Source organism: Vibrio chagasii (assembly GCA_041879415.1).
Classification (GTDB): domain Bacteria; phylum Pseudomonadota; class Gammaproteobacteria; order Enterobacterales; family Vibrionaceae; genus Vibrio.
Genome location: CP090851.1, coordinates 1211103 through 1268773, shown reverse-complemented (window position 1 = coordinate 1268773; position 57671 = coordinate 1211103). Strand labels below are relative to the sequence as shown.

Below are 57671 nucleotides of genomic sequence, written 5' to 3'. Positions count from 1 at the left end.
GCCATCGTAGCCCATTTCAGCATATGAGCCTTGACTTATATTATAGAACGCGCCGTCAATAGACTGGTTAACAGTCAAATACTTTTTAGTTGTAGCTTTTCCTTGATCAATCATAAAATCGCCAACATAAGCACTTGTGACAACGCTGATTTTTGGAGTACTAAAAGATTTAACTTCTGTTTTAGCATTCTGGGGGATTGATGCTGCGCAGCCAGACAGGGTTACTAATATTAGCGGGACAAGTACATGGTTTTTCATTTTTTATCTCTAAGTTAAATTTGGTACATCATACCATATAGTAAAAGGTAAGCTACAGTTATAGCTTCAATCGAAACTTATATTGATATCAATCAATTACTAAACATCTAGTATTACGAAAACTTCAACCTCAACCTCTACCGGTTTGACCTATACCTCTTTTTGGTTATGTAACACAGTGTATATTTGTCGATCTTGATGCATATCATCTGAACTGTACGAAATTTTGATAACTTGGTCCAAAATCCATAATCAAAACAAATATTAAAGTCAGCCAGCTATGAAATTAAGTAATCTATCTATCAAGTCAAAACTCGCCTCAATTGTCGTTCTATCGGTTGTATTACTGGTAATGGCATCAACATTTAATCTGATACAACAACGAGCCAGTTCCATGGAAGAGCGTCAAGATAAGCTCAGCGCTCAAGTTGAAACTGCCGTTAGCTTAGCCAGCTATTACTACAGCCAACGCAGTGTGCTCGGTGAAGAAGTCGCAAAGGAGCGAGCGCTGCAAGCGATTGAAACGCTTCGTTACGACAACACCAACTACTTCTGGATCCTCAACCAGCAACTCAACATTATCAGCCACCCATTAAAGCCAGAGCTAAATGGCACCAACGCGGGTAATTTGAAAGACGGCGCAGGAAAGCACCATTGGCGTGAAATGGTGACGATCTCGCGCGCTCCTGAAGAGAAAGGCTTTCTCGATTATCAGTGGATGAGCCCTCAAGGCGAACTTAAAGATAAAATCTCTTACGTACAGCTTTTCCCTGAATGGAATTGGATTATTGGCTCAGGAATACTGGTCGCCGATATTCAAGAGGCTTTTTACGCATTGGCATTGAAGGAAGGCATAGTCGCGGTAGTTCTATCAGGCTTACTGTTTGCGATGGGTTATGCGATTTCAAATAACATACTGGTCCCGCTTAACAAGCTTATCGAAAACACACATAAGATTGCCGATGGTGACCTTCGTGTTCGCATGAACATGACACGTAAAGATGAGTTGGGCGATATGAGCCACCAAATCGATACTATGCTCGACAAACTACAAACGACGCTTCGCACAGCAAACGAGTCTGCGGACCTGTCTAGTGATATGGCAAGTCATATTGCGCAGGCCAGTGAAGAAGCAGCTACCAGCGTGAATTCGCAACATGCACAACTTGAACTGTTATCGACGGCAATGACAGAGATGAGCGCGACGATTTCGGATGTCGCGATGAATGCAGAAAACACCGCTGCGAGTACCAACAAAGTGGTCGATCACGCGAACCAAAATGATGAAAACATGCAGGTAACCGCAACGACCATATCTCAAGTATCTGAGAACATTTCAACTGCAAACAACTTGGTCAGAGATCTTCAATCTGGAGTTACAGAGATAAGCCAAGTGGTTGGTGTGATTCGTGATGTATCAGAACAAACCAATTTACTGGCACTCAACGCTGCAATCGAAGCAGCACGAGCAGGGGAACAAGGGCGTGGCTTTGCTGTCGTTGCCGATGAAGTTCGTAATCTAGCGAGCCGCACACAGAACTCTACGAACGAAGTACAATCGACCATTGAGAAGCTAACACAGCAAGCCGAACGTACATTCAATGCGATGCAAAGCAGCAACGAGAAAGTGGACCACAGTGTGGTAGCGTCTAACGAGACACGTCAGCAACTCGATGTGATTGTGAATGAGCTACACAACGCCAATGATATGGTTTCGCAAATTGCGGCAGCGTCTGAGCAGCAGAGTACAGTAGCAACAGAGATGAGTGAGAGTGTCACTGGGATTCATTTGGCCGCTAACGAAGTGCTACAGGCTTCACAATCGTTGGCTGAAGACAGTCAGAAGATGGCAAACACCACTGAACATCTCACTGAACAGTTGAAGTACTTTAAGGTTTAGTTCAATTAACCAAGCCGGAAAGACAACAGCGTTAAATAGGCGGAAACCATAAAAAAACACCTCCGAATCTTATTCAAGTGCAGAGGTGTTTTTGTTTTTAGCAATCTAGCTATCAACCTAAAATTAAGAGTGGGCAGCCACTGAGATTTTAGGTGGGTTGATGTTGTGTTTCTTAAACTCTTTCATGACACGAAGTGTAATATCAGTCTCGAACAGCTTCTCATAGGCTGTATCCACCACATAAGCCTTACAGGTTAGCTGTATTGCTAGGTAGTTGTCAGTAATGGTTTGCTTTACTAATACCGTTACAGGCTTGGGTAGGTGGATGTAACGGCTTGATGAGGCCGCTTCCTGAATTAGATCACGGGCGAGGGTAATGTCCTCATCCATACCGACATAGAACGGGATCACCACCTGCATATCCAACGCGCCATAGTTACCACTGGTGGTCACTTCGTTTAGGAACTTGTTGTTTGGAATCGTAATGATGTCGTCGTTCAAAGTTCTCATGCGTACTGAGCGTAAACCAATAGTAATAATGTCTCCGTAGTTACCTTCGAACGTGACGCGGTCACCTACTTGGAATGGTCTATCAATCATTACGGTGATACCCGCGATGAAAGAGGCCGCCAAGTCTTTAAGTGCAAAACCAACCGACACCGCTAGGGTACCGCCAATCAGAGCCAAGATTTGGTCGTTAATGCGGAAACTCATCATGAACACGATGAGACCAGTGCTCACATAAATGAAGAATTGCATGAACGATTGAAGCTTTTGCAGCAGCATTCGATATTGCACGAACTGGCTACCGAAGCTGGTCACCATTGAGTTAATGAACTTCAATAACAGCCACATCGCTGCAATGACGATGATAGAGAAGAACACGCCACTCCAACGCACCAAACTCGCAATCTTAGAAATGTTTTCTACATTGGCTAACTCTTCTGTCGCGTAAGTCGGGAAACTTACCGCCGTCGCCAAGCCAACAAGTAATAGGACAAATAACTTCTTCATTTTACTTCACCAATAAATGTTGACGGTCGAGAACGTTAGTAATGTGACGGAACCAGTGATCAGAGATTCTTGCCTTATCTTCATTCCAGCCAATGTAACCACGGCTCTCAAAGTAACGAAGAATACCAGTGATTTCGGCAATACTTAGCTGAGTACATTCCGATAGCACCTCGGTAGACGCAATTTCTAACTGAACGATAGAGCGCAGTACCGCCAGCATAGGTTTTGGCATGTTCTCTAGTTCTTGCGCTTCAGGTACATGGAACAATCTAACTACCGCTTGGTCTGTCTCTTTGTTCCTGTTCAAAGAGAGACGGAAGAAACGCAGTGCAACGGTAGGGTTACCATCTGAATAGTGCCACAAGATACGATAGAAACCTTGGCGCGCACGTTCTTCTTCGCTCATGTCATCTTGGTCCCACTGCTTTGGTACCACTAAACCATCAAATGATAATGGCTTCTCAAGTTCAGTATTGATACGGCTGGTAAGCAACTCACCAACTTGTTTCTCTGTCCAACGCGGAAGGAAGCAAACCAAATCAAACAACAGGCGCTCGCCACGAGCTCGATCGACAAATCGCCAGCTAGACTTAGCAATCGACATCACGATTCTGTGGTTTTTCTTCGAACGACGCAGTAAGTTAGTCAATCGAATCAGATCTGAAAGACCACCAACCATTGGTTTAACTAGGCGCTGGGCATTATCAATTGCAATCAGATAAGTCGTGTCGCTCTTACGAAGATGCGCCAAGATTTGAATCTCAGTTGCGTCTTCTTCTAGGCCGATGCTTACCGCAAGGTGACACAGTAATTCTTGGTAACCCGCGTAAGGGCAGCTAACGTAAATTGGCTCTGCATTCGATACCTTGTGCAGCAGGGTATACAGAAGCGTTGTGGCACCTACGCCACGTTCACCAGAGACAATACAAATCGCCGGGCTATCAGACATTAAATAGCGCGACAGTTGTTTAACTTCGTCACCTGCATAGTCAATAAGCTCGCTGTCGATAGAGCCAGGCAGAATGTATTCGTATGTTTGATCACCCTTGATGCGCACTAGGTTTTTCTGGTTCTTATCGAGATCAGACTGCTTAGCCACTTCAATCCTAAACAGATAAGCCAGTGCTTGACTGAATACTGTGTAGTTAGAAAGCAGCGACATGATACGATGCTGGAAGTGATACACACTCAACCAAGCAATACCAAGCGCTGTCGCGAGGATGTTAAGTAAGAAGGTATCTTGGCGATTCACAGCCCAATTAACCCACACTGGACGGTCAGAGATATGCTCTAGGCTATTGAATACCTTAGCTCTCCATAAACGAAGGACCGAGATGGTCACCAACACAAACCAGAAGAATAGGACGCTATAAATCCAACTGTAAATGGTGCCTTTACCTAGCGTAATACTGGAAATCTGCAGAATCACACCAGCAACAATGAAGCTCCACACATAACGTCGAATCGTTGAGAGGCGCAGGGCAATCACTTCTTGGTTTGATGTGCGACCCATACGGTACGCAAACTCGAGAATGAAGCTGATTGCGATCGAGCCACCTAGAATCCACCATGTAAAGATCTCAAGGAATATCAGGTGTTGCAGGCTAGGGATACTTGAAAGTACACGCAGCGACAGCGTGATAGCAATTAACCAAGCAATGGCTCTATCCGCACGGCTCACATACCAAATTAAACGAATCAGGAATGGAGGGTTTGGTTTCGCCTCAAGCAGGTTAACGCGAAACAGTTCAATCAACCTTTTGCTGTTAGCTAACCACCACACTAGTGCAAAGTAGATGAAGAGTACTTTTAACGCCGCACCAATTACAGGCACCGGCGAAATGAAGATATCTTTAATAAGTGCTTTGAAGCTACGTATTTGGAAATACACCAAGTATTCAACGTTAAGCTTGGTTAACTCCCACTCTTGCTTGAACTGGGTAACACCGTAAGGGCCAAAACCGGTCAAGCGTTCTCTGTTACTCGCGGTGCTTTGCTCCAATAAGTGCTGCTTACTCACATTCAAACTATTCAACGTGACGTAGCTAGACTCCACATCGAACCACTGTTCTGGCTCGCTGTTTTCACGATAGGCTTTGAGTCGTTGGTCGAACTTAGCGATTTGCTGATTCTGGACACGAAGTACCTCTGCGAGCAGTCGGTTTACTTTGCGTTTATCTGACGCTTCCATAAACAGAGGGTCGGGCAGTTGATCGATCCGGTTATTCAGATCTTGGGCTATGTCAGAGACCTGAGGCTGTGATTGTAAGTCATATTCCAAGTTGGCATGACTCGGCCATGAGAGCATGGCTAATATGAAGAATAGGAAGCGCGGTAATGAACGCATAAAAGTCTCTTAGAATTATGAGGTTAGGATTACTATAGTTAGATAATCGAGCTTTGTGAAATCTCGTGCATTAATGAGGGCGAGTACTTTATCCCCGAATCTGGGCTCATTGTCATGAAACTGTCAGTCATTGAGCTACTATTTGTTCATTGAAGAGTGTTGTGAATAGCTTGATGCAAAGTAGGTTTGTTTGTAACAGATTACTATGCGATATATTAAATTATTAAGACGAGATATGTCTTTATATAAGACGGTTTTTACTCATTGGTTCAGTACTTTGTATGTTGCACGATTGGCTTATTTATCACTCCATAAATAGAAATCAAAAATGTGAGTTACCTCAAACTATGATTTAGCTAGGTTATCACTCACTTATTAGCGGGTAATTGCAATCAATACTTGCAGTTAAAGCCCTGAACAAGTAACGTTGCGGCGTTTTTCACATTAAAAAGGTAAAGGCATTGATCTCCACAGCAAATATCACCCAACAATTCGGCGCTAAGCCACTTTTCGAAAATATTTCAGTTAAGTTCGGCGAAGGTAACCGTTACGGTTTAATCGGCGCGAATGGCTGTGGTAAATCGACGTTCATGAAGATCCTATCTGGTGAACTAGAGCCGACTTCTGGCAACGTAAGCTACGATCCAAACGAGCGCGTAGCTAAGCTAAACCAAGACCAATTTGCTTACGAAGAATTCACGGTAATCGACACGGTTATCATGGGTCACAAAGAGCTATGGGCTATCAAACAAGAGCGTGACCGCATTTACTCTTTGCCAGAAATGAGCGAAGAAGACGGCATGAAAGTAGCTGACCTTGAAGTTCAGTTTGCTGAAATGGACGGTTACATGGCTGAAGCGAAAGCGGGTGAGCTTCTTCTTGCTGTTGGTATTGAAGAATCACAACACTTCGGTCTAATGAGCGAAGTAGCACCTGGTTGGAAACTTCGTGTGCTTCTAGCGCAAGTTCTGTTCGCAGACCCGCATATCATGCTTCTAGACGAACCAACGAACAACTTGGACATGGACACTATCCGCTGGTTGGAAGAGACACTAAACCAACGTAACTGCACAATGATCATCATTTCGCACGACCGTCACTTCCTAAACTCTGTATGTACACACATGGCTGACCTGGATTACGGTGAACTACGCCTGTTCCCAGGTAACTACGATGAGTACATGACGGCAGCAACTCAAGCGCGTGAACGTCTACTGTCTGACAACGCTAAGAAGAAAGCACAAATCGCTGAACTTCAAACGTTCGTTTCTCGTTTCTCTGCTAACGCATCTAAAGCGAAGCAAGCTACGTCTCGTGCTAAGCAAATCGATAAGATTCAGCTTGAAGAAGTGAAAGCTTCTAGCCGTCAAAACCCATTCATCCGTTTTGAACAGTCTAAAGAGCTATTCCGTAACGCACTTGTGGTTGAAAACCTATCTCAAGGTTTTGAAGAAGACCTATTCAACAAGTTCGATGCGATCTTCGAAGTAGGTGAGCGCGTAGCTATCATTGGTGAGAACGGTGTGGGTAAAACAACACTACTGAACACACTAGCTGGCGAACTTGAAGCTCGTACTGGTGAATACAAGTGGTCTGAAAACTCAAACATCGGTTACTACGCTCAAGACCATGCTCATGATTTCGAAGAAGACATGAACCTGTTCGATTGGATGAGCCAATGGCGTCAAGAAGGTGAAGACGAGCAGGTTGTTCGTGGCTTCCTAGGTCGTATGCTGTTTGGTCAAGACGACATCAAGAAATCAGTTAAGGTAATTTCTGGTGGTGAGCAAGGTCGTATGCTTCTTGGTAAGATCATGATGCACAAGCCAAACATCCTACTTATGGATGAACCGACTAACCACATGGATATGGAATCTATCGAAGCGCTTAACTTGGCTCTTGAGAACTACAAAGGCACATTGTTCTTCGTATCTCACGACCGCGTATTCGTAGACTCTCTAGCAACACGTATCCTTGAAATCAAAGATGGCAAGATCAATGATTTCCGTGGTACTTACGCTGAATTCCTAAAAGCACGTGGCTAATTAAGACTAGTGCTTCGGGCAACCGCCGTTTGTAGACATCGATAGTCTACAGGTAACGGAAAATGTCCTTATAGAATTAAAACGCCCTTATCAACATAAAGCGATAAGGGCGTTTTTTATTACCTGCAGTTTATTCAGAGGTGGTGATAGTCCACAACAAAGTAGAATACACATCAGTATTTAAACTGAGCCACAATCTTCTCTAATTTCACACTCACACTCGATACCTGTTCACTACAACGCACTGAACCTGACACGACGGTATGTGTATTACTTGCTAGATGAGCAATGTCGCTGATGTTTCGGTCGATCTCTGCAGATACCATGGATTGTTCTTCAGACGCAGTCGCTATCTGACTGTTAAGGTCAAACATCTCCCCAACTTGGAAGTGGATACCTTCAATCGCATTGACCACATCTTTAGTCTGGTGCTTAACTTGTTCGGTTTGTTCCAAGCTTGCCGACATCTTAGCGACTGTCTTCGCAATACCGGATGTCAAACCATGGATAGTCGATTCAATCTGATGAGTCGAATCGTTAGTCATCAAAGAAAGCTCTCTCACTTCAGAGGCGACCACCGCAAAGCCTCGTCCATGATCACCTGCACGTGCAGCCTCAATCGCCGCGTTAAGCGCGAGTAGGTTCGTTTGTTCGGCAATCCCTTGAATCGTCGTCACCACTTGATTGATTTCACGGCTCTGTTCTTCAAGTTGTACGATTAAGTCTTGCGACTCTGCAATGTTCTCAACCAACACATTGATACTCGCATCCGTTAAATGTGTTTCTTGTAGAGCTTGATGGGCGTTGTCTTTGATCTTCTCGGCATTAGTCGCGGCATTCTCTATATTGGCTGTGACCTCGTTACTGGTCATAACCAATTCGTTAACTGCCGTTGCGACAGACTCCGATTGTTGTTTCTGTTTCTCTGCATTGCTCATGCTTTTGATCGCGGCTTCTTCAGAGCTACACGAGCTGTCGGTCAGTACCTTCATCACACTAGACAGCTCTTTGATGTTTCCATGTAGTTTATTGATGAAGGTATCGAATGAGTGAGCGAGCTGGGCTAATTCATCGTTACCTTTGGCATTCATTCGCACCGTTAAATCACCATCGCCATTGGCAATCGACTCCATCATGACGTTAATCGCTTTAATACGCGCGAGTATGTTGCGACCAATGAACACCAACAACAAAGAAAGCAATGCGACGATAGCGGCACCAAACAGATGGAGTGTATTTTTAGTGTTAATGCTGGCCGCAGTAATGGCTTCGCTTATCTGAGTTTGCACTGCGTCAATCGCTTGTTCCGTTTGGTGAACATTGCTGCGGAGTGCACCTCTTAGACCAAGTTCAGCAGACAAACCAAGGTTACTATTAGCGAGTAATAGCGCTTTTACTGCACCTTCATACTCCGAGTAAGCTCGCTCAGTTGCGATGGAGGTTTGGGAGTAAGGTTTGAACTCTATGAGTGCTTGCTCTAACGCACGGTTCGTTTGATCATTCGTATGAGCAAGGTAATGGAAGTCTTTTTCGATTAGCTCCAACAGAGCAAGCTCAAGCGTTAAGTTAGACTCGTGCTCGATCGCGACTTTCAGGTCTTCTCTTCTTTCATTCAACGTCGCAACAAAACCCAATGGGGCGGTTGTTCGTTCTATATCGTTGACTTGGTCGACTATCTGATGAAATTGTTTTTGATATTGATGAAGGGTTTCTGAAATCCGAGTCATCTGATCAGATAGGTGAAGCTGGTGTGAGGTCAGGGTTTGGTTCAAAGTCACCAATCTTTCATTCAAGATGTTGGCGGTTTTATCGAAGCGTTCTGCGTACTTTTGATCATTACGGGCTAAGAAATCTTTCTCGTGACGCCTCAACATTAAGAGATCAACCGAGCTCCTGAGATTCTCATTCGCTGCTCTCTCTAATGACTCGAGTTTATCTAAACTCATTTGCTCGTAGATGGCGTATACAAAAACGGAAACAAATAGGGTGAGGTTGATTAGAATGAATTTACTACGAATTGAAAGAGACAGCGGTCTACGCTGAGGTTCCGATGGATTACTCATGGTTAATTCCCTTTAAGCCGGTGACGTTGATATTCATCTTTAATTTGTAATTAATAGATTCATTAAATTGATGAATATGTAACTAATAGCTTATTGGAGTGTTAAATCAAGATTCATTTAAGGAAAAGCTAATTCAAGACATAATACGTGCAGGTTTAGATGGTACGAGCGCCTCATGTTGGATCAAAAAAGCCTCCATTCCACAGGGGAACGAAGGCTTTCCAAAAACATCAGCGGGTCATTTTCAATATATAAAATAACAAACCCTATGCTCGTTTATATGAAACGGGCTATCAGTTAATCCGTCTTATCTAGAAGGTCTGTGTTTTCTAACCATAGCGCATTAATGATGCCAAATGCACAAGCGAGCAAGATTCCCAGAACCCAACATAAATACCACATAAGTTATCCTCTTGGTTCACCCAAATTAATACAGTGATGAACTGTTATCGTGAATGTATTTACCGTCTAATCGACCGAACATCTTGTAGTAACACCAAATTGTGTAGCCCAAGATAATAGGTACAACGATTACCGCGACAACAGAGATAATGCTTAGAGTCAGCTGACTAGAGGTTCCGTCCCATAGCGTCAAACTATGCGAAGGCACCAAGCTAGATGGCATGATCATTGGAAACAAAGCGACGCCTGCCGTTGTTATAATGCTTGCGATAGACAAGCTCGAAGACGCAAAAGCCAATCCCGCACGGTTCAGTCGAGTCATTAGTGCGCAGCTCAACATCCCGATGATGCCTAACGTTGGAATAATCCAAAGAACAGGGTAGGTTTCGTAGTTGTGTAGAAGTAAGTCATCAAACTTCACAACATGCTTCAGTAATGGATTTGAAACCGCATCTGTTACAACTGGGCTAGTGATGAGATAGCCTGGCAAGGTGTAGGCAAACAAACCACTCACAGCGAATAACCCAGCTGTAATGAGTGCCATGCATATAATGACTCTCTGTGCTCGCTGTTTTAAATCTCCCGTTGTTTTCATTTGTAAAAATGCCGCGCCTTGCGTCACAACCATGGCCAAGCTCACTAGGCCACACAATAACGGGAAGGGTGTAAGCAGATCCCAAAAGCCACCTTGATACGACATCATTAGCAACTCGTTAAATTCAAACGGGACACCAATTAATAGGTTGCCGAAACCAACACCGAAAATAACTGGAGGAATAAAGCCGCTGATGATCAGTGCAATATCACAAGCTTTTTTCCATTGCGGATTATCGATTTTTGCACGGTAATCCATACCTAGCGGTCTCAACCACAAGGTTGCGAGCACTAAGATCATTGCTAAATAGAACCCTGAAAACGCGGCGGCGTATATTGCTGGCCATATCGCGAATATTGCGCCACCTGCCGTTACTAACCACACTTGGTTACCGTCCCAGTGAGGTGCAATCGAGTTAATCATGATTCGACGGTCGACTTCCGATTTTCCAAGAACAGGAAGCAGAGTAGCGACTCCCATATCAAAACCGTCAGTAATGATAAAACCGATCAACAACACGCCAATAATTGCCCATGTAAACAGGCGGAGACTTTCGTAATCAAACATCTGAATTCCTTAATGAAGATCAATAGATTTATCTAACTGATTCGTAGTGTTGTATTCCAAAGATGATGTTGGCTCGGTATGCGTTCTCTCGTGGTGATAGCGGCCGGTTTTTAATGCACTCGGGCCCATTTTTGCGAACTTAACCATCAAGAACATTTCCACGATTAGAAACAAGGTGTACAAGAGGTAAACCAAAGCAATCGAGATCCACAGACTTGAAGCAGGTAGATTTGAAGCCGCCATATTTACAGGGAGGATTTCACCAATAGCCCAAGGTTGGCGACCATACTCAGCAACAAACCATCCGGCTTCACAGGCAATCCATGGCAGTGGTATCGCACATACGGTTGCTTTCAATAGCCAACGATTGGTTCCAATCTTACGACGGCAAATCTGGAGGAATGAAAGCCCAATGATGGCGAACATCAAGACACCGCACACCACCATGATTCGGAAACTCCAGAATAGCGGGGCAACGGTAGGAATCGTGTCTTTAGCGGCCTGCTTGATTTGATTTTCGGTAGCATCCACTACGTTGTCACTGTATTTTTTAACCAGCAACCCATAGCCGAGATCATGTTTAACCGCTTCAAAATCATCGATATTTTGTTGGGATTTATCGCCAGATCGTAACTTCTCTAATAACCCATAAGCTAAGATCCCGTTACGAACACGCTCTTCGTTTTTCGTTAATAAATCACGAATGCCGATAACAGGTGTGTCTAAAGAACGCGTTGCGATAATCCCCATCACGTAAGGGATTTTAATAGCGTAGTCTGTCTCCATCGTTTCTTGATTTGGGAAACCAAACAGAGTGAAAGAGGCCGGTGCTTCTTCGGTGTGCCATTCAGCTTCGATAGCGGCCAGTTTTACTTGCTGAACATCACCTAACTCATAGCCAGACTCATCACCAAGCATCACGGTTGAAACAATGGCAGCCATACCAAAGGCACTCGCTATTGCAAATGAACGACGAGCAAACGGTAGATCACGACCTTTCAACATGTAGTAGGCACTGATACCCATGATGAACAACGCGCCGGTTGTATAGCCCGCGGCAACGGTGTGCACAAACTTCACTTGAGTCACAGGGTTAAAGATCACCTCTATGAAGTCTGTCATCTCCATGCGCATGGTTTCGAAGTTAAACTCGGCACCAACTGGGTTTTGCATCCAACCGTTGGCCATCAAAATCCATAGACCAGAGAAGTTAGAACCTAAGGCTGTTAACCAAGTTACAGACAAGTGCTGACGCTTTGATAACTTGTCCCAACCAAAGAAGAACATACCGACTAAGGTGGATTCCAAGAAAAACGCAATCAAAGCTTCGATTGCGAGCGGTGCGCCAAAAATGTCACCCACGTAGTGAGAGTAGTACGCCCAGTTAGTACCAAACTGGAATTCCATCGTTAAGCCGGTTGCCACACCAACCGCGAAGTTAATACCGAACAATTTACCCCAGAACTTAGTCATGTCCTTGTAAATTGTCTTATTGGTCATGACATACAGCGATTCCATCACTGCAAGTAAAAAGGAGAGGCCTATCGTTAGCGGAACGAATATAAAGTGATAAAGCGCGGTACTCGCGAATTGAAACCGCGACAGATCGACGACATCTGTAAGCATAAAAACTCCTTCCCGCCACGTGTGTGACGGGTAAGATAATGGAAAATAAAATGATAATTAGAGAAAGCTAATTAGGAGGTTACATATACCGCTATGGCGATAAACGTAACTGAGGTTGATTACCAACGAAGTGCTTTGTCTTGTTTTTTAGAGAACTGTTTGCGTAGCCAGTAATCAGCACTTACGTAGCGACCGCCACCGAAGACAAGAAGAACCAATAGCATGACAAAATAGGTGCCTGCGAACTCCATGCCGTTATTCAGCATTACCGGGTCGCCAAGCTCAGTGATGTAGTTGTAGCGGCCTGGGAAGTTAATTGACAACCACTCGATGAAACCATTCAGTCTAATGGTCGCTTCCATACCACCCGTCGCGATTGCATCCCAACCGTGTTTCCAGTGAACCATGGCACTGGCCACACTCATCATGAAAATCATCGGAATTGAAATAAAACGAGTGAATAAACCCAATGCGATACAGATACACCCCAGTACTTCGGTTGCTGCCGCTAAGAAAGCTAACAACTCAGGAAAGGGAAGGTTAAGGCCTCCATCTGCTGCAGAAGCCCCAAACCATGCAACGGTTCCAGAGAAGCCAAGTACCTTTGAACGAGCACCGACATAAATCACAGGAATCAAGTAAAGGCGCACCAAAAGCAGTGCTAAATAATCGTATTGTTTGCATTTTTCAACGATAGCGTCGTACCAGTTGAGGGCTGACTTAATCATAAATTTTCTCCTAAAGAGTGAACGCCAATCAGCTCTATCTCGCTGAAGTGTTCAACCCAATTAATAAACTCGAATCTCGCCAATTGTTGAGCAATTATTTGTTTTGTATTGGCTAGAGGTTGATTTGGCTGTTGTTGGATCATTTGGATAATCGCAACATCGATTTCTCTAAGTTTTATGGTATTAACGCGCTGGTTTGAGTCTCGGTAAATCGCGTAATACACAGGATGGCGCCTTTGTGTCAGAAACGTCAGTGACTCACCATGAATCAGGAAAGGCACCTGAACGAGCTTCATTGTTTGATTCACTGACAGCCCTAGCTGAAGCTGTTGCTCATCCACTCGAAAGTCACATGTACACGCAACTGGCAGCGCTTTTTCTGTTGAATCAATCTCAACGCAAAACGCACACCACTCATATTCGAGAACTGCCAACTGGTCTGTTGATAGAGCGTGGGCTGCAGTTAGACGACTGCCATACATGGCTTCAGTTCGGCGTTGGATAAAGCTGACAAACTCAGTCGCGATATGATGAAACTCGGGCTCAGAGGCGTAATGTACGACCACAAACTCATCCACCAATATCAACAATTCATCCTGTTCAACTTGTTGGCAAAATAGAGGGAACGTGTTGCTCAATACCCCGAACACATTGTCTCTAATGAATTCGCTGTATCGGCACACAGCGTTGTCTTCAAGCGGCGAGCGTATTGACGCGGTTAACGCTTGTGTCTGTGCTACCAACATACTCGGAGGGTTATGCATAAACTAACTCCTGAGGAATAGGGGGATTCACCACACCGCCACCAATGACCTGACTATGCATACTTCGCAACTCCTCGGTAAGCACAACTAACGGCGGCACGTTATTGTCTCGTTCCAGTAACAAAGGCTTGCTTCCGTGAAGCGCAAAGGTATAACGTGCCAGGTCAATAACAGCTTGCTGTACTTCCATACCGTGGGTATCTAGCAGCGATTTGTCACTCTCTACAAGATGCCCAGCAATGTGGTAGTAGCGAATAGCGTCACTGGGTAACATCTTGAGCATTTCAGCCGCATCAAAATGGTGGTTCTGGCTATTCACATACAGGTTGTTGATGTCGACCAGTAACTCACAGCCACTACGCTCAGCAATATCAGCGATAAACTCACCCTCAAGCATCTCCTGTCCGTAGTTATGGTAATAAGAGATATTCTCCATCACTAAAGGACGTTGGATGATGTCTTGGACTTGTTTAATTCTGTCGGCAATGTAACCGATATTTTCAGCTCTACGTGGCACAGGTAACAGTTCATACAAATACCCTTGGCTATCGCGAGAAAAGCTTAAATGCTCGCTATACACCTCGATATTTAACTCATCGAGAAACTGACCAACTTGGCGAACAAACTTCGTATTTAGCGGCTGGCAATCACCTATGGATAAGCTTAAACCGTGTGCGATCAAAGGGTATTGCTTCGCTATATCCTGTAGTTGTTCGCGTTTTAATCCGCCTAAGCTCATCCAGTTCTCTGGCGCTAACTCCAAAAAATCGATATCTGGATGCTTTGGAGATTGCGCAAGCAGTTCAATGTGTTCACTGCGCAGCCCAATGCCTTTATCAGTGTTTTGGATAGAACGCTTTTTACGATTTGATCCATTGAGGTTCAACGAAGTCGCTTCATCAGATGACAGAGCGTCGGGGTAATGCGTATCTACTGGCCACATACTCCACCTGTCACCTTACTGTTCGCCATGATGATTCGCTCTTTGCTTGGTGAAATGCCTTGCGCTGTTAAGCCACACTTACCATCACGAGCACGAACGAGGCGGTCTTGCGGGTCACTTGTTAGTTCCGCCTTTTCGAAACGCTTTTCTGTACCACACTTACCAGCCGCACATTTACCACCATGGCCAGATGATGCTTTGGCCTCGACCGGCGCTTCCGGCGGAGCATCTGCGAATGCCATAGCAGAATGAAGACTAATGGCAGAAGTAATGGCAATTGAGAGGGCTATTTTATTGTTCATGTTATTTTTCCTTTACTGCAGACATAGGGAAGCTTGCGAGATCACGGCCAGACATAATTGGGCCATCGTAGTATTCACGAACGATTTTTACAGATTCGGATTTAAGCTTGAGCCCTAAGCCCATCCAGTGGTTGAGCACCAGCATTTTTGGATTGATCTCTTGAGCGATCTTTCCGATAACAGAAGGCTTCGCGTGCATGAAGGTAGAAACACCATCGGCTTGTTCATGAATCGCCATCGGCATCATCATGATGTCAGCACCGCGAGCGAAATCTAAGAAAGCAGGGTTGCTTCCATTTTGGTCAGCTGAAATCACCATTACGCCTTCTCCACTTTCAATTCGGTAAGCGAGACAAGGCACATCACCATGAGGAATACCTAAAGCGGTGATCTTCAAACCATCTTTATCGTAAACGGTGGTTGGCACCGTAGATTGGTAATCAACATCGGTAAGATTGACTGGGAATAGACCATCAGTGCCGTCGTATAGCCCAGCAAGATAAGCGTATGCACCGTGGTCAGGGTCAAAATTCGCTGCGAAGTAACCATTTAGGCTTGGGAAGGCTGAACCAGCGGTAGGACCGGAAATCTCCAATGCCTTTTCTCGTTCAAAGAAATAGCCGCCTTTAAGGAGCGCAGGAACATCATTTACGTGGTCGGTGTGAAAGTGAGTGATGCCCATGAAGTCTAAGTCTTCAAGCTTTGCGCCTGCTTGACCGAAGCGAAGGTAAACACCACCACCGGCATCAATCATCACGCGTGATTTTCCTTTCCACCAGATGATCTCTCCTGATGATGCTCGTAGGTCATCTGAGATAGGACCACCCGAACCAAGGATCTGAAGCGTGAAATCTGTATCAACAGGTTTAACTTCGATGGCATAACTGTTTGCTGCTAGCGTTAATCCGAGCGCTAACGCTAATGCTTTTAATGGCTGTTTCATATTGTTATCCAATTCTTTGTTTCTTATTCGTTTTTCTTTGATGTGAGCTTTCAAAGAAGTGAAACTTTCCTGAAGCAGCACATCGAATGCGTGCTTCGTTCTGTTCACGAGGCACAAGATAAAGAATTGTTAACGTTTGGTATATCTAGTAATTTTGAAATTAACGTTCAATCCAATTGAACAATAATGATGGGATAGTTTATGAGAGCGAAAAGTGTTCAACATGCGAACAAATTATGGGTGTTTAAGCGATTAGTGGGGGGATTTGATTAGAAAGTAAATTTGGCCGGGGGCTAGAATGGGATGGAAACTTAAAGATATAAAAAAGGTGCAGCTGATACTGCACCTATAATAAATTCACTAAGCGCGAATTAACTTTACGCTTACTGCGCGCCTTTGACGTCGAAATCTATCTTGTCTGCACCTGTAAAGACTTGGAAGCGTAGGCCTTTAGCACGAGCAATCGTAGTGATGCCGAACTTCTGCGCTAAGTCTAAACCCATTTGAGTCACGCCAGAGCGTGATAGCAGAACAGGAATTCCCATCTGCGCCACTTTGATGACCATTTCAGAGGTAAGGCGACCTGTGGTGTAGAAGATCTTGTCTGCGCCATCTTCTTTGTTGAGCCACATCTCACCCGCAAGGGTATCAACGGCATTGTGACGACCTACATCTTCCACAAACGACAACACTTGGTCATCTTTGCATACCGCACAGCCGTGAACCGCGCCCGCTTTCTTGTAAGTATCGTTGTAATGAGTCAGAGCTTCTAGAGCCGTATAGATTTCAGATTGCTTAATCTTGGTTTGAGGTACTTGGTAATCTTCCAACTGCTTCATCACATTGCCGTACATGGTGCCTTGACCACAGCCAGACGTCACCGTCTTCTTCTTCAATGCTTGCTCAAGTTGGCTTGTGTCTTCTTTAGTGATGACCGCTGCAGAGCTGGTTTCCCAATCAATAATGATAGATTCAACGGCTTCTGGATCAGAAAGGAAGCTTTGGTTTTTCAAATAACCTAAGACTAACGCTTCCGGGCGAGAGCCCAATGTCATCAAAGTGACGATCTCTTTCCAGTTCAGCATTACCGTAAGAGGGCGCTCACAAGCGATTTGTTTTGTTAGCTTCTCACCATATTCATCAAACACTTCAACTTCGATGGTCTGAAGTGGGTTTTCACTGGTTTTTATTATGTTTGGTTTTACCACAGTCACGTCCTACTTAATGAGATAGCGATTTTATGAGATAGGCGTTAACAAGAGCAGCATAGCTCTCGTTACTAAATGCGTTAGTTTATGTGTGTCGTTATCGTTCACGTTTCAATGAATAAACATACAACAGCATGGCGAAGAGCGTTTGCAAATCTTATTCCAAAATAACGGGGATTCGTTAAAACATGAAGCATTAGATTAAAATAGCGCAAAATATGAGAGTTCACCGAGACTAACTGTCTCAAACCAGCGCAATCGACTAACGTTATAAGGGTAATTTAGCGACAGACGCAACACAGACACGGTAAAACTCAAGCTGTATTGGCGTGTTTATTGCTTTGTAGAGGGTATATGATTATGCGAAGTACAAAATGTCCTACGTACGATCAGAATAAAGAAAATCAATTGGGTGCAGTATGTCTGAGATAAAAGAATTCCAAGAACACTACGAAAAAACAGAATCAGCTTGGCCAATAGGTGTCCAAAGAATAGAGAAAGAGATCAAAACTGGCATTTGGGTAACGACTCAATGGGAACTCATCGGTTTTGAATTATCGCCTGAAAATGAAACCCCAGACGTATGTTTGCTCCAGTTACACAAAGACGAACGTACCGACTACCGCTTCAATCTAAGCTCTCAGCAACCTAAGCTATTCTTAGTTATGGATAATGTTGACTCCGGCAAACCTATTATTCAATTACTGACGGCGTCACAAACAGTCGCAGGCCAATACATGGACGGAGATAACCAAGTATTGTCTTACGACATGCCTTTACCTGTACAAGCGTGGATGGAAGCCTTTATCGGTCGTCATGGCGAATTATTAGAAGCTAGACGCAAGAAGCGTAAAGGGGCAGGTCGTTCTAATGGCAACTAACTTTTTTAGCCGTTGGTCTCAACGAAAGCTCGATGAATCGACTGACAAAGCGCTCGAAGCTGCACAGCCTGTTGAAGAAACCTCGGTTACTTCTTCTGAGCCTACTTCTCAAACACGCACCTCTGCTGAAGAACTTGCACCAAATGAACCAACTTCTATCGAGCCAACTCATGCTTTAGAAGAGTCTGCTGACACTAAAGAGTCGGCATCAGAGACTACTGAAGAGCTGTCTATGGCTCAATTATTGGTATCAGAAGCATCAGAAAGCGTAAAAAAAGCCGCATTACGTAAATTATTTCTCTCAGAAGAGTTTAACGTACGTGATGGCTTAGACGATTACGATGACGATTACAGTAATCTTAAGTCACTTTCTGAAGGTGTCGCTGAAAGCTTACGTGATTGGGTAAAAGAGAAGGCAGAAGAAGAAACGCCAAGCGAACAAGAGCAAGCTACTGAAAATCAAGAAGAGTCTTCAATTAACAACGCTGAAGAAGCGGAATCAGATTCTGTTGAAAGTGACGAAATTACGGGACAACAAAAAGAACTGTATAAAAACACAGTGCCCGATAATTTCGACACCGACGCTATCGAAAATGACCCAAAAGAGGTGAGACAAAATATACCACACAAAGAATAGGTACATTTTGACTAAACACTCAATGAACCGCTTGCGACAAAATGTCCCAAGCGGTTTTTTTATTATCAACATCGATTTAAATTTAATCTAATCTATTGAAAATATTGAATTATTAAATTGGCACGGCATTTGCTAAAACTAGTCCATTATCGACTTTTTTGTAGATAACTCGCGTAAACTTGGCGAGTGAATGAATAGTTAACGAGACCATAAGTTGTTAACTGATTACTCAGCAAGTTCTCCAACGCTAACTACAATGAAGATTGAACAGATTATCCATATCCAAAAATGGAACTGAGCAATGCTTAAACAATTATTAGAACAAGCAACTTCAAATAACGCAAAGGCGAGGCTGTATGCGTTTGAGAACACTGTTGAGTTAACAAACCTAATTCCACCGACAGTCAGTTATGAAAGTGGTGGTAATACGCTAATTATTGGTCCAACTGCGATCATTGAAAGTGCTGCGGCTCAATTGCCTCAGTTAACAAGCCTGACACTACTTTCAACAGACGGTGCGAAAGCGACTAATGCTGAGTCAGAGCTTTACTACGCAAATGCTGTTCAGGTTTCTGGATTCCTTGGTACGTTCGAAGTTCTAATCGAAAACAAAGGCCTAACCAATAACCTTGCGAAAGTAGCAATCAATCATGACTGCTTTGATGTGGTTTTGGATTTATGTCTGAATAGCTGCATGACAGAAGAAGTGCCTGTTCCTGGTTATTACCCAGTAGGGCGCGGTTATCCAAAGCTAGCTGAAGCGTTAGAAGAAATTCCTACGTTAATGGGCACGTTTGATAAGCCTAAGTTCTTCCGTTTAGACACAGACCTATGTGCACACAGTTCTCGTGGTGTTAAAGGTTGTGAGCGTTGTGTTGATGCTTGTCCTGCTGGCGCACTTTCAAGTGAAGGCTCTGACAAGACAGGTCACAAGATTGAGATCAACCCTTACCTATGCCAAGGCGTGGGTACTTGTGCTACGAGCTGTCCGACAGAAGCTATCTCTTACGCATTGCCTAATCCTGATGATACTCAAAAGTTCATTGAACGTACGCTAGCTAACTACGAGCAAGCGGGCGGTTTGGATCCAATTGTACTTATCTGTAGTTCACGTCATGAAACCTACAATGTGATGGCTCTTAAAGCGCTACCAGACAACGTGATTCCGATTGTTGTCGAAGAGCTGCCATCTATTGGTATCGATACTTGGTTTGCAGCATTGGTTAATGGCGCGACTCAAGTTCTGTTTGCGGCATCTCGCTTTATGCCAGAAACGATCATTCGTGTTCTGAATAACGAAGTAGGGATTGCTCAAGAACTACTAGACCAAATCGGTATTCCGAAAGAAACCATCGATATTCTGTACTTAGAATCTCTACGTGAAGGTCCTCCAACACTTTGTGTGGATTCGTTCGACCTTGCACTTGGCGATCTTCAAGGCAATAAGCGTCAACGTCTATTCACTGCACTTGACGCGATGTCTTCAGCTCGTATTCCTGTTGAAAATATTGTTGAGCTTCCATCAAACGCACCTTACGGAAACGTTTCGTGTGATAGCAAAGATTGTACGTTATGTATGAGCTGTGTGGCTGTGTGTCCGACACGTGCACTTCATACCGACGGAGCTTCTCCATCACTTAAGTTTGTAGAACAAGACTGTATTCAATGTGGCCTGTGTGAAAAGGCATGTCCTGAAAATGTTTTAACTCTTACGCCTCGTATGAACTGGGTGAAAGAAGAGCGTCAGAAAGCGGTTGTGATTCATGAAGAGAAAGCAGCGGAATGTGTACGTTGCCATAAACCATTCGCACCTCAGTCTATGATTGACATGCTACAGAACAAGTTACGCGGTCACTCTCACTTTTCAGATGAAGCTGCGATTAACCGTATTGCGATGTGTGAAGACTGCCGTGTGGTGGATATGTTCGATTCAATGGCTCAAGACCCATTGAAACAATTGAAATACTAGGAGTTAGCCTTGGAAACGAATTTGGATCAGGCACAAGAACAGACACTAAGAACTGAGATCTACTTGGTTCTTTCTGCACTGTTTCGTAGCGCACCTTCTGAAGAGGTGATCGACTTTCTAAAAACGCTCGATATTGAAGCGTCTGAAAGCGCAATGCAGAAAGCTTGGATTGCCATTCAACAAGCAGCAACAGAATCAAACCGTGAAGCACTGGAAGATGAATATCAAGACCTGTTCATCGGCATTGGTCGCGGAGAGGTCGTTCCATTTGGTTCTTGGCATCGCACGGGCGCCATGATGGAAAAACCATTGGCTGACATTCGTCATGATTTAGAGCTTCTAGGCATTGAGCGTGATGATCAAGTAAAAGAGCCAGAAGATCACATCGCGGCACTTTGTGAAGTGATGGCGATGCTAACGGCTGAGGAAGAAGCACTGCAACAAGCGGTATTCAATAAGCACCTTGGCCCTTGGTTTAACTCTTTCACGCATCAGCTTGAAGGGGCAGAAAGCGCGAACTTCTACAAATCGGCCGCTCAGCTATGTGAAGCATTCTTAACGTTAGAACAAGTGCGTTTTAGCGTGAATACAAAAAGCAGTAAGCACAAATTAAAGATTGATGTGAAAAACGTCACTGATTACGAGTAATCGAGCAGTACGCGATTATATCGATAGAGGGGCATTAAGCCTCCAAAAAAAGATCTACCGTAAGGTAAGGAAGCAATGATGAAAGATAATAAAGATATAAATACAAGCCGTAGGGATCTACTCAAAGGCTTGACGACTGCAGCTGTTGCTGGTGCCGTTGTCGCTGGTACAACTAAAGTGGCAACCGCTTCAGAAACTGTTGAAATTTCGAAAGAAGACGTGAAGAAGACTGGCTATCGTGAAACGCAACACATTCGCGATTACTACGACACACTTTAGGAGATAACGGATGAAACTTGTCAAACGCTCCGATAGTGTGAGCAAAGAAACCAATCAGCTAGGTGTGTCTCGACGTGCCTTCATGAAAAATACTTCATTAGCTGCTGGTGGCGCAGTCGTAGGCGCAAGTCTATTTGCACCAGGCATGATGAAGAAAGCACAGGCTAAATCAGTCGATCCAGAAGCGAAAACAGAAGTAAAACGTACTATTTGTTCTCACTGTTCTGTGGGCTGTGGTATCTACGCTGAAGTTCAAAACGGTGTTTGGACTGGTCAAGAGCCTGCATTCGATCACCCATTCAACGCTGGTGGACACTGTGCGAAAGGTGCAGCACTTCGTGAGCACGGCCACGGTGAACGTCGTCTTAAGTACCCAATGAAATTGGAAGGCGGTAAGTGGAAGAAGCTTTCTTGGGAACAAGCGATTGAAGAGATCGGTAACAAAGCGCTAGAACTTCGTAAAGAGTCTGGCCCTGATTCAGTTTACTTCCTAGGTAGTGCGAAACACAGTAACGAGCAAGCTTACGCATTCCGTAAGATGGCATCGCTTTGGGGCACGAACAACGTCGACCACCAAGCGCGTATTTGTCACTCAACCACAGTAGCCGGTGTTGCAAACACTTGGGGTTACGGTGCAATGACAAACTCGTTCAATGACATGCACAACTGTAAATCGATGCTGTTCATTGGTTCAAACCCTGCAGAAGCTCACCCAGTAGCGATGCAACACATCTTGATCGCGAAAGAGAAAAACAACTGTAAGATCGTTGTTGCGGATCCTCGTCGTACGCGTACTGCTGCGAAATCAGATCACTACGTTTCTCTTCGTCCAGGTTCTGACGTTGCGTTTATCTGGGGTGTGTTATGGCACGTCTTTGCAAACCAATGGGAAGACAAAGAGTTCATTAAACAACGTGTATTCGGCATGGACGAGATCCGTGAAGAAGTGGCGAAATGGACCCCAGCAGAAGTTGAACGTGTAACTGGTGTTAGTGAAAAAGACGTATACCACACAGCGAAACTACTTTCTGAGAACCGTCCGGGTTGTATCGTTTGGTGTATGGGTGGTACTCAACACACGACTGGTAACAACAACACACGTGCTTACTGTGTACTTGAGCTTGCGCTAGGTAACATCGGTAAATCAGGTGGCGGTGCAAACATCTTCCGTGGTCACGATAACGTACAGGGCGCAACTGACCTTGGCGTACTTTCCGACACACTTCCAGGCTACTACGGCTTGTCTGAAGGTTCTTGGCGTCACTGGTCAAAAGTTTGGGATATCGACTTTGACTGGGTGAAAGGCCGTTTCGACGACAACGCATACGGTGGTCAAAAACCAATGAACAGTGCAGGTATTCCTGTATCTCGTTGGGTAGATGGCGTACTTGAAGACAAAGACAAGATTCGTCAACGCGAAAACATCCGCGCGATGTTCTACTGGGGTCACGCAGTGAACTCTCAGACTCGTGGTCCAGAGATGAAGAAGGCGATGCAGAAGCTGGATATGATGGTTATTGTTGACCCATACCCAACGGTTGCAGCGGTAATGAACGATCGTACAGACGGTGTTTACCTGCTACCAGCAACGACTCAATTTGAAACCTACGGCAGTGTAACGGCGTCAAACCGTTCTCTACAATGGCGTGACAAAGTCGTTGAGCCGCTGTTCGAATCTAAACCTGACCACGAAATCATGTACCTGCTTTCTAAGAAGCTTGGTTTCTCAGATCAGCTGTTCAAGAACATTCGTGTTGAGAACAACCAACCTCTGATTGAAGACATTACACGTGAATTCAACAAAGGTATGTGGACGATTGGTTACACAGGTCAAAGCCCTGAACGCTTGAAAGAGCACCAACAGAACTGGCATACGTTCCACAAAACGTCTCTAGAAGCAGAAGGCGGTCCAGCAAATGGCGAGACTTACGGTCTACCTTGGCCATGTTGGGGCACACCAGAGATGAAACACCCTGGTACACACATCCTTTACGATACGTCTAAAACGGTTGCTGAAGGTGGTGGTAACTTCCGTACTCGTTTCGGTGTTGAGTTTGAAGGTCAAAGCTTACTTGCTGAAGACAGCTACTCGAAAGGCTGTGAGATCAAAGACGGTTACCCAGAGTTCAGCGACAAGCTACTGAAACAACTGGGTTGGTGGGATGATCTAACTGCAGAAGAGAAAGCATCTGCTGAAGGCAAAAACTGGAAGACTGACGTTTCAGGTGGTATCCAACGTGTGGCAATTAAACACGGTTGTATCCCATTTGGTAATGCGAAAGCACGTGCGATTGTTTGGACATTCCCAGACCGTGTACCACTGCACCGTGAGCCGCTTTACACGCCACGTCGTGACTTAGTTGCTGATTACCCAACGTGGGATGACAAAGAAGCTATCTTCCGTGTTCCTACGCTTTACAAGTCGATTCAAGAGCAAGACAAATCTGGCGAATACCCGATTATCCTGACCTCTGGTCGTCTGGTTGAGTACGAAGGTGGTGGTGAAGAGACTCGTTCAAACCCATGGCTAGCTGAACTTCAACAAGAAATGTTCGTTGAAGTGAACCCGAAAGACGCGAACGACATCGGCTTCAAAGACGGTGATGATGTTTGGGTTGAAGGTGCAGAGAAGGGCCGTATTAAGGTGAAAGCGATGGTAACACGTCGTGTTAAACCTGGTTTGGCGTTCATCCCATTCCACTTCGGTGGTAAGTTCCAAGGTGAAGATTTGCGTTCTAAGTACCCAGAAGGCACTGATCCTTACGTTATTGGTGAAGCTGCTAACACAGCAACCACCTATGGTTACGACCCTGTCACCTTGATGCAGGAAACGAAAGTAACCCTTTGTAATATTCGTAAAGCGTAAGGAGTCTTAAAATGGCTAGAATGAAATTTCTTTGTGACACCAAGCGTTGTATCGAATGTAACGGTTGTGTCACTGCATGTAAGAATGAAAATGATGATGCTCTGGAATGGGGTATTCAACGTCGTCGCGTTGTGACATTGAACGATGGCGAACCGGGTGAAAACTCAATTTCAGTAGCGTGTATGCACTGTACTGATGCACCGTGTATGGCAGTTTGTCCTGCAGACTGTTTTGAACACACAGAAGACGGCATCGTGCTTCACAACAAAGATCTTTGTATCGGTTGTGGTTACTGCTTGTTTGCTTGTCCGTTTGGTGCACCTCAATTCCCTAAACAGGAAGCATTTGGTGAGCGCGGTAAGATGGACAAATGTACCTTCTGTGCTGGCGGCCCTGAAACAGAACCAGGTTCAGTAGAAGAACGTCAGAAGTACGGTGCGAACCGTATTGCTGAAGGTAAGCTTCCAATGTGTGCTTCACTATGTTCTACCAAAGCACTGCTTGCGGGCGACGCAGAGAAAGTTTCTGATGTTTTCCGTCAACGTGTTGTTGAACGTGGTGCCAAAGGCGCGGGTTGGACAGACGGTAATGACCTGTCTTACGACGCAACTAAGAGCTAAGTAGGAGAGACATATGCTTACAATGTTTAAGCGTCTCTTCCTTGTTGTGCTGCCAATGTTGGCGGCACTAACAATGCTTTCTCCTATGAGTCATGCATCTGAGACGAACTCATCACAAACTCAAGCAAGCTCAGCTGAAAGAGAAGTGGTTCAACTTGCTGGTGCGGATTACTGGCGACAAGTTAGAGATGGACAATCAGGTTACACCACATCTCAGTCTCCTGAGCATGGCGTACTCATCAGTACTCCAGGTCAAACTTGGTACATCTTAAAAGAGAAGTGGATGTCACCAGCTGGTGCTGTGGCTATCTTTGGCAGTATTGCTTTTGTCACTCTGATGTACGTAGTGATTGGTCCATTGATGCTCAGTGCACCGAGAACAGGCCGTAAGATCAAACGTTGGTCTCGACTGGATCGTGCATTGCACTGGAGCATGGCGTTTACCTTCCTGACACTGGCGTTCAGTGGTTTGATGCTGGTTTATGGTAAACACTTCTTGAAGCCATACATCCCAACGGATCTATGGGGCTTTATCATTCTATTGGCAAAGCAGTACCACAACTACATTGGTCCGATTTTCTACGTGCTATTGATGGCAGTGCTTATCAAATGGTGGCGTAAATCGATCTTTAAGAAAGTGGATATTCAGTGGTTCTTGAAACTTGGCGGTATGGTAGGGAAACATAAAGGTTCTCACCCGTCTGCAGAGTTCTCAAATGCTGGTGAAAAAGCGCTGTTCTGGCTACTTATCGTTATGGGTAGTGTCGCTGCAATCAGTGGTTTGGTATTGGACTTCCCAATCTTTGGTCAAACTCGCCGTGATATGGAGCTTTCAAACTTAGTTCATATGCTAGCGGCTCTGATCCTTATCTGTGGTTTCGTGTTCCACATCTATATCGGCCTGTTCGGTATGGAAGGCGCACTAGAAGGCATGGTAACGGGTGAAGTAGATGAAACCTGGGCGAAAGAGCACCATGACCTTTGGTACAACGAAGTAATGGAACAAGAGAAAAACGGTGTTGAACAAAACGCTAATGTCGCAACAGAGAAGAGTGAAGGGGTGAATAAGAATGAACAAACCTCATAAAGGTATTTGGGTTGCTTATATCCTAAGCTGTTTCACACCATTTACTTGTCTTATCTCCGGTGTGATCGCAATTATCTATGCGGGCTATCGTTTGGATAAAGGCGAAGACGGTGAAGTCGTTGATACACATTACTATGGCTTGATCCGCTCGTTCTTCTTGAACCTAACCTTCTTTGTGGTTCTTATCGTAACGGTAGCGACCTCAAACGGCGTGTTAATCGGTGTGAACGATTACTGGTATCAAAACCATATCATCGATGATATCGCTTACTACATTCCATATGTAGGTATGTTATTCGGTGGGGTTGCGATTGTGGTTTGGTTTATCCGCATGTATCAAGGTATGCAGCGTTTAAGTCAAAATCTACCGCAAAACCCGTCTACAGGACCAAACCTGTAACACCAGTGCGTTAGCTAAAACTCAAAAGCAAAGCCCAGTGATTATTTCACTGGGCTTTTTGTTTTTAGGTCTCCGGCTAGAAACATAGCCGTCAGTTGCGTTCGATCTCTATATCCAGACCCACTCATTGCTCGCCTCAATATGGTGCAACTCCCTTATTTGGTGCAGTTGGCGTTGTTATTTTTCCGATACTTAAGATCCATAAACGTGCACCTAAATATTTAGCCATTCAAAATCAACAGCTTAAAAACAAAAACTGTTGCACGAAAATTACACCATGCACTTGGAACACATCTTGCGTTCACTGTTGAGTCTTTAATTAATTACGATATTGAATCGCACGATATCAGTGCAAATCAGATAAAGCGAAAGGAGAATGCTTTAATGAGTGAAACGGTGACTCAAGTTCATAGTGCAGTACAAACCCTTACCCAAAGTTCAGATACTTTATTCCTCTTACTCGGCGCGATCATGGTCTTCTTAATGCACGCTGGCTTCGCTTTTCTCGAAGTCGGTACTGTGCGAAAGAAGAACCAAGTCAACGCGCTGGTTAAGATCCTTTCAGACTTTGGTGTCTCCGCCATCGCTTACTTCTTTATCGGCTATTGGGTGGCTTACGGCGCTCACTTTCTTGCTGATGCAGAAACATTGTCCCAAGGTAATGGGTACGAATTGGTTAAGTTCTTCTTCCTAATGACCTTCGCAGCAGCAATACCTGCAATCGTTTCAGGTGGTATCGCGGAGCGTGCACGTTTCTATCCAATCCTAATTGCAACGTTATTTACCGTTGGTTTCGTCTACCCATTTTTCGAAGGCATCATTTGGAACGGTAACTTTGGCTTCCAAGATTGGCTAGAAGGTCAATTTGGTTATGGATTCCATGACTTTGCGGGTTCTGTCGTGGTTCACGGCGTTGGCGGTTGGATCGCTTTGGTTGCAGTTTACTTCTTAGGAATGCGCAAAGGCCGCGTTCGCGCAGGTAAACACACTAACTTCGCACCATCAAACATTCCTTTCCTTGCGTTGGGGGCGTGGATCTTATGTGTCGGTTGGTTTGGCTTCAACGTGATGTCTGCGCAAGCTATCAACGGTATTAGTGGCTTGGTAGCGATGAACTCACTGATGGCTATGGTCGGTGGCATTCTTGCCGCTCTTGTTGCAGGTAAAAATGACCCGGGCTTCATTCACAACGGTCCTTTGGCTGGCTTAGTAGCCATTTGTGCAGGTTCAGACTTGATGCATCCTCTTGGCGCTTTAGTTACTGGTGGTGTAGCAGGCGCGCTGTTCGTTTACCTGTTCACTTACATGCAGAACAAAACCCAGATTGATGACGTACTTGGTGTATGGCCTCTACACGGCGTATGTGGCGCCTGGGGTGGTATTGCAGCAGGTATCTTCGGCCAACAAGCTTTTTGGGGCCTAGGCGGCGTAAGCTTTGCCTCTCAGGTAGTTGGCACAGTAGCAGGTGTTGCTGTTGCTCTCATCGGCGCGTTAATCGTATACGGCGTATTGAGCAAAATGACAGGGTTGCGCTTAAGCGAAGAAGACGAGTTCAACGGTGCGGATCTTTCAATCCATAAGATCTCTTCTATCAATGAAGACTAGCTTTTATGGGTTGTGTGATTTTTAAATCACTATAAGTAAATTACCTTTGAATCATTACTAAGCGGCTCCGGCCGCTTTTTTTCATTTATCGAAATCAGTGTGAGTGTGTTTTTGAGAAGAGAAGGCAAACGACAAGCGAGTTATGTCACAAATAGCTAATGAATTCAGTTGGGTAAGACTATGGTCTAATCCCCAAAACTATTGTTGGAATTTGAACAGTGCTAAGCTGTTACAAAGTGACATATTGAAAAGGACTTTATATGCATTTCCCATATCGAAATATCGTAATTCTTACTGGTGCCGGCATTTCTGCGGAGTCGGGGATACAAACATTCCGAGCACAAGACGGGCTATGGGAAAACCATAAAATCGAAGATGTCGCGACGCCTGAAGGATTCGCAAAAGATCCTGACCTTGTACAAGCCTTCTATAACAAGCGTCGTCACGGCTTACAAAGCGAAAGCATCTTGCCGAATGCCGCTCACAAGGCACTAGGGGAGCTTGAAGACAAACTTGATGGCAACGTTACTATCATCACGCAAAACATCGACAACTTGCACGAGAGAGGCGGTAGCAACAACATTATTCACATGCATGGTGAATTGTTGAAAGCCCGTTGCAGTGAGTCTAATCAAGTTGTAGAGCACAAAGACGATATCGAAACGGGTGAGCTATGTCATTGTTGCCAAATCCCGGCACAAATGCGTCCACACATCGTTTGGTTTGGTGAAATGCCGCTAAGAATGGGTGACATCTATTCAGCTCTTGAAGAAGCAGATCTGTTTATTTCGATTGGTACATCTGGTGTTGTGTACCCAGCTGCGGGGTTTGTACATGACGCTAAAATGCATGGCGCACACACGATAGAGATAAACCTTGAACCAAGTGCGGTTGAGAGTGAATTTGAAGAGAAGCGCTACGGCAAAGCCAGTATCGAAGTACCAAAACTGGTGAGTGAGCTATTGTCGGTTGAGAGAGGCTCATTAACCGCTTAATCAACACTGTCACTGTTGAATGAAGCAAACACATGTCTGAATGCAAATAAGCGCTCAGAAAGGTGTTTGCTTTTTGTTTTTCTGACGGTTTGAAATCTTGCCTTGTGTCGATTAAACGTCTGCAGTGACGGAGCGCCGAGCTTCCTTCATCGCATACATGGCTTTATCTGATTCTTCCAACGCTTGTTGAAAGTTTTCTTGATTCGTCACTTCAATACCGTAAGAAAAAGAGATATTTTCACCATGAAGCAGGTTACTGACTTGGCTCACGAACTCGCCGCCACGCCCCAATTGTGCAGTCGCGACGAACTCATCACCACCCACACGAAATACCATTTCATCTTCCACAACGGTTTGGCTTAGTGCTTGAGAGAAGCGCACAATCATTAAGTCACCAACTTTGTGGCCTTTGCGGTCATTCACTTTTTTCAATCCATCTAAATCGAAGTAGATGAGCTCGAACTCTTTCAGTTTGATTGCATCGAACTTTTTACGATTGTATAAACCCGTTAGCTCATCTTGCTTACTTTGATCTTTCAATTGAGTGGTAAGTTCAGTAATGCCATAGGCAAGAAGTAGGAAGGCTATCTGCAACAAACCATCTTCTAGAAATGTGTCGATTAACTCGTTTCTGTCAGCCCATTCGTCGAGGTCTTTAAGCTCAGTAGTGACATCATAAAATAGGTTAAAGATGAGTAGCAGAGCACCATAGCGAAGGATTTTGTGCGGGCGGATGGCGTGACGAGCAACGTAGTAGATATACATCGTAATCACGAGGGTGTTGGTTTCGAAAAACAGGTCGTAATTAGAGTCTATGTGGATGAATGAGCTCAAGGCTAACATCAAAAATGACGCCACAAGCATCAGAGTCACAATCAGTAAAATAGGGTTCGCAGGCATATTAAATCGCACCTTATACGGTTTAATATAATCCTATATAAAGTGTAGATAAAAATAAAGCGGCTTACGCCGCTTTAGTCACCAATCAGTAACAAACTTAGTTGTTTACTTTTAGTTTTTGGAAGTACTCGTCATAAATGACGCTCGCTTCACCAACTTCATCTTGCCATACGCCGTTATCCATCACTGATTGTGGTGGGAAAACGTTCTTGTCTTCAGCAAACTCTTTTGGAAGAAGAGGGTAAGCAGTCTTCACTGGAGTCGGGTAACCGATCTCTAGAGCAATCTTAGCTGCGTTCTCTGGGCGAAGAAGGAAGTCGATCATTTTATGAGCTGCTTCGATGTTCTTTGCACCTGAAGGAATCGCTAGGCTGTCCATCCAGAAGATAGCGCCTTTCTCTGGCCAGATGATATCAATCGTTGCACCTTCTTGGCGTGCCATGTAAGCAGAGCCATTCCAAAGCATACCAAGAGACACTTCACCAGCAAGGTAAGGGTTCGCAGGGAAATCTGAGTTAAATACCAATACGTTTGGCATTAGCTTGCGAAGTTCTTCGTAGGCTTCTTTGATCTCTTCTGGATTAGTTGTGTTTGGAGAGTAACCCAGTTTAGATAGTGCGATGTGGAAAACCTCACGAGAGTCGTCCATCATCATCAGCTGACCTTCCCACTGTGTATCCCACAGGTCGCCCCAGTTTTTCACTGAAGATTTGTCTAGCATGTCTGAGTTGATACCAATGCCCGTTGCACCCCAAATGTATGGGATAGAGTAGTTGTTGCTTGGGTCAAATGGCTTATCTAAGTAGTTTGGATCCAAATCAGCAAAGTGGCTTAGCTTGGTTTTATCAAGCTCTTGAAGCATACCTTCTTTACGCATCTTAGAAACGAAGTAAGTAGAAGGAACAACTAGGTCATAACCCGTACCTTGAGTTTTTAACTTAGCGTACATGCTTTCGTTAGACTCGTAAGTAGAGTAATAAACTTTAATGCCCGTCTCTTTTGTGAAGTCTTCTAGTACTTCATTTGGAATATATTCAGACCAGTTGTAAAAATACAGTTCTTGGTCAGCTGCGAAAGAGGGTGTAGAAAGTAAAGTAGCAGCACACAATGCGCCGGTATACAGTGTTTTTTTCATTACTGTTCCGTTCATTTGTTTGATTTGAAGCTGGGTAGTGAACCCAAAGTAAATGGATTTCGAAAAATCGCGCTATATTATAGCAGTGATGAAATAAAATAGGCAGCCTAAGCTGCCTATTCATTGATATTCTTATTTTTAACTTGTTGATTATCGAATGAGACTAATCAAACAAAGCAGTTATTGGCCCGCTTTAAGCTTCATGAAGTAGTCTTCGTACTTCACTGTCTTATCGCCAACCGCAGCTTGCCATTCAACACGATCAAGGTCTTCTTGAGATGGGAACAGAGCCGGGCTGTCTTTGAACTTCTCGTTAGAAGCTTTCACTGCTGTTAGGTAGCCAGTATCACGAGAAATTTGCTCAGCGATTTCTGGGCGCAGTAGGAAGTCGATCATCTTGTGAGCCGCTTCTACGTTTGTTGCGCCAGAGCTGATTGCAAAGTTATCAACCCAACCGATGCCGCCTTCTTTAGGGAATACCAGTTTAATTGGTAGACCTTCGTTTTGAGCCGCTGCTGCAGAACCGTTCCAAAGCATACCAAGGCCAACTTCACCAGACATGTATGGTGCGCCAGGGTTGTCTGAGTTAAATACTAGAACATTTGGCATTAGCTTTTGTAGCTCAGCGTACGCTTCGTCGATCTCTTTCTCGTTAGTTGTGTTGCCTGAGTAACCTAACTTGCGTAGAGCAATGTGGAACACTTCACGAGTGTCATCCATCATCATCAGTTGACCTTCAAGCTCAGGCTTCCATAAGTCAGCCCAGCTTTGAAAATCTTCTGGATCGTACATGTCTGTATTCACAGCAAGGCCAGTGATCGCAACAACGTGTGGAATAGAGTAGTCGTTGTTTGGATCGTATGGCTTATCCAAGTAGTTTGTGTCCAGATTTTTGAAGTTGTTCAACTTCGATTTGTCGATCTTTTGTAGCATACCTTCGTCGCGCATCTTAGATACGAAGTAAGTCGACGGCACAACCAAGTCATAGCCTTTGTTGTGTGTTTTTAGCTTTGCGTACAAGGTTTCGTTCGACTCATAAGTCGAGTAAATCACCTTGATGCCAGTTTCATCGGTGAACTTTTCTAGGATCTCACTGTTGATGTAAGGTCCCCAGTTCATGAATACCAATTCTTTGTTATCTTTCGCAAAAGACGGTGCAGATAACATTGAAAGCGCACATGCACTACCAGCTAATAGAGTAGCCCATTTTTTCATTGACGTTAGCTCCAAACTAAACGTTGCCCTCAGGCAGTAGATAGAAAAACAGAATGGCAATTTACCATTCTGTTTATGATTAACACTTTTTGTAGAACATGAAGTTTCTCAACTTCTTATCAAGTTAACCTCGTTAAAGAGTAGGAGGCTTACTTAATTTTCTCTCTCGCTAACAACTGAGAAATAATCACCAGTATTAGCGACACCACTAACATCACTGTTGCTAGGGCGTTGACCTCTGGAGAGATACCTACTTTAACCATAGAGTAAATCTTCAGCGGCAAGATTTCATACGTTGGACCGGTTACGAAAGAGCTGATGATCACATCATCCAAAGACAGTGTGAAGCTCAGCAACCAACCCGCAGCAACCGCAGGCTTAGCAAGAGGCAAGATGATCTGTTTTAGAATCGTCCATTCACTTGCACCTAAGTCTTTTGCTGCTTCAAGCATTTTCACATCGAAGCCATTCAAGCGGCTGTACACCGTTACAACAACAAACGGCAAACAGAACGTAATGTGCGCAGCAAGTAGGGTAAAGAAGCCTAGTTGCACACCCATTACCAAGAACAGAGCCAGTAGCGAGATTGCCATTACGATGTCTGGTGACATCATTACGATAAACAACATGCCATTGACTACGCCTTTACCTTTAAATTGGTAACGGAATAGGGCTACAGCTGTCAGGCTACCAACAATCGTAGCGGCTGTTGCTGAGAACACCGCCACGTTAATCGAGTGCCACGCAGCCTGCATTAGGCTGTCGTTGTTAATAAGTGCGTCATACCACTTGGTGGTGAAGCCACCCCATTTCATACCAAACTTGTTGGCATTAAATGAGTTCGCAATCAACACGATAATAGGTAGGTATAGAAAAGCGTATACCAGCGCCATAAAGCTGAACTTAACTGTGCGACCCATTAGTCTAGCTCCACCTTCTTATTCAATAGCTTGCCTGCTCGATAGTAGGCATAAAGCATAATTGCCATTGCAACCGTCAGCGCAATACTCGTTGCCGCGCCAAACGGCCAGTCTCGGGCGTTGAGTACTTGGCTCTTAATCACGTTACCAATCAGCAAGTTCTTAGCGCCGCCTAGCAAGTCAGAGATGTAGAACATACCTAACGCAGGAAGAAGTACTAATAAACAACCACCGATGATGCCAGGCATCGTTAGCGGTAGAACAACTTTCAACAAGGTTTGAAGCTTGTTTGCGCCTAAGTCTTTTGCTGCTTCTAGGTATGTGTCATCCAGTTTTTCAATCGCTGAATACAACGGAAGAATCATGAACGGCAGTAGGATATACACCAAGCCGATCATCACCGCCGTTTCTGTGTACATAATACGCAGCGGCTTATCGATGATATCTAGCGCTAGTAAGCTTTTGTTCAAGACACCTTGAGTACCCAGTACTATCTTCAAGCCGTAGGTACGAATCAAAGAGTTCGTCCAAAATGGCACAATCACCAAAAACAGCATGAAAGGGCGCCATTTCTCAGGCATTTTTGCCACGATGTAGGCGAATGGGTAGCCAATGATCAAACACAAAAGTGTCGCGATAATCGCCATATAGAAAGAGTGCATCAGCACTTTAAAATACAGCGGATCAGCCAAACGGATGTAATTATCGAGAGTGAAGGTCATCTCGATCAAGTTTGCTTCGTCACGAGTTAAGAAGCTGGTACCAATGATCATGATGTTTGGAATCATCACGAACAGCACCAACCAACCTGTGATTAAAGCAACAATCGCGTTTTGTAAATTAAACTTCTTGCTCATCTTCTAATACCACTTCCCAGCTCTCAACCCAAGTTACTGCAACTTTTTGGCCCAGTGAGTGATCAACATCAGGGTCATCTTCGTTGAAGAATTCGCTTACCATTACGCGCATGCCAGATTCTAGTTCCACAACTGAATCTAAAGTCATGCCTTTGTAGGTACGCTCGACAATGTGGCCAACAATACCGCGTTGCTCAGACTCTTTAATCTCTTCAATACGAAGATCTTCAGGGCGAAGCAATACCTGCAGTTTTTGACCTGAAGTGATCGCCTTATCGTGATAGATAATGGACTCTTCACCTTCAATTGTCGCAACAATGCGTTTTTCATCTAAACGAGATGTCGCTGTCGCATCGAATACGTTAATTTCACCAATGAAGCGAGCTACAAAAAGGTTCTTAGGCTCTTCGTAAATCTCTCTTGGTGTTCCGTCTTGCTCAATCACGCCGTCACGCATAACGATAATACGGTCAGACATCGACAGTGCTTCTTCTTGGTCGTGCGTTACAAAAATGAACGTGATACCAAGCTGGCGCTGAAGTTGTTTAAGCTCGATTTGCATCTGTTTACGAAGTTTGTAATCCAGAGCAGACAGAGATTCATCCAACAAAAGAACTTTAGGCTTATTAACGACAGCACGAGCGATTGCGATACGTTGCTGTTGACCACCAGAAAGCTGGTGTGGTTTTCTTTGTGCCATCTGTTCTAGGCGCACCATTTTTAAAGCTTCCATTACACGAGGTTCAATCTCGCTGTTTGGAACTTTCTGCATGCGTAAGCCAAATGCCACATTTTCGAAAACGGTCATATGTGGGAATAGGGCATAGCTTTGGAATACAGTGTTAACATGCCTTTGTTCAGCAGGGACTTGGGTTACGTTCTGTTCAGCTAGTAGTATTTGACCACTATCTGCCGTTTCAAAACCCGCAATCATTCTTAGTACCGTTGTTTTACCACAACCTGATGGGCCTAAAATCGTGAGAAACTCACCATGATTTACGTTTAGATCAAGATTGCCGATGACTTCCTTACCATCGAAGCTTTTACTAATACCAGTTAGCTGTACTACTGGTTTTCCTACTGATTTTTTAGCGTTCAACGTCTGTTTTTCTCCACCTTGGTTCTGTTTGAGAACCTGTTGCTATACACCTTTGAGGCGCGCATCATAATCACCAAAAACGTGAAATCAAAGCATTTTTTACCATTCGAAGATAAAAAATTTCGCAGGTAAAAGTAAACATCCTTTACCATACTGTTATTTACTGGGTTTACGCCCCAACAAGTGTCTAATTATTAACCATTAAGACGCAAAAGCAAGCCTTGTTACAGATTCATATTTTAGTTTGTATCCGACATATGAGTATAATGAAGGTAATTTTTTATCAATAAGTTAGGTGGCTCAGTTTAATTGGCACACCTAGGTATCACTATGAACAACGACATCGAAAAAGATTTTAATTTGGGCGGTAGTATCGACCGTGCACTTTCTGGCGATTATGAGCTCAAAGCAACGGCTGTATTCCAAGAGGCATGGAAACATACGGTAAGTCACTTTCTTTCGTTTTCGCCGGCAATAGTTGCTCTGATGTTCGTGCAACTGGCTATCTTCTATATTGCGTTAAAACTCCAGCTAGGTGACCCAGCTGTTATCCTAGACGCCGTTATCGATCCTGAGGCTTTTACTCCGCAGATCGTTGAGTCGATCTTCATCGCTAATTTCAGCTATGAAGTTATCAGCGCACCTATCTATGCAGGCATCTGTTTGATGGCGATGAGCCATGCTGCTGGTCTACAGACTAAAGTTCGCCACATTGGCAAAGGTCTACAGTTTACGATTCCTGTCATCCTTGTAACTCTGTTCAGCCTGATGCTGCAAGGTATTGCAGGTATGATTCTGCCGTTTCTGTCGATTTACTTCTCGCTTGCTTTCAGCCACTCAATCCTGTTGATTTGCGATAAGAAAGTACCACCAATGCAATCGCTGCTGCTTTCTCTGCGTGCTGTAAACAAGAAAATCTTCACAGTTGCTTCTATCTATCTATTAGTAATGCTGATGTTCATCGTTGCGGCAATGATGTACGGCATTGGTCTTATCTTCGTTTTACCTTTCTTCTTCCACGTGAAAGGCATTCTTTACCGCGAGATGTTTGGCATTAAACTCAAACTGATTGCGTCAGACAGACCGAAGAGTGACGACGACCACAACGGTAGCAATAACAAAGACCCACAGGTATTCGATGCATAACAACTCTAAATCAAGCGCAAGTAAATCACTTGCGCTAAAAGTGACAGCATTAGCCCTAGTTGGCTCAATCTCGTTAGTTGGCCCAATGCTATACCAACAAGAGGAAGAGCGCAGGCGAACAGGTCAAAAGGCCCCAGACACAGAACAAAAGTTTGGTGACTTGACCGTCTCTTCTGATAAGCCAGACTTCGCAGCTATTGAAGATGTAAATGAAAAGAAAGACACCTTCTTTTCTTATCTTCGCCCAAGTATCAATATCGAAAACAAGCGAATCACTAAAGAACGTGCGTTTCTAACCAAGCTATCAGAAACAGGATTGAGCAATGTTGATTCTGAAGACGCGTCATACGCAAAGAGACTAGGGAAGCTGTATAGCCTTCCTGTGCCTTCATCGGGCTTAGATGATTCTTGGCTAACAGAAATGTTGAATCGTGTAAACGTGTTACCTGAAGCGCTTGTATTAACTCAAGCGGCAAATGAATCAGCTTGGGGCACATCGCGTTTCGCCACTAAGGCGAATAACTATTTTGGTCATTGGTGTTACACCAAAGGTTGTGGGCTAGTTCCGCTACAACGTAACGAAGGTAGCTCTCACGAGGTTGCGACTTTCTCTTCTAGCCAAGAATCTGTGCATCGTTACTTCATGAACCTGAACCGAAACCGCGCTTACGCGGACCTAAGAGCGATTCGTGCAAAACTGGCGGCAAAGGGCGACGATCTGCTAACGACTCAAACCGCAACAGAGCTTACCAACGGCTTGCTAAAATATTCTGAGCGAGGTTCAGACTATGTGACTGATTTACAAGCTATGATCCGTCACAACGAGGTATACTGGAAAAAGTAACTCGATTTGATAGTCATTTGGTGAGCTTAAACGGTAAGTTTGACCAAATAACATCGCATAAAGAGCAGCTCATTGGCTGCTCTTTCTATTTATAAACGCTCAACTTCGACAAGACTATAACAATGAAAAAGACAGCACTCGCTTTATTAGCCTCTCTAAGCCTAGGAATCTCTTTACCTGCTGCAGCGCAAGAATACATGTTTACCTATTCTAAGCTTTACACACAGCTTAAAAACAACACCAAAGAAGGGCATGATGACGTAAAAGTTGCAGTCTTCTTTGTCGATCAGCAAGCCCAAACAACCTGTCATATAAGCAAAGCATGGATGGAAAAAGAAGAGCACTATGAAGAGCTGAAAGTCTCTCCAGCTAATGAGCTATTGCTACCTGTTGACCAAAATCTTCGTTCAGCAAACCCGCTTATTTTTGTACAAACAAAAGAGCAAGAGTGTGCATACTCTTTAGTTGTTATGACTAAAGCACCTTTAGCAGGAACGGTTGAGGTTGCACAGCTAGAAAACCTATTACCGCAGATGCAAGCAATGTTAGAAGACGTCAGTGGCATGTTCTCAAGCTGGTTCACACCGGACATCCAAGGGTTAACGCTTGAATTCGCGAACAAGCTTGAAGGTAACATCACGCTTTCTAATGGCAAGCAGCTCCCAATTACTCAAGGGCGCACTAAGTTCACACTAGAAGAGCTCAACGGAAGTGACAGCATCACGTTACCAGAAGCCACAACTCGTGTGTTGCCTTACATTCCAGCTCAATAACCTTGAGTTAGGCGATAGACCACACGGCATTATCTAAGCAACACATCGAAAAGCAGCCAACTCAAACCAAGTTTGGCTGCTTTTCTTTTCCTGCAACTTTCGTAGTTTGCACGTTTTAAACTCATTTTTTGTTAAAGATGAGTACTTCTCACTAGATAAAGTGGAATCTTTCAACCAGTCGACTTGTTTATCCTGCCGTTACTATTTCAACATCAAATAAAAATCCGTATAATCCACGCCCTAAAACAGTCCCACTAGCAATCTACAGTCGGTAATACGACGGTGTGAGAGTCGCAATGAACCAAAACGATAATAGAAAAGAAGTACTAGAATTCAACAAACTTCAGAAACGTCTGAGAAGAAATGTTGGAAATGCCATCATCGACTACAACATGATCGAAGAGAATGATGTGGTAATGGCGTGTATCAGTGGCGGTAAAGATTCATTTGCGATGCTAGATATTTTGCTACGTTTACGTGAGGCAGCACCAATCAAGTTTGATGTTGTTGCGGTAAACCTAGATCAAAAACAACCTGGGTTCCCCGAGCATATTCTTCCTGAATACTTTGAAACACTGAACATTCCTTACTACATCGTAGATAAAGATACGTACTCAGTAGTTAAAGAAAAGATTCCTGAAGGTAAAACAACATGTGGCCTATGTTCTCGTCTGCGCCGTGGTACTTTGTACTCGTTCGCTGAGAAGATTGGCGCGACTAAGATCGCTCTTGGTCACCACATGGACGACATCGTTGAAACGATGTTCCTTAACATGTTCCACGGTGCTCGTCTAAAGGCTATGCCACCTAAGCTGCGCTCTGATGATGGTCGTAACGTTGTTATTCGTCCACTGACTTACTGTCGTGAAACAGACTTAATCAAATACGCTGAACACAAAGAGTTTCCAATCATTCCTTGTAACCTATGTGGTTCACAAGAAAACCTACAACGTCAAAGCATTAAAGCAATGCTGATTGATTGGGACAAGAAGACACCAGGCCGTGTTGAGAAAATTTTTAAATCAATTCAAAACGTTAGCCCAAGCCAGCTGGCTGACCGCGAACTGTTTGACTTCGTAAACCTTCCACTAGACCGTAGCGGTGAGCGTGAAGAGTACGAATTCCAAGAAGCTGAAATTTCATCTTCTAACATTGATGAGTCAATGTTCATCGACGTAACAAACGTATAAAGCGAACAATCGTTGTAGAGCAATAGATGCACCTACAACAGACAAACAAAAACGCCTCAAGCAATGCTTGAGGCGTTTTTTTATGAGTTGAACTCGCCGTTAAGTTCGCCTATTAACCTTTCGAAAGGTTAGGGTCGAGTGGGCTAACGTAACCAGATGGCTTAAGAGCCAACACATCACAGTTGATCTTATCGATAACATGCTCCGCCGTATTACCAATAAACACCGCAGATAGCCCCGTACGACCGGTTGTACCCAATATTACCATCGCAGCGTTGTTCTCAGACGCAACACGCGGAATGACATCTTCAGGCAAACCTTGTTCAACAACGGTCTGCTCTTCACACATACCATGCTTCTGACGCAGAGCCTTCATCGCAGTTAAGTGATGACCGCGAACCGCATCAGTGTAAGAGGTTGGGTCAAACTCAGGCAGCTCAATTGTGATGTTCGCCGGAGTGACTGGGTAAGCGTTAACTAAGAAAGGTTCCGCATCCAGACGACCCGTTATCTCAAGGAGTCGATCAACCATAGTATCGTTGAGCTCTAGGTGCGCTTCCGTCTCTGAGCCCACATGGACAGACGCATAAATTTTTGCGTGTTCTGGCCAGAAATCGTTTTTAACAAGCAGTACTGGGCTAGGGCACTTTCTCAATAGGTGCCAATCAGTTGGAGTGAAGATCACTGATTCCAGAGTATCGTGCTTGCGCGTACCCTTAATCAAAATATCGTGACCGCCGCTATATACCTCAGCAATGATGGCCTCATAAGGGCGGTTATGCCAAACCACTTGAACATTAAATTCAATAGAATCATCTAGGTAAGGCTGCGCAACTTTATTCATCCAGATTTCACGCTGATGGATAACGCCTTTACGCATCGCGTCTCGTTCATCGACAGAGAGCATAGATGTCATTTCATACGAAAAATCGTAGATAGACAAAAAGAAAGTGATATGGCTTGTTGAGGTGCTTTTCTTAGCAAGTTGGATAGCACGAACTAGAGCAGGTTGCTCATCGTGATTAATGTCTGCGACAACTAAAATTTTGTTATAGATACTCATAACTAAGCCTACTTTTCAGACCGAACATATAAATAATGTAGCGTAGTTATGGAGAGATTAAGAGAAATAAAAGAGGTTTTAAGGGAGAAACATGATGTAGCTCATTATTGAACTACATCATTGATATCTAGACTATTCTTTTGAAACGCCAGCAAGTTCCATCAGCGCATCGTGATCTTCGATAGTGATATATTTGCCTTTAACGCTTAGGATGTCTGCTTTCTGGAAACGACCTAAAAGACGGCTAATCGTTTCAACCGTTAAACCTAGGTAGTTACCAATATCGCCACGAGTCATCGTTAAGCGGAACTCACGCGGGCTGAAACCACGTTGAGAGAATCGAGTTGAAAGGTTGTAAAGGAATGCAGCAAGACGCTCTTCCGCATTCTTCTTAGAAAGAAGCAGAATCATTTCTTGGTCGCCTTTAATCTCGTTACTCATCAGACGCATAATTTGCTGACGCAACTTAGGCATTTTTCCTGATAGGTCATCAAGAATCTCGTATGGGATTTCACATACCATAGAAGTTTCTAGTGCTTGTGCGAAACTAGGGTGTAGGTCACCAGTAATCGCATCAAAGCCAACAAGATCGCCCGCTAGGTGGAATGCAGTAATCTGCTCGTCACCTTGCTCGGTAATCGTGTAGCTCTTGATCGTTCCAGAGCGAATAGCATAGAGAGATTTAAGCTCGTCACCGGCTTTAAATAACTCTTGGCCTTTTTGAATAGGCTTTTTTCTCTCAATGATCTGATCAAGCTGATCAAGTTCAGATTCATTCAAAGTGAACGGAATACAAAGTTGGCTAATACTACAATCCTGGCAATGGATCGCACAGCCACCAGATTGGACACGTTTCGTTACAGGCTTTTCAGAAATCATAACAATCTTTCACTATTTGATATACGTCAATATTTTAGCATTCCTTTATCCAGTTGGGTAGTAAAAAAACCGGATTTAAAGAATGGCTATACGGTATAAATAATGAGCTGCAGTGCCATATATCCAGTGTAGAAACCGTAAATCAAGATTAAAATCGCACCGAGTTGACGAAATAAGTCAGCTTGTTGCAATTTCTTGAGGAAGCTAGCGCCCATACCAACCGTCAGCATCGCAGGAAGCGTTCCCAAGCCAAATGCGAGCATGATTCCCGCTCCATTATACCAACTGCCTGAGACAGCCGCCCAGGTCAGCATAGAGTAGACTAGACCACACGGTAACCAACCCCAGATAAAACCAAACGGCAGAGCGTGGCTTGGATGCTTGAGTGGGAGGAAAGACTTACCGACTGGTGAAATATAACGCCACAGCTTCTGACCGACCTTCTCAAAGAACAATAAGCCAAACCACCATTTACCGATATACAGACCCAAAATGATCATAAAGATGGCAGCGAACAAACGAAGCCAATTAAGTAACGCGTTAAAATCGCTAAGTTGACCGATTGAAGAGATAGCACCGCCGATCACACCTCCAATAACGGCATAGCTGAGTAGGCGACCAAGGTTGTAAAGTAGGGGAATAACCGGGGAAGGTTTGGTATTGCCGATTGAAAGGAGCGACGCAATGCCACCACACATTCCCATGCAGTGGCCCGCGCCGATCAGTCCGACAACAAAGGCTCCGATCCAATCAGGCGTCATCGTTCTTTTTATCTAGGTTAGTTGGGGATTCAGTACTAGCTTTGACATTCTTCGCAGGCTTGCTGTCAGAGTGAGCATGGGCTTTTTCGTCTTCATCAAACAAAATATTGTGACCTTGACGCTCCAGGTCTTCAAACTGTTCGCTCTTCACCGCCCATAGAAAAATACCAACAGCGATACACACCAGTACAATCGCAATGGGAATCAGGATGTATAAACTTTCCATTATTTACCTTGCTCTTTTAAAAGCCTTAACGAATTAGACACAACAATAATAGAACTTGCAGACATGCCAACAACGGCAATGTATGGAGCAACCAAACCCGCTACAGCCAATGGAAGGATGAGTAGATTGTACCCCAATGACCATGCAAGGTTTTCGCGGATTATCTTACGCGTTTTTAGCGCCAATGTACGGGACTTAAGTAATCTATCAAGCTTGTCACCCAATAAAACCATATCAGCCGATGCTTTAGCTACATCTGTACCACCGCCCATAGCGACAGAAAGGTGTGCACCCGCAAGGATAGGGGCATCGTTGATACCGTCGCCAACCATCATAGTGATGTCTTTCTCATCACGAGAGTTAAGGTAAGCAAGCTTATCCTCTGGCTTAGCATTCGCAACGATGTCGGTAATACCGATTTCTTCAGCAACAGGCTTCGCGTTAATCAAGGAGTCACCCGTCAGAAGGGTTGTTTTAATGCCCGCTTCTTTGAACTTTTGGATGAACTCGATGCTTTCTTTACGAATCGGGTCTTCATAAGTAAAGGTAGCAATATGACGTCCCGCCATCGACAAGTAGATGCCGTTGCTTTGCGTCGGTTGAGCTTCACCAAGAATAAACTCACTACTACCGATTGCCACCTCTTGACCATTCCACTCACCAGTAATACCCGAACCAATAACGTTGTTTACAGAATTGACTTCAACATCATCGGACACGTGGGTTTTGAATGCTTTCGCGATAGGGTGGTTAGCATGCTGTTCTAGGCTCGCAGCCACTTTTAAACACGTCTCTTTATCAAGCTTAGAGAAAGTTTCTACACGGCTGATACGAATATCACCCTCAGTCAAGGTACCGGTCTTATCGATGATCAAGTGGTTCACTTTACACAAGGTTTCGAATACGTGGCCTTTACGCAGTAAAATACCAAAGTTGCCCATACGGGACGTTGAACAAGTAATCGCAGTTGGTGTCGCCAGTGAAAGAGCACAAGGACAAGTCGCTACCAGTACAGACAACATGATCCAGAATGCATCTTCTGGACGAGTTTGGTGCCAGTAGAACCAAGTACCGAAAGAGATAATCAAGATAACCGCTACAAAGTAACGAGCCACAATATCGGCAATCTCTGCGATACGAGGCTTAGACAACTGTGCTTCATCTTGCAGACGAACAATATTAGAGATCACAGAGTCCGCTTTTGATGTCATCACTTCCAGTTCAAATGACTCATCGCCATTTAACGTACCAGCGTAAACAGTATCGCCTTCGTTTTTCACAACATGGATAGATTCGCCAGTCAGCATAGATTCATCAATATGAACTCGGCCAGAAAGTACTTTACCATCCGCAGGGATATGTTCGCCCGGAAGTACGCGGATCTTATCGCCTACTTTTAGGGTTTTCACTGGCACTTGCTCGCCGTCTAACGTTGTCGCCATTGCAGGAACGAGCTTAAGTAGGTTACCACTCGCAGCCGCTGCTTTACGACGTGCTCTCATCTCTAAGAAACGGCCAAGCAGTAAGAAGAAAGTGAACATCGAGATAGATTCGAAGAAGACTTCTCCTTTTTCTGTCACGGTTGCCACCAAGCTTGCTACGTAAGCAAACAGCAGAGCAATCGAGACAGGCACATCCATACCCAATGTTCGTCCCTTAATACTGCGCCATGCATTGATGTAGAACGGCAGAGCAGAATAGAGCAAAACAGGTGTAGCAAAGATCAAACTTACCCAACGGAAGTAGTTTTTAAACTCTGGTTCAAGGTTGCCAAACACTTCAAGATACAGTGCAACAGCAAGCATCATTACCTGCATGGTTGCCAAGCCAGCAACACCGAGACGGTATAGGTAGTTTTTCATCGAGCGGTGGTAAGCTGCTTCTTGTTGATCAGCTTCAAATGGTGCGGCTTTGTAACCTAGAGTATGGATTGCTGACAACAACTCGCTCAGTTTAACTTGCGTGTTATCCCAGCTAAGTAGGGCACGGTTGGTGGTGGTATTCACACGAATACTACCCACACCTTGTTTTGATGAGACTTGCTTCTCGATTAGCCATGCACAAGCTGCACATGAAACGCCTTCAAGTGATAATGTCACCTCAGAGACGTTCTCAGAGTTTCTTACAAACTCCAGTTGAACGTCTTCATTATCATAATGACTGAGTGCCAGAAGTTGCTCTGGCACTAGATCTGCTTTCTCAGCAGGAGCGGTGCGGTATTGGTAGTAAGAAACCAAACCGCTATCAACGATTGTCTGAGCTACGGTCTCGCAGCCCGGACAACACATCTTACGAGGCGATCCTAAGATCTCGACTTCAAAATCCGTTTCCGCTGGTACATCTTCACCGCAGTGATAACAGGATTCACACATAAGCTTTAGTTCGTTAGTTGAGTAGGAGTTTCAATCGGGAAGTTCATGCGACCTTGCACTAGCCATTCTTCGTCATGTGGAGTCAGCTCGATGAACCACGGACCTTCTAAGTGATGGTCCAGAGTCAGTGTGTAGTTGCCTCTCGCATCAGCGGTTAATAGCTGAGTGAAATCGCGATCTGGTAGCGTTCTGTGAACGAACATTGCGCTGATAGCAGGGAAGTGATCAAGTTTGCCTTTGTCTAATGTGATGATAACAGAGTTACCTTTCTCATTAAGTGAAGCTGATAGGCCTAGCTCTTTGGCGATATTTACTTTTGAAATGTCGACATTAATGCCTTTTCCTTTTTTATAGTAATCCTCAGTCACTAAGTCTACAGAGTTCTGTGTAAACACAATAACCGTCATAATAGTCCAAATAACTACTGTCGCTGGCAACGCGATTAAGAACCACGGCCAAAACTGTTTATACCAAGGCTTTACCATAAAAAAGATCTCAAAAAAGAATAAAAAGAAGAGGTTATAAAATAAAGGAAAGACAGCCTCTTAGAAAGAGGCTGTTATTGAAATGTTACTTATTATCTGAGTTGCTTAGGCTCCACACGTAAGATGAAACCAGTTGTACTTTGTCTTCGCCTAGAATGTCTTTCCAAGCAGGCATTACGCCAGAACGACCGTACATAACTGTTTCAGTTACGTCTGCACGAGAATCGCCAAACAACCAATCGCGGTCAGTTAGGTCTGGTGCGCCAACAGCAGGGTTACCCTTACCATCAGTACCGTGACACGCTGCACACACTACGAAACGAGCTTTACCAGCTTCTGCTTCACGTGCGTTTACGCTACGACCAGAAAGGCTAAGTGTGTAGCTAACTACTTCTTTTACGCCTTCTTCGCCAAGTGCGTCTTTCCAACCTGGCATTTGGCCAACACGACCGTGCATAACTGTTGTTACGATAGCCTCAGGTTCACCGCCGTATAGCCATGCGTCATCAGTTAGGTTAGGGAAACCTTTCTGACCACGTGCATCAGAGCCGTGACACTGAGAACAGTTTTGCAAGAACAAACGTTGACCCACTTTGATCGCATCAGCATCTGATGCAATGTCAGGGATTGAACGTAAGCCGTTTTCGTCGTGAGCTAGCTTTCTGAATGCTTCACCGAAGTAGGTGTCTGCATCATCAAGCTCTTTCGCGTACGCATCTAACTGTTTGTTTGCTTGCGCAGCAGCAATTGCTGAGCGAGACTCTTCAACGCTGCGTACCGTTTGGTCTGAACTTGTCCAACCTAAAAGGCCTTTAAAGTTACCTAGACCAGGGTATAGAGCAAGGTAAACCGCTGCAAAAACAATCGTACTGATGAAAAGGTATGTCCACCATTTTGGTAGTGGGTTGTTAAGCTCACGAATACCATCGTATTCATGGCCCATATCTTGACCTTCTTCTACGCCTGTTTTGTCTTTAAAACACCAACGAAGTAAGACAGCACAACCAATTAGGGTACCAATCGTAATCGCACTAACCCAGATACTCCAGAATGTACTCATTACTTTGTCACTCCTTCATTTTTAGAACTTGTTGCTGGCTCGTCGTCAGCAAACACTAGGTTCGCGTCTTCGTCGAAACGTGATTTTCGGTTCTTGCCATATGCCCACCAAACGATGCCGATGAAGCAAGCAAAAACAGTCACAGTCCAAACACTTTGAAATGTAATAATGTCCATAATTATTCCTTATTTCATTGCGTGGCCAAGCGATTGAAGGTAAGCGATGATTGCATCCATCTCTGTTTTTCCTTCAACATCTTGTTTAGCGTTAGCAATTTGTTCGTCTGTGTAAGGAACACCAAATTGATTACGGAAGAGTTCAAGCTTCTGTTGAGTCAATTTGCCATCAAGTACATTCTCAGCAAGCCATGGGAAACCAGGCATGTTTGATTCAGGAACAAGTTCACGAGGATCGATAAGGTGAACACGGTGCCACTCATCTGAGTAACGATCACCAACACGTGCTAGATCAGGACCAGTACGCTTAGAGCCCCATAGGAATGGGTGTTCCCAAACGCTTTCGCCAGCTACAGAGTAGTGGCCGTAACGTTCAGTCTCAGAACGGAAAGGACGGATCATTTGGCTGTGACATACGTTACAACCTTCACGAATGTAGATATCACGACCTTCCATTTCCAGAGCAGAGTAAACGCGTAGGTTTTCTACAGGTTCAGTTGTCTGCTTTTGGAAGATAAGAGGGGTGATTTCTACTAAGGCACCAAAACTGATAGCAATAACGATTAAGATCGCTAATAGGCCAACATTCTTCTCTACCAACTCATGGCGATTATTTGAATTTGAGCTCATTCTAAATCTCCTTAAGCCGGTTGAGGGATAGCTTTAAGGCTATCTTTAGGTGCAGAAACAGTTTTGTACGTGTTGTATGCCATTAAGAACATACCAGATAGGAAGATGAAACCACCTAGGAAACGTACAAAGTAGAACGGGTAAGACGCTTCTACAGATTCAACGAAGCTGTAAGTTAATGTACCGTCAGAGTTAACTGCACGCCACATCAGACCTTGCATCACACCAGAGATCCACATTGCAACAATGTAGAAAACCGTACCAATCGTTGCTAACCAGAAGTGAACATTGATTAGAGATACAGAGTACATACGCTCTTGACCAAATAGCTTAGGAACTAAGTGGTAAACCGAACCGATAGAAACCATTGCAACCCAACCTAACGCACCAGAGTGAACGTGACCGATAGTCCAGTCCGTGTAGTGAGATAGCGCGTTAACCGTTTTGATTGCCATCATTGGGCCTTCGAAAGTCGACATGCCGTAGAATGATAGAGAAACGATTAGGAAACGTAGGATAGGGTCGTAGCGAAGCTTATGCCACGCACCAGATAGAGTCATGATACCGTTGATCATGCCACCCCAAGAAGGAGCAAACAGAACCAAAGACATAACCATACCTAGAGACTGAGTCCAGTCTGGAAGTGCAGTGTAGTGTAGGTGGTGAGGACCAGCCCAAATATACAGAGACACAAGTGCCCAGAAGTGAACTATCGACAAACGGTAAGAATAAACAGGGCGACCAGCTTGTTTAGGAACGAAGTAGTACATCATACCTAGGAAACCAGCTGTCAATAGGAAGCCTACCGCATTGTGTCCGTACCACCATTGCACCATTGCATCAATTGCACCTGAGTAAATCGAGTACGACTTAAACGCAGATACAGGAACAGCTAAGCTGTTAACGATGTGCAACACGGCAACCGTGATGATGAAGGCTCCGAAGAACCAGTTCGCTACGTAAATGTGTGATGTCTTACGTTTAATCATGGTTCCGAAGAACACGATTGCATAAGCTACCCACACAAGAGTAATAGCAATATCGATTGGCCATTCTAGTTCTGCATATTCTTTACCAGAGGTTAAACCTAACGGTAGAGTAATTGCAGCCGACAGGATAATCGCTTGCCAACCCCAAAAGGTGAAGGCTACGAGAGGGCCACCAAAGAGACGCGTCTGACAGGTACGTTGCACAACATAATATGATGTTGCAAACAGCGCACTTGTACCGAACGCAAAAATAACCGCATTAGTATGCAGGGGACGTAAACGACTGTACGTCAACCACGGCGTATCAAAGTTTAGCTGTGGCCAAACTAATTGAGCGGCAATCAAAACACCAACGCCCATACCGACAATACCCCACAAAATTGTAACTAGGGTAAACTGACGGACGACCGTATAGTTGTAGTTTTGTTCAAGCTGCTTTTCTTGGCTCATTTGCATGCTTCCAATTTCTTATTTACTACACTTTACTTCCAACACGACTCACGTCGTAATGCCACCCAAATTAGAAAAGGAAATTCAGCCTATTCAGGACCTTATTTCCACTTGCTGATTTTAAAAAAAAGTGGCATTTTCAACGCGACACTATACTTGAATTAACAAATCAATGACAGAGTAGTAACCTTACGCTTGGTCTGGAATTGGATTTTTATTTAAAAACTTTGAACTTTGTAACAAGGAGTAAAGATTATAATGGCGGCACAAAAGCTAACAAAAGGCAGGCTTGTTCAAATTATCGTCATGTTGGTTATTTTATTAGCTGCATTTACTTGGAGAACAGTGACATACGATAATAACGAGACAATAACCTGTATAGTTTCAAAACCTTGTGAATTTGGTATTGATAATAATAATGTTTCTATTTCAGGCGATAGTCAGGGGTATTCAATTGAAACATCTAAAACTGGCAAATTTATCATTAGCTATGATGGAAGCGGAGTTTTGGAATCGAAAGGGGCGTCATCTTGGCTTTTACAAACCAATGATAAGACTTCCTCAATAACGGTTACATTTCCACAACAGGTCATGACGTATACAGTGAATCTCTCTAAAGAATAAAACTCAAAACTGAGCAACACCTCGCTCTTTGATAGAAATATTGACTAAACCAGTGAAACCCTGCGCATTAAAATGTTATAAAGGCAACATTAATAAAGTCTCCAAAACTCTATGAAATTTCTATCAAAAGTCTCTTATTCTCTAGATGATAAAATCGCCGTAGATGAACTGCTTCTTGGGGTAGAGAACCCCGAGGATATCGCTTGCCTCATCTGCTACTGCACAGAAGAGTACTCCACACTCGCTGTGCAGAGATTTTTCGTAGATGCTCTCCCTAACATTCCAATTCATGGATGCACGACATGCCATGGAATCATGACTGAAACTGGCTTCCATTCAGGGCCTGTGATCGGTGTACTTATCATCTATGACTCGGGCATCAATGCATACGGCACCGGCATTAAGCACTTCAGCCAATCCATCGAACAAAGCACCTTCGACGCAATAGATTTAGCGCTAAAAAACGCCAACCGTGAAGGCGAAATTCCAGACTTAATCTTGCTTCACTCGACTCCCGGCAACGAGGAGAAGGTGATGGCAGCCATCGACAGTAAATTCGGCACTGAAGTACCTATCATCGGCGGTAGCGCTGCCGACAATCAGGTGTCAGGAAACTGGAGCATATTTACTGAAGAGTCACTCTCAATTAATGGCGTTTCATTAACCGTCTTTTTCTCCTCACAGTCTATCTATTCGTCATTCAGTGCAGGCCACACACCTACACGTTACTCAGGGACCGTGACAAAAGTAAGAAATAGAATCTTGCTCGAGATAGACCACAGGCCAGCAGCTACGGTTTACAATGAATGGACTAATTTCCATTTAGGAGGCAGTGACGACGGCTATATCTTTGAAAAATCTTCTGTCTATCCACTAGGCCGGAAAGTCGGTACATCTTACAACTATCCGTATTTCAAACTCTCTCACTCTATTCGAGAAACAGAGTGTAACGGTATCGAGCTCTTTACGGATATCAATGAAGGCGACACCATTTATTTGATGCAAGGCTCCAAGCAGCAGTTGATAAGCCGTGCCGCTAATATCATTCATTCGTCTTACTACAATGATATGGATCTGGAAGAGAAGTTAGGCGCGATTAACATCTTTTGCGCAGGGCCTATGCTTAATCTAAAACAAGACATGGATGAGGTTTGCGACCAAATAAATCAAGCACTTAATGGGCTTCCTTACATATGTCCATTCACATTTGGTGAGCAAGGTAGGCTTTCAGGTGGAGAAAATGCACACGGAAACTTAATGGTGTCATCAGCAACGTTTTATAGGTTAAAAAAGTAATGGGTTCTGAAGGTCAAGAAGCGCTGCAAGAAGCACGTATTGAACTACAAAAATTAAAAGCCCGTGAGAGAAGGCTGGCTGAAGAGAATAGGGTAATCCTATCGACTATCTCTGCGATCAGTAAGGCGAGTAACATCTCTGAGATATTTTCTAGCCTCGAGTTTGTGTTGAAAAAATACATTAAGTTTGATGACTTTATTGTGGTCTCTAGAGTAGGGAATGAAGGCGATTTCAAAACTCTGCTGACTAACAATAAAGTCTTTGAAGAGATGATTTGGAACGATCATGGCAAGCTTTCTCGAGTCATCAATGGTGAATGCGCCATCCTTTTTGAACCCAAATCTCTGGGTGAATTTAACACTTTGCATCCCATTGTTCTCAACCAAATCAACTCAGTGTTGATTACTGGTATCGACAGTGGACTGACCCAATCGGTCATTATTTTTATTCACTCGAACACCAAACATTTTAGTATCGAAACTAAGGCGACTTTGAACCGTTTTCGTCCACTGATTGAGCGAGCTGTTTTCGATATAGAGAACAAAGAAAAACTTGAAGCGACCGTTAGAGAACGAACCGCCGAACTCGTCACAGCAAGGAAAGACGCAGAAAGAGCGAACAAAGCCAAGTCAGAATTCCTAGCCATGATGAGCCATGAATTAAGAACGCCACTCAACGCTATCATTGGGCTAATCGACACATTAAAGTCGACCCAACTAACAGAAGAACAACAGTCTATACTCCTAAATATGAGCACATCGTCTGAGCTTTTGTTGGCGATCATCAGCGATGTATTGGACTTTTCCAAAATTGAATCTGGTTGTTTCTCATTGGCGCCACAATGGAGCAACGTAAGAGACACTGTAACTTTTGTTTTATCAGAACAAACAAAGGCTGCAGACGACAAAGGTCTAAAGCTCACGGTGTCTAGCGATATCCCAGATGCTGAGCTTCACTATATAGACCCAAGCCGCTTAGCGCAGATATTGTTTAACCTAATCGGAAATGCCATTAAGTTTACGGAGCGCGGACACGTCCATGTTTCCATCAAATACCAGCAGAGTTCGTTCTATATAACAGTTGAAGACACCGGAATTGGAATTAGCTCACAACAGCTATCGTCGCTGTTCAGCCCATTTGTGCAAGCAGATAGCACAATAACGCGAAGGTTTGGCGGCACAGGCTTAGGATTAGCGATCACTAAACGCTTAGTTGAGTTGATGCGTGGGCGAATCTCAGTCGAAAGTGAACCAGGGAAAGGCTCTAAGTTCGAGGTTCAATTACCAGTACTCACCAGAGTAACGAATAGCTGTAACCAACTGAAGGATGATGATTGTTCAAGAGAGCTCAGAAGTCGATATTCGGTGCTGGTCGTCGAAGACAATCCAACAAACCAGATGGTGATTAAGTTAATTCTAACGAGGCAAGGTCACGAAGTTTTCATCGCAAGTAATGGTGAAGAAGCAATAGGCTTTATACAAGACAACAAAGATTCCATAGACATAATCCTGATGGACGTTTCAATGCCGGTCATGGATGGTTTAACCACAACCAAACATATGAGAAAGGCAAATATCCAAACACCAATCGTGGCTCTGACAGCACATACATCGGTTGAAGATAAATGTTCATGTTTAGATGTTGGTATGAACGATTTCGTTACCAAGCCAGTAAGAACAAAAGAAATAACAGAAGCTATAGATAGACTAATGCTTGAGATCTAATAAACGTATTCTTAATCGAAGATTAGGAAATATGTTTATTAGGTATTTTATGGTAAATAGACATTATGGTTAAATACACAGTATCAGCTGGCTCGAAACGAATGCAGGGCATCAGATATGGAGCTCTGCCTTATGATTATCAAACAGCATTTAACATAATATACATAATACGCAGTTGGCTAGTGCTTTATTTGGGGTGGCTGCCATCAACGCTAATCCTGCGCAAGTCATTGAAATCGCTTTTAATCCTAGCCCGTTGTACTTTTTTGCAATGTGTTCCCACATCTGTTTTATCTCTGGATTTTCGTTACGGTCAGCGTGACAACCCAGCAACGCTAACTCTGGATCAATTCCTGAGTTCTCCGCCAAGAAAACTGCTTCTGAATCAGTTAGTTGGCGAACACCTTTTCTAATTTTACTTATCTTCGGTGGATCAAGGTTCAAGTCGTGTGCAACTTGCTTGTCTTGTACGTAGTTTTTCGCCTTTTTATAGGCATTAATTAATTCTGATGAGTACATTTGGCACCTCCATTTTGTTCATTGTAGCCGCAAAGTTGCCATAAATCGCATCTTGTAATTGCCATTCGTCGCAACTAGGATTGCCACATATCGCAACTCAGCCTGCTTGGTTGATTAACTATGGTGGTTTCTATGTTCCAAATTGAATCTATTGAATACGGCTCTGTTTTAAAATCTGAACACGTTAGCTTCTCTAACTACCCAGATTTCACACACGCGTCCGTGTCTCTTCATAACTCACCATTAGAAATCTGCTTTGAGTTCCTTGTTAGTGAACTTGAGTTCGGCCAACGCACAATTGGTGAAGAACTGTTTCACACTGTCAGCTACAAGAATCCACTTTATAACTCTAGTGACGCTTTCACGTTTACGTTTGATAACGACCAAGAGCTTGAGCAGTTTTGTTCGTTCTACGGTGTGGAACGTTAATCATGGATTCTATCTACTTCGACAACGAACCCAATCATGGCATCAACGCCTATTTCCCTTGGGGTCATAACTTTTTTAAAACTCAGCGCGAGTTCTTCCAATTCATGGAAGTTCATTACGGCATGGTGTCATTTCAGATTGTCGAAATCACTGATGACAACTACCAAGAGCTTTTGGTTAAGGGCGTGTTCCATGCCATCTAAAAAACCACATAAGTTCCATGATGAGATTCGTCCAGTTCAAGTGGATCACCTAGCGTTCTCTTTTTCGTATGGTTCGCTTAGGCACTTGGATAGCTCTAACGAACAAGACTTTATCAATTTGCAGTTTCCTGAGTTTAAGAAACAAACCGTTAAAGGCCGCCTTAATTCACCAGAAGCTATAGAAAAATCAATTGAGTTACACCGTAACAAGTGTCGTAAAGTTTTGGCTGATAGGTTTGATGAGTTCATGGCGAAAGTCTTTAACTTCCGTCTGTCACCTATGCGTGGTCGTGGCTTGCATGGCTATGAAGATTCAATGGTGATTTACGACTCTACCGGAACAGTTGAATGTGGCTTGGTAGGTGTTGGCGGTAACAATGACACGGTCTACGTGCAAATCAATGGTACTGGTTGCGCTAAGTTGTTCGACTTCACTACTCACAAAAAGGTGCACTGGTGGTTATCGCTTTTGGGTATCACTCGCCTAGCCCGTTTGGATCTTTGCGTGGATGACTACACCGGAATCTTTGACTGTAAGTATGCTGAGAAATGTTTTTATGAGGGAGCATTTCGCACTGCTTCTCGTGGTCGCGGCCCGACAATGGTTCCTCATAAGCGCGTTTCACAATCTGGTGAATTATCAGAAGAAGCTGTTTTGGTTGGCTCTCGTACGTCTTCAGTTTACTGGCGTATCTATAACAAGAAGTTTGAGCAAAACATCGCTGACCCTGAAGTGATTTGGTATCGCAACGAAGTGGAATTGAAGAAGTGCGATTTGGCACTACTCGCCTCGCCTGCTTCGGCCTTTGCTGGTCTGTGTGACTTCTCGGCCAGTATCGACCCTGCTGAACCAATGAAGCTTGAACTAAACAAGAAGAAAGCCGGACTGGAGTTTATGGCTCGTATCGCTTGGGTTCGTCGTCAATGTGGTAAGGCTTTATCTGAGGTTGTTGCTATGACTGAGGGAGATTTGGGGGAAGCGTTTGGAATGCTCATTCCTACGCACCATCGCCGCGCTAATTTCAATACATCGTTGGGCATTCCTGACGAATACACTAAACAGAAAATCGAAATTTTGGAGTCAAGAATATGCCTACAATAACTGGTATCTCTATCAAGCGTTTCCCTAAATCTAATATGGAATTCGCAGAGCTGTCTGTCCTACGAGCTGTGGAAGAAGTCGATAACGAGAAATTTCAACAAACGGGCATCGGCTTTTCAACTGACATCCCATACAACAAGCAAGCTCTGAAAATTGATGTGGAATACGCACGTCAACTTATCCAAACGCGCGCGTTCGTAGCTAATCGCGAATACGAATTGAATTTTGGCGCGAACCCAGATGATCCACTCGATATCTTGGTGAACAAACTTGTTCCTACTGATGCCGAAATCCAAAAACATTTTGAAGCATCGTTTAAGAAGTAATTTGAATTCGGAATTGTTATGCCTAAGTGTGCTCTAGCAAATGAAAATGGTTTTCTAGCTCTTGTTGATACGTCAGTTGAATCCTGCACTGGAGTCATAGTTATTACTGCTAGCGATTATGAGTATTTGATGGGGTTCACTGAGGTTTCTGCAATCGAAGCTACTGCGGCTTTTAGTGGGGCTTTCTCACTAGTTTTCGTTAGCGGTTTCGCCATGTCATACGCCATTAAGATGGTGATTAAGTTAATTAAAATTTTATAAGGAAACAAAATTATGGAAGCTATTTGGGCTGCTGTGGATTTCGCTGATGTTGCAACTAAAGTAGGTGCTGCGGGTGTTGCTATTGTTGGAATCACTATGGCTTACAAGGCGATTGGCCTTGCTAAACGTGCTGTAAAGTCTGCGTAACTAATGGGAGTTTTTGAGTGTGCTGATTGCCATACATGACCTGATACTCATGGTATTTGCTCTTTTGGGTGGCTTGTCTGGTTTTCTAGCCGCTCTGAATTTTCAAGGTTAATGATAAAGAGGCTTCGGCCTCTTTTTTTATAGGTTTGTTTATGAAAAGAATGATTCTAGCATCGTTGATTAGCCTGTTATCTTCAGATGCACTGGCTTCTGATTTGACTTATGGCGGGCCGTATTCGCAAATGAAAGTTAAGTTATGTTCAGATACCCCGCCTTCACGGTCCATTTTGCCTGACGGTAGCCTAGTTTGTGACGATAACCCGCCAACGAGCGACTCGTATTGTACGGGTGGTTTTAACTACGCAGATACCGATATTTTTAACTGTGGTTCTCAAGTTGAACAAGATGGCGACCTAAACAATAACGGGATACCTGACGAAGAAGAGGACTGGGATGGTGATGGCCTTGCAAACGGCCTAGACCCAAACCCTACTCTTAACGATAACGCAGAACTTGATGAGGACAACAACGGTATACCTGACAAACTTGAACCTTTCTTTGAGCGGTATAAGGCCAGTCGAGCCGAGGTTGTTACTTGTGACGGGGCTGACCCCGACTGTAGGAGTGCTGATGTTGCCCTATACGGACTAATGAATACCAATCGAGACTTGACGAATATTATCAATCTTATGGTTTCTAGTGATGTTGACCAAAAGTTCTCTCGTACATTGGAGAATTTGAGTCGAACAATGACCTTTCAAGAAATTCAGACCCGAAAAGAGTTCAACGACTTAGAGCGCGCTGTTAAAAACATTGATGGTGGTGTAGATAACTCGGGGATCATTAATAGTGGTTTCTCTAACATGGTCTCCGAGTTCGAAGAGGTTGATAGCTTATTTAGTCAGACTTTGAAGAGGTTCGATGATGTTGATTATGACCTTAATTCAGTAGACCGAAGCCTCACAAGCTTGAACGGTCAAATTAACGGTGTTCATGGTCACTTAGATGCAACTCAATCCCAGATTATCGATGCCATTAATAATAGTGGCGGTGGTGATGGCGGTGGCGGCCTTACATCAGAGCAACAAGCTCAACTTTATGACGCTTCCAAAGCGAAAAGTAACCAAAAACGAATTAAAAACGTTCAAAACTCTTTAAACGACTTAGCCAATAAGAATACTCGTTTGGAGGGAGCTCTCATGCAAACTCAAATGATGGTCTCCTCTATCGCTGATGATGTTAATGAAAACACCAATCAAAAATTCAACCAATTAAGCGATCAAATTGCTGCTATTTCTGGCGGCCAATCGACCGTTGACTTGTCCGGTGTTGAATCAAGCATAGACGCCCTATCAGATAAAATTGACGGAATTGATGGCGGTAGTGATGGTGAAGGCCTTGCTGAAATTTCCGGCAAGTTAGATGGCTTAACTAATGGTGTAAGTGATATTGCTGACTTATTGAAAGGTGTAGACGCATCCAAAGCAGGTATCGACGGCACTTGTATTCAAGGTGATACATGTCAGGGGTTCTATATGTCTGCATACGATGGTGACTTGAGTGATGTCGTCAGTGCTGAATTGAACGACATGCGTACAAGCATTGTCGACCCTTTTGTATCAAGTTTCGGCGACATTAACCTAAGTGGGGCTCAGCGTCCTAAGTTTGGGCTACCTGTCCCATTCTATGGATACATGTCATTTGATGATTACATCGACATGGATTGGATATTCGGCTTTTTACGTTTCATTTTTCTCGCATCTACGGCTTTCTATTGTCGTCAAATTATCTTCGGGGGTTAAGGTATGGATTGGATTGTAACGCTATTCAATAAGTTAATTGAGTTCATGTATCAGTTGCTCTTAAGCCTTATTACCATGCTCAAAGATATGGTCTATTGGGTTGTTGAGCAATTTATGGAAGTCGTCAATTCAGCTCTATCCGCAGCTGTTGCTTTGTTCCAACCTGTCGATGTCGGTCAATATTTGCAGTCAATTCCGCCTAATGTTGCTTGGGTCATGGGCGCCGTTGGCTTGCCACAGTGTTTGAGTATGATTCTATCGGCCATTGCTTTACGCATGGTCTTACAACTGATTCCATTTACAAGGTTGGGCTCTTAATGATCTATTGCATCGCGGGACGACCACGAAGTGGCAAGAGCTATGAGAGTGTTGCTTT

General features: G+C 44.0%; 58 protein-coding genes (2 of these 58 cut by a window edge). 28 read left to right on the top strand and 30 right to left on the bottom strand.

Annotation, left to right across the window (positions count from 1 at the left end; translation table 11 throughout):
- Nucleotides 1-258, bottom strand: partial view of a hypothetical protein gene (locus L0991_05495; protein XGB63523.1) — the 5' end (the start) only. The gene continues 429 nt to the left of window position 1, outside the view; 258 of the gene's 687 nt are visible here — the first part of the coding sequence; its start codon is at nucleotides 256-258; the stop codon falls past the left edge of the window.
- 280 nt (nucleotides 259-538) lie between these two features.
- Between L0991_05495 and L0991_05490 the strand changes: the two genes are divergently transcribed.
- A complete protein-coding gene (locus tag L0991_05490; GenBank protein XGB63522.1) occupies nucleotides 539-2158 on the top strand; it encodes a methyl-accepting chemotaxis protein in 1620 nt (539 codons plus the stop codon).
- Between the two features lie 123 nt (nucleotides 2159-2281).
- On the opposite strand, the gene L0991_05485 is transcribed toward L0991_05490, so the two are convergent.
- Nucleotides 2282-3172, bottom strand: coding sequence for a mechanosensitive ion channel family protein (locus L0991_05485; protein XGB63521.1), 891 nt, complete (start codon nucleotides 3170-3172; stop codon nucleotides 2282-2284).
- Nucleotide 3173: 1 nt separating this feature from the next.
- Nucleotides 3174-5519, bottom strand: coding sequence for an AAA family ATPase (locus L0991_05480; protein ID XGB63520.1), 2346 nt, complete (start codon nucleotides 5517-5519; stop codon nucleotides 3174-3176).
- A 461-nt stretch (nucleotides 5520-5980) separates the two neighbouring features.
- On the opposite strand from L0991_05480, the gene L0991_05475 reads away from it, so the two are divergent.
- Nucleotides 5981-7564 (top strand): ABC-F family ATPase, encoded by a 1584-nt coding sequence (locus tag L0991_05475; GenBank protein ID XGB63519.1) that lies wholly within the window; start codon nucleotides 5981-5983, stop codon nucleotides 7562-7564.
- Nucleotides 7565-7737: 173 nt separating this feature from the next.
- Here L0991_05475 and L0991_05470 read toward each other — a convergent pair whose 3' ends face one another.
- From L0991_05470 to L0991_05425, 10 genes are all read right to left on the bottom strand, one after another.
- Nucleotides 7738-9627, bottom strand: a complete 1890-nt coding sequence (locus L0991_05470) for a methyl-accepting chemotaxis protein (GenBank protein ID XGB63518.1) — start codon at nucleotides 9625-9627, stop codon at nucleotides 7738-7740.
- Between the two features lie 297 nt (nucleotides 9628-9924).
- Entirely contained in the window at nucleotides 9925-10029 is a 105-nt protein-coding gene (gene cydX / locus L0991_05465) for a cytochrome bd-I oxidase subunit CydX (protein ID XGB63517.1), read from the bottom strand.
- A gap of 25 nt (nucleotides 10030-10054) precedes the next feature.
- Nucleotides 10055-11191 (bottom strand): cytochrome d ubiquinol oxidase subunit II, encoded by a 1137-nt coding sequence (gene cydB / locus L0991_05460; GenBank protein XGB63516.1) that lies wholly within the window; start codon nucleotides 11189-11191, stop codon nucleotides 10055-10057.
- Between the two features lie 9 nt (nucleotides 11192-11200).
- Entirely contained in the window at nucleotides 11201-12817 is a 1617-nt protein-coding gene (locus L0991_05455) for a cytochrome ubiquinol oxidase subunit I (protein ID XGB63515.1), read from the bottom strand.
- Between the two features lie 119 nt (nucleotides 12818-12936).
- The gene (locus L0991_05450; protein ID XGB63514.1) at nucleotides 12937-13545 is read right to left on the bottom strand and encodes a DoxX family protein; all 609 of its coding nucleotides are present in this window, start codon (nucleotides 13543-13545) and stop codon (nucleotides 12937-12939) included.
- Nucleotides 13542-14309: a putative DNA-binding domain-containing protein gene (locus L0991_05445; GenBank protein ID XGB63513.1), complete on the bottom strand. Its 768-nt coding sequence runs from the start codon at nucleotides 14307-14309 to the stop codon at nucleotides 13542-13544. The genes L0991_05450 and L0991_05445 overlap by 4 nt, the downstream gene beginning before the upstream one ends.
- Nucleotides 14302-15252 carry a DUF692 domain-containing protein gene (locus L0991_05440; GenBank protein XGB63512.1) on the bottom strand — a complete coding sequence of 317 codons (951 nt, stop codon included), beginning with the start codon at nucleotides 15250-15252 and terminating at the stop codon, nucleotides 14302-14304. The genes L0991_05445 and L0991_05440 overlap by 8 nt, the downstream gene beginning before the upstream one ends.
- Nucleotides 15240-15554 (bottom strand): hypothetical protein, encoded by a 315-nt coding sequence (locus L0991_05435; protein ID XGB63511.1) that lies wholly within the window; start codon nucleotides 15552-15554, stop codon nucleotides 15240-15242. Before L0991_05435 ends, L0991_05440 begins: the two co-directional genes overlap by 13 nt.
- A 1-nt stretch (nucleotide 15555) precedes the next feature.
- A complete protein-coding gene (locus L0991_05430; protein ID XGB63510.1) occupies nucleotides 15556-16497 on the bottom strand; it encodes an MBL fold metallo-hydrolase in 942 nt (313 codons plus the stop codon).
- A gap of 383 nt (nucleotides 16498-16880) precedes the next feature.
- The gene (locus L0991_05425; protein ID XGB63509.1) at nucleotides 16881-17705 is read right to left on the bottom strand and encodes a formate dehydrogenase accessory sulfurtransferase FdhD; all 825 of its coding nucleotides are present in this window, start codon (nucleotides 17703-17705) and stop codon (nucleotides 16881-16883) included.
- Nucleotides 17706-18124: 419 nt separating this feature from the next.
- Here L0991_05425 and L0991_05420 point away from each other — a divergent pair, with 419 nt between their 5' ends.
- From L0991_05420 to cobB, 11 genes are all read left to right on the top strand, one after another.
- Nucleotides 18125-18586, top strand: a complete 462-nt coding sequence (locus L0991_05420) for a DUF3305 domain-containing protein (GenBank protein ID XGB63508.1) — start codon at nucleotides 18125-18127, stop codon at nucleotides 18584-18586.
- Complete coding sequence (locus L0991_05415; GenBank protein XGB63507.1) at nucleotides 18576-19223, top strand: DUF3306 domain-containing protein; 648 nt, start codon at nucleotides 18576-18578, stop codon at nucleotides 19221-19223. The genes L0991_05420 and L0991_05415 overlap by 11 nt, the downstream gene beginning before the upstream one ends.
- A 301-nt stretch (nucleotides 19224-19524) precedes the next feature.
- Entirely contained in the window at nucleotides 19525-21192 is a 1668-nt protein-coding gene (locus L0991_05410; protein ID XGB63506.1) for a 4Fe-4S binding protein, read from the top strand.
- A 9-nt stretch (nucleotides 21193-21201) separates the two neighbouring features.
- Complete coding sequence (locus L0991_05405) at nucleotides 21202-21840, top strand: molecular chaperone TorD family protein (GenBank protein ID XGB63505.1); 639 nt, start codon at nucleotides 21202-21204, stop codon at nucleotides 21838-21840.
- A gap of 78 nt (nucleotides 21841-21918) precedes the next feature.
- Nucleotides 21919-22119 (top strand): twin-arginine translocation signal domain-containing protein, encoded by a 201-nt coding sequence (locus tag L0991_05400; GenBank protein XGB63855.1) that lies wholly within the window; start codon nucleotides 21919-21921, stop codon nucleotides 22117-22119.
- Nucleotides 22120-22129: 10 nt separating this feature from the next.
- Nucleotides 22130-24985, top strand: a complete 2856-nt coding sequence (locus L0991_05395) for a formate dehydrogenase subunit alpha (GenBank protein ID XGB63504.1) — start codon at nucleotides 22130-22132, stop codon at nucleotides 24983-24985.
- 11 nt (nucleotides 24986-24996) lie between these two features.
- Nucleotides 24997-25605 carry a formate dehydrogenase FDH3 subunit beta gene (gene fdh3B, locus L0991_05390; GenBank protein XGB63503.1) on the top strand — a complete coding sequence of 203 codons (609 nt, stop codon included), beginning with the start codon at nucleotides 24997-24999 and terminating at the stop codon, nucleotides 25603-25605.
- 13 nt (nucleotides 25606-25618) lie between these two features.
- The gene (locus L0991_05385; protein ID XGB63502.1) at nucleotides 25619-26692 is read left to right on the top strand and encodes a formate dehydrogenase subunit gamma; all 1074 of its coding nucleotides are present in this window, start codon (nucleotides 25619-25621) and stop codon (nucleotides 26690-26692) included.
- Nucleotides 26676-27092, top strand: coding sequence for a hypothetical protein (locus L0991_05380; GenBank protein XGB63501.1), 417 nt, complete (start codon nucleotides 26676-26678; stop codon nucleotides 27090-27092). The genes L0991_05385 and L0991_05380 overlap by 17 nt, the downstream gene beginning before the upstream one ends.
- 384 nt (nucleotides 27093-27476) lie before the next feature.
- Nucleotides 27477-28697: an ammonium transporter gene (locus L0991_05375; GenBank protein XGB63500.1), complete on the top strand. Its 1221-nt coding sequence runs from the start codon at nucleotides 27477-27479 to the stop codon at nucleotides 28695-28697.
- 260 nt (nucleotides 28698-28957) lie between these two features.
- A complete protein-coding gene (gene cobB, locus L0991_05370) occupies nucleotides 28958-29692 on the top strand; it encodes an NAD-dependent protein deacylase (protein ID XGB63499.1) in 735 nt (244 codons plus the stop codon).
- A gap of 111 nt (nucleotides 29693-29803) precedes the next feature.
- Here the strand turns inward: cobB and L0991_05365 are convergent, their stop codons facing one another.
- The 6 genes from L0991_05365 to potA all read right to left on the bottom strand — a co-directional run bounded on the left by L0991_05365 (nucleotide 29804) and on the right by potA (nucleotide 35818).
- The gene (locus L0991_05365) at nucleotides 29804-30604 is read right to left on the bottom strand and encodes a GGDEF domain-containing protein (GenBank protein XGB63498.1); all 801 of its coding nucleotides are present in this window, start codon (nucleotides 30602-30604) and stop codon (nucleotides 29804-29806) included.
- A gap of 85 nt (nucleotides 30605-30689) precedes the next feature.
- Nucleotides 30690-31727, bottom strand: a complete 1038-nt coding sequence (locus L0991_05360; protein XGB63497.1) for an extracellular solute-binding protein — start codon at nucleotides 31725-31727, stop codon at nucleotides 30690-30692.
- A gap of 180 nt (nucleotides 31728-31907) precedes the next feature.
- On the bottom strand, nucleotides 31908-32942 hold the full coding sequence (locus tag L0991_05355; protein ID XGB63496.1) for an extracellular solute-binding protein: 1035 nt from the start codon (nucleotides 32940-32942) through the stop codon (nucleotides 31908-31910).
- 149 nt (nucleotides 32943-33091) lie between these two features.
- Nucleotides 33092-33862 carry a spermidine/putrescine ABC transporter permease PotC gene (gene potC / locus L0991_05350; protein XGB63495.1) on the bottom strand — a complete coding sequence of 257 codons (771 nt, stop codon included), beginning with the start codon at nucleotides 33860-33862 and terminating at the stop codon, nucleotides 33092-33094.
- Nucleotides 33862-34719 (bottom strand): spermidine/putrescine ABC transporter permease PotB, encoded by an 858-nt coding sequence (gene potB / locus L0991_05345; protein ID XGB63494.1) that lies wholly within the window; start codon nucleotides 34717-34719, stop codon nucleotides 33862-33864. The genes potC and potB overlap by 1 nt, the downstream gene beginning before the upstream one ends.
- A complete protein-coding gene (gene potA / locus L0991_05340) occupies nucleotides 34703-35818 on the bottom strand; it encodes a spermidine/putrescine ABC transporter ATP-binding protein PotA (GenBank protein ID XGB63493.1) in 1116 nt (371 codons plus the stop codon). Before potA ends, potB begins: the two co-directional genes overlap by 17 nt.
- 330 nt (nucleotides 35819-36148) lie before the next feature.
- Between potA and L0991_05335 the strand changes: the two genes are divergently transcribed.
- The 4 genes from L0991_05335 to ttcA all read left to right on the top strand — a co-directional run bounded on the left by L0991_05335 (nucleotide 36149) and on the right by ttcA (nucleotide 39771).
- Nucleotides 36149-36964: a hypothetical protein gene (locus L0991_05335; protein ID XGB63492.1), complete on the top strand. Its 816-nt coding sequence runs from the start codon at nucleotides 36149-36151 to the stop codon at nucleotides 36962-36964.
- Complete coding sequence (locus L0991_05330) at nucleotides 36957-37808, top strand: glucosaminidase domain-containing protein (protein ID XGB63491.1); 852 nt, start codon at nucleotides 36957-36959, stop codon at nucleotides 37806-37808. The genes L0991_05335 and L0991_05330 overlap by 8 nt, the downstream gene beginning before the upstream one ends.
- A gap of 122 nt (nucleotides 37809-37930) precedes the next feature.
- Complete coding sequence (locus L0991_05325) at nucleotides 37931-38581, top strand: DUF2987 domain-containing protein (GenBank protein XGB63490.1); 651 nt, start codon at nucleotides 37931-37933, stop codon at nucleotides 38579-38581.
- A gap of 296 nt (nucleotides 38582-38877) precedes the next feature.
- Nucleotides 38878-39771, top strand: a complete 894-nt coding sequence (gene ttcA / locus L0991_05320; protein XGB63489.1) for a tRNA 2-thiocytidine(32) synthetase TtcA — start codon at nucleotides 38878-38880, stop codon at nucleotides 39769-39771.
- A gap of 112 nt (nucleotides 39772-39883) precedes the next feature.
- Here ttcA and uspE read toward each other — a convergent pair whose 3' ends face one another.
- The 10 genes from uspE to ccoN all read right to left on the bottom strand — a co-directional run bounded on the left by uspE (nucleotide 39884) and on the right by ccoN (nucleotide 48868).
- Nucleotides 39884-40834 (bottom strand): universal stress protein UspE, encoded by a 951-nt coding sequence (gene uspE, locus L0991_05315; GenBank protein XGB63488.1) that lies wholly within the window; start codon nucleotides 40832-40834, stop codon nucleotides 39884-39886.
- A gap of 132 nt (nucleotides 40835-40966) precedes the next feature.
- Nucleotides 40967-41713 (bottom strand): FNR family transcription factor, encoded by a 747-nt coding sequence (locus L0991_05310; GenBank protein XGB63487.1) that lies wholly within the window; start codon nucleotides 41711-41713, stop codon nucleotides 40967-40969.
- An 86-nt stretch (nucleotides 41714-41799) separates the two neighbouring features.
- Nucleotides 41800-42474, bottom strand: a complete 675-nt coding sequence (locus tag L0991_05305) for a sulfite exporter TauE/SafE family protein (GenBank protein XGB63486.1) — start codon at nucleotides 42472-42474, stop codon at nucleotides 41800-41802.
- The gene (ccoS, locus tag L0991_05300; protein XGB63485.1) at nucleotides 42464-42700 is read right to left on the bottom strand and encodes a cbb3-type cytochrome oxidase assembly protein CcoS; all 237 of its coding nucleotides are present in this window, start codon (nucleotides 42698-42700) and stop codon (nucleotides 42464-42466) included. The genes L0991_05305 and ccoS overlap by 11 nt, the downstream gene beginning before the upstream one ends.
- Nucleotides 42700-45072 (bottom strand): cadmium-translocating P-type ATPase, encoded by a 2373-nt coding sequence (cadA, locus tag L0991_05295; protein ID XGB63484.1) that lies wholly within the window; start codon nucleotides 45070-45072, stop codon nucleotides 42700-42702. The genes ccoS and cadA overlap by 1 nt, the downstream gene beginning before the upstream one ends.
- Nucleotides 45073-45077: 5 nt before the next feature.
- The gene (locus L0991_05290) at nucleotides 45078-45557 is read right to left on the bottom strand and encodes a FixH family protein (GenBank protein ID XGB63483.1); all 480 of its coding nucleotides are present in this window, start codon (nucleotides 45555-45557) and stop codon (nucleotides 45078-45080) included.
- Between the two features lie 85 nt (nucleotides 45558-45642).
- Nucleotides 45643-46617, bottom strand: coding sequence for a cytochrome-c oxidase, cbb3-type subunit III (ccoP, locus tag L0991_05285; protein ID XGB63482.1), 975 nt, complete (start codon nucleotides 46615-46617; stop codon nucleotides 45643-45645).
- On the bottom strand, nucleotides 46617-46793 hold the full coding sequence (locus L0991_05280; GenBank protein XGB63481.1) for a CcoQ/FixQ family Cbb3-type cytochrome c oxidase assembly chaperone: 177 nt from the start codon (nucleotides 46791-46793) through the stop codon (nucleotides 46617-46619). Before L0991_05280 ends, ccoP begins: the two co-directional genes overlap by 1 nt.
- Nucleotides 46794-46802: 9 nt before the next feature.
- On the bottom strand, nucleotides 46803-47423 hold the full coding sequence (gene ccoO, locus L0991_05275; protein XGB63480.1) for a cytochrome-c oxidase, cbb3-type subunit II: 621 nt from the start codon (nucleotides 47421-47423) through the stop codon (nucleotides 46803-46805).
- Nucleotides 47424-47434: 11 nt separating this feature from the next.
- Nucleotides 47435-48868 carry a cytochrome-c oxidase, cbb3-type subunit I gene (gene ccoN / locus L0991_05270; protein XGB63479.1) on the bottom strand — a complete coding sequence of 478 codons (1434 nt, stop codon included), beginning with the start codon at nucleotides 48866-48868 and terminating at the stop codon, nucleotides 47435-47437.
- Between the two features lie 252 nt (nucleotides 48869-49120).
- Here ccoN and L0991_05265 point away from each other — a divergent pair, with 252 nt between their 5' ends.
- From L0991_05265 to L0991_05255, 3 genes are all read left to right on the top strand, one after another.
- Nucleotides 49121-49486 carry a hypothetical protein gene (locus L0991_05265; GenBank protein ID XGB63478.1) on the top strand — a complete coding sequence of 122 codons (366 nt, stop codon included), beginning with the start codon at nucleotides 49121-49123 and terminating at the stop codon, nucleotides 49484-49486.
- Nucleotides 49487-49597: 111 nt separating this feature from the next.
- Nucleotides 49598-50782, top strand: coding sequence for an FIST C-terminal domain-containing protein (locus L0991_05260; protein ID XGB63477.1), 1185 nt, complete (start codon nucleotides 49598-49600; stop codon nucleotides 50780-50782).
- On the top strand, nucleotides 50782-52506 hold the full coding sequence (locus L0991_05255; GenBank protein XGB63476.1) for an ATP-binding protein: 1725 nt from the start codon (nucleotides 50782-50784) through the stop codon (nucleotides 52504-52506). Before L0991_05260 ends, L0991_05255 begins: the two co-directional genes overlap by 1 nt.
- 150 nt (nucleotides 52507-52656) lie before the next feature.
- Here the strand turns inward: L0991_05255 and L0991_05250 are convergent, their stop codons facing one another.
- The gene (locus L0991_05250) at nucleotides 52657-53025 is read right to left on the bottom strand and encodes a DUF3693 domain-containing protein (protein ID XGB63475.1); all 369 of its coding nucleotides are present in this window, start codon (nucleotides 53023-53025) and stop codon (nucleotides 52657-52659) included.
- A 132-nt stretch (nucleotides 53026-53157) separates the two neighbouring features.
- Here L0991_05250 and L0991_05245 point away from each other — a divergent pair, with 132 nt between their 5' ends.
- The 8 genes from L0991_05245 to L0991_05210 all read left to right on the top strand — a co-directional run.
- Nucleotides 53158-53454 (top strand): hypothetical protein, encoded by a 297-nt coding sequence (locus tag L0991_05245; protein ID XGB63474.1) that lies wholly within the window; start codon nucleotides 53158-53160, stop codon nucleotides 53452-53454.
- A gap of 2 nt (nucleotides 53455-53456) precedes the next feature.
- On the top strand, nucleotides 53457-53657 hold the full coding sequence (locus tag L0991_05240) for a hypothetical protein (protein ID XGB63473.1): 201 nt from the start codon (nucleotides 53457-53459) through the stop codon (nucleotides 53655-53657).
- On the top strand, nucleotides 53647-54759 hold the full coding sequence (locus tag L0991_05235) for a replication initiation factor domain-containing protein (protein XGB63472.1): 1113 nt from the start codon (nucleotides 53647-53649) through the stop codon (nucleotides 54757-54759). The genes L0991_05240 and L0991_05235 overlap by 11 nt, the downstream gene beginning before the upstream one ends.
- The gene (locus L0991_05230) at nucleotides 54747-55085 is read left to right on the top strand and encodes a DUF1293 family protein (protein XGB63471.1); all 339 of its coding nucleotides are present in this window, start codon (nucleotides 54747-54749) and stop codon (nucleotides 55083-55085) included. Before L0991_05235 ends, L0991_05230 begins: the two co-directional genes overlap by 13 nt.
- An 18-nt stretch (nucleotides 55086-55103) precedes the next feature.
- Nucleotides 55104-55346 (top strand): single-stranded DNA-binding protein, encoded by a 243-nt coding sequence (locus L0991_05225; protein XGB63470.1) that lies wholly within the window; start codon nucleotides 55104-55106, stop codon nucleotides 55344-55346.
- Nucleotides 55347-55645: 299 nt separating this feature from the next.
- Nucleotides 55646-57295, top strand: coding sequence for a hypothetical protein (locus tag L0991_05220; GenBank protein XGB63469.1), 1650 nt, complete (start codon nucleotides 55646-55648; stop codon nucleotides 57293-57295).
- A 3-nt stretch (nucleotides 57296-57298) separates the two neighbouring features.
- Complete coding sequence (locus L0991_05215; protein XGB63468.1) at nucleotides 57299-57613, top strand: DUF2523 domain-containing protein; 315 nt, start codon at nucleotides 57299-57301, stop codon at nucleotides 57611-57613.
- Nucleotides 57613-57671 carry the 5' portion of an assembly protein gene (locus tag L0991_05210; GenBank protein XGB63467.1) on the top strand. It continues 1087 nt past the right edge of the window, so 59 of the gene's 1146 nt are visible here — the first part of the coding sequence; the start codon lies at nucleotides 57613-57615; the stop codon falls past the right edge of the window. The genes L0991_05215 and L0991_05210 overlap by 1 nt, the downstream gene beginning before the upstream one ends.

Bases quoted from the DNA above. Each gene is read 5' to 3' on its own strand.
- L0991_05490 (XGB63522.1), top strand. From the start codon at position 539: ATGAAATTAAGTAATCTATCTATCAAGTCAAAACTCGCCTCAATTGTC.
- L0991_05485 (XGB63521.1), bottom strand. From the start codon at position 3,172: ATGAAGAAGTTATTTGTCCTATTACTTGTTGGCTTGGCGACGGCGGTA.
- L0991_05480 (XGB63520.1), bottom strand. From the start codon at position 5,519: ATGCGTTCATTACCGCGCTTCCTATTCTTCATATTAGCCATGCTCTCA.
- L0991_05470 (XGB63518.1), bottom strand. From the start codon at position 9,627: ATGAGTAATCCATCGGAACCTCAGCGTAGACCGCTGTCTCTTTCAATT.
- cydX (XGB63517.1), bottom strand. From the start codon at position 10,029: ATGTGGTATTTATGTTGGGTTCTGGGAATCTTGCTCGCTTGTGCATTT.
- cydB (XGB63516.1), bottom strand. From the start codon at position 11,191: ATGTTTGATTACGAAAGTCTCCGCCTGTTTACATGGGCAATTATTGGC.
- L0991_05455 (XGB63515.1), bottom strand. From the start codon at position 12,817: ATGCTTACAGATGTCGTCGATCTGTCGCGGTTTCAATTCGCGAGTACC.
- L0991_05450 (XGB63514.1), bottom strand. From the start codon at position 13,545: ATGATTAAGTCAGCCCTCAACTGGTACGACGCTATCGTTGAAAAATGC.
- L0991_05445 (XGB63513.1), bottom strand. From the start codon at position 14,309: ATGCATAACCCTCCGAGTATGTTGGTAGCACAGACACAAGCGTTAACC.
- L0991_05440 (XGB63512.1), bottom strand. From the start codon at position 15,252: ATGTGGCCAGTAGATACGCATTACCCCGACGCTCTGTCATCTGATGAA.
- L0991_05435 (XGB63511.1), bottom strand. From the start codon at position 15,554: ATGAACAATAAAATAGCCCTCTCAATTGCCATTACTTCTGCCATTAGT.
- L0991_05430 (XGB63510.1), bottom strand. From the start codon at position 16,497: ATGAAACAGCCATTAAAAGCATTAGCGTTAGCGCTCGGATTAACGCTA.
- L0991_05420 (XGB63508.1), top strand. From the start codon at position 18,125: ATGTCTGAGATAAAAGAATTCCAAGAACACTACGAAAAAACAGAATCA.
- L0991_05415 (XGB63507.1), top strand. From the start codon at position 18,576: ATGGCAACTAACTTTTTTAGCCGTTGGTCTCAACGAAAGCTCGATGAA.
- L0991_05410 (XGB63506.1), top strand. From the start codon at position 19,525: ATGCTTAAACAATTATTAGAACAAGCAACTTCAAATAACGCAAAGGCG.
- L0991_05400 (XGB63855.1), top strand. From the start codon at position 21,919: ATGAAAGATAATAAAGATATAAATACAAGCCGTAGGGATCTACTCAAA.
- L0991_05395 (XGB63504.1), top strand. From the start codon at position 22,130: ATGAAACTTGTCAAACGCTCCGATAGTGTGAGCAAAGAAACCAATCAG.
- fdh3B (XGB63503.1), top strand. From the start codon at position 24,997: ATGGCTAGAATGAAATTTCTTTGTGACACCAAGCGTTGTATCGAATGT.
- L0991_05385 (XGB63502.1), top strand. From the start codon at position 25,619: ATGCTTACAATGTTTAAGCGTCTCTTCCTTGTTGTGCTGCCAATGTTG.
- L0991_05380 (XGB63501.1), top strand. From the start codon at position 26,676: ATGAACAAACCTCATAAAGGTATTTGGGTTGCTTATATCCTAAGCTGT.
- L0991_05375 (XGB63500.1), top strand. From the start codon at position 27,477: ATGAGTGAAACGGTGACTCAAGTTCATAGTGCAGTACAAACCCTTACC.
- cobB (XGB63499.1), top strand. From the start codon at position 28,958: ATGCATTTCCCATATCGAAATATCGTAATTCTTACTGGTGCCGGCATT.
- L0991_05360 (XGB63497.1), bottom strand. From the start codon at position 31,727: ATGAAAAAAACACTGTATACCGGCGCATTGTGTGCTGCTACTTTACTT.
- L0991_05355 (XGB63496.1), bottom strand. From the start codon at position 32,942: ATGAAAAAATGGGCTACTCTATTAGCTGGTAGTGCATGTGCGCTTTCA.
- potC (XGB63495.1), bottom strand. From the start codon at position 33,862: ATGGGTCGCACAGTTAAGTTCAGCTTTATGGCGCTGGTATACGCTTTT.
- potB (XGB63494.1), bottom strand. From the start codon at position 34,719: ATGAGCAAGAAGTTTAATTTACAAAACGCGATTGTTGCTTTAATCACA.
- L0991_05335 (XGB63492.1), top strand. From the start codon at position 36,149: ATGAACAACGACATCGAAAAAGATTTTAATTTGGGCGGTAGTATCGAC.
- L0991_05330 (XGB63491.1), top strand. From the start codon at position 36,957: ATGCATAACAACTCTAAATCAAGCGCAAGTAAATCACTTGCGCTAAAA.
- L0991_05325 (XGB63490.1), top strand. From the start codon at position 37,931: ATGAAAAAGACAGCACTCGCTTTATTAGCCTCTCTAAGCCTAGGAATC.
- ttcA (XGB63489.1), top strand. From the start codon at position 38,878: ATGAACCAAAACGATAATAGAAAAGAAGTACTAGAATTCAACAAACTT.
- uspE (XGB63488.1), bottom strand. From the start codon at position 40,834: ATGAGTATCTATAACAAAATTTTAGTTGTCGCAGACATTAATCACGAT.
- L0991_05310 (XGB63487.1), bottom strand. From the start codon at position 41,713: ATGATTTCTGAAAAGCCTGTAACGAAACGTGTCCAATCTGGTGGCTGT.
- L0991_05305 (XGB63486.1), bottom strand. From the start codon at position 42,474: ATGACGCCTGATTGGATCGGAGCCTTTGTTGTCGGACTGATCGGCGCG.
- ccoS (XGB63485.1), bottom strand. From the start codon at position 42,700: ATGGAAAGTTTATACATCCTGATTCCCATTGCGATTGTACTGGTGTGT.
- cadA (XGB63484.1), bottom strand. From the start codon at position 45,072: ATGTGTGAATCCTGTTATCACTGCGGTGAAGATGTACCAGCGGAAACG.
- L0991_05290 (XGB63483.1), bottom strand. From the start codon at position 45,557: ATGGTAAAGCCTTGGTATAAACAGTTTTGGCCGTGGTTCTTAATCGCG.
- ccoP (XGB63482.1), bottom strand. From the start codon at position 46,617: ATGAGTACATTCTGGAGTATCTGGGTTAGTGCGATTACGATTGGTACC.
- L0991_05280 (XGB63481.1), bottom strand. From the start codon at position 46,793: ATGGACATTATTACATTTCAAAGTGTTTGGACTGTGACTGTTTTTGCT.
- ccoO (XGB63480.1), bottom strand. From the start codon at position 47,423: ATGAGCTCAAATTCAAATAATCGCCATGAGTTGGTAGAGAAGAATGTT.
- ccoN (XGB63479.1), bottom strand. From the start codon at position 48,868: ATGCAAATGAGCCAAGAAAAGCAGCTTGAACAAAACTACAACTATACG.
- L0991_05265 (XGB63478.1), top strand. From the start codon at position 49,121: ATGGCGGCACAAAAGCTAACAAAAGGCAGGCTTGTTCAAATTATCGTC.
- L0991_05260 (XGB63477.1), top strand. From the start codon at position 49,598: ATGAAATTTCTATCAAAAGTCTCTTATTCTCTAGATGATAAAATCGCC.
- L0991_05255 (XGB63476.1), top strand. From the start codon at position 50,782: ATGGGTTCTGAAGGTCAAGAAGCGCTGCAAGAAGCACGTATTGAACTA.
- L0991_05250 (XGB63475.1), bottom strand. From the start codon at position 53,025: ATGTACTCATCAGAATTAATTAATGCCTATAAAAAGGCGAAAAACTAC.
- L0991_05245 (XGB63474.1), top strand. From the start codon at position 53,158: ATGTTCCAAATTGAATCTATTGAATACGGCTCTGTTTTAAAATCTGAA.
- L0991_05240 (XGB63473.1), top strand. From the start codon at position 53,457: ATGGATTCTATCTACTTCGACAACGAACCCAATCATGGCATCAACGCC.
- L0991_05235 (XGB63472.1), top strand. From the start codon at position 53,647: ATGCCATCTAAAAAACCACATAAGTTCCATGATGAGATTCGTCCAGTT.
- L0991_05230 (XGB63471.1), top strand. From the start codon at position 54,747: ATGCCTACAATAACTGGTATCTCTATCAAGCGTTTCCCTAAATCTAAT.
- L0991_05225 (XGB63470.1), top strand. From the start codon at position 55,104: ATGCCTAAGTGTGCTCTAGCAAATGAAAATGGTTTTCTAGCTCTTGTT.
- L0991_05220 (XGB63469.1), top strand. From the start codon at position 55,646: ATGAAAAGAATGATTCTAGCATCGTTGATTAGCCTGTTATCTTCAGAT.
- L0991_05215 (XGB63468.1), top strand. From the start codon at position 57,299: ATGGATTGGATTGTAACGCTATTCAATAAGTTAATTGAGTTCATGTAT.